The organism is Ideonella sp. B508-1 (assembly GCF_000333615.1).
Taxonomy (GTDB): domain Bacteria; phylum Pseudomonadota; class Gammaproteobacteria; order Burkholderiales; family Burkholderiaceae_C; genus Ideonella.
Window position 1 is genome coordinate 1 of sequence record NZ_BADL01000323.1, and the last position, 41502, is coordinate 41502.

Here is a 41502-nt window from a genome sequence, read left to right on the forward strand (position 1 = left end):
TATTTTTCACCTCTTCCATCACCGCGTAGGTGCGGGTTTCGCGCACCCCGGGCAGGGTCCAGATGACATCGCCGACAAAGGTGCGGTAGGCCGCCATGTCGGACACCCGGGTCTTCAAAAGGTAGTCGAAGCCGCCGGCCACCAGATGGCATTCCAGGATTTCCGGGCGCACCTGCACCGCGGCCCGGAAGGCGTCCATCACGTCGTGCACGGTGCGGTCCAGCAGCACCTCCACGAAGACCATCAGCCCGGCGCCCAGCTTGGTCGGATTCAGGCGGGCTTCGTAGCCGAGGATGTAGCCCTCCCGCGTCAGGCGCTTGACCCGCTCCAGCACCGCTGTGGGCGACAGGTGCACCTCCTCGGCCAGCTTGAGGTTGCTGATGCGGCCGTCGCCCTGCAGCACACGCAGGATGCGCAGGTCGATCTTGTCCAGCTCTCTGTCTTGCTCGTTTGTCTCTGACACGGGCTTCATGCCTTCAAAAACTCCAGCGAAACTTAAAAACTCCGAATCTTTGTCGTGAATTGTCGCTTTAAGCTGTGCACTTATCCAGTTGGGTTTCTACTGCCATGCACACCGCCGCCGACCTTCACCTGCCGCCGCAGCAACAGCGCTTGCCATTTCCGTACCAGCCCGAGACCCAGGCCCTGGCGGCCGCACGGGCCCGGCTGGGCGAAGGCCTGGACTGGTCGGCGGTCGTGGCCGTGGCCACGCCCTGGGTCGAGGCCGTCCGGGCCCACCCGGCGCCCTTCTGGGCCATGGAGTCGTTGCTGCGCGAGTACCCCATCTCCCGCCCCGAGGGGCTGGCCCTGATGCGCCTGGCCGAGGCCCTGCTGCGGGTGCCCGACGTGGAGACGGCGGTGGCGCTGACGGCCGACCAACTGGGCCGGGCCGACTTCAGCGCCAACGATGGCAGCGGCGGCATGCTCGCCGGCCTGTCGGCCACCGCGCTGGCCATGTCGCAGAAGTTCCTGCCCGAGGCGGGCGAATCCGGCGGTCTGCTGACCCGGCTGGGCGCCCGCGGCGTGGTGGCGGCCACGGTGCGTGCCATCCAGCTGCTGGGTCGGCAGTTCGTGCTGGGCCGCTCCATCGACGAAGCCCAGGGCGAAGCCGACAAACAGCGCAAGGCCCAGCCGCAGCTGCGCTTTTCCTACGACATGCTGGGCGAGGGCGCCCGCACCGAGGCCGATGCCGAGCGCTACCAGGCCAGCTATCTGAACGCGATCGCCGCCATCGCCCGGCGCCAGGGCGACGCCGCGGTGGGGCCGGAAGGCCGTGACGGCATCTCCATCAAGCTCTCCGCGCTCTTCTCCCGCTACGAGGACGCCCAGCGCGAGCGCGTGCATGCCGAGCTGCTGCCGCGGGTCTGGGCCCTCATCGAGCAGGCCGCCGCGGCCGACATGAACCTCACCATCGACGCCGAGGAGGTGGACCGGCTGGAACTCTCGCTGGAGCTGCTGGACGCCCTGGCCGGTCGCATCGCCGCGGCCCTGCCGCACTGGCGCGGTTTCGGCCTGGCGATGCAGGCCTACCAGAGCCGCGCGCTGTCGGTGGTGGAGGCGGTGGCCGCCATCGCCCGCCGCCACGGGCTGCGCTTCATGGTGCGCCTGGTCAAGGGCGCCTACTGGGACGGCGAGGTCAAGCGCGCCCAGGAGCTGGGCCTGCCGGCCTACCCGGTCTTCACCCGCAAGCCGCACACCGATGTGAACTACCTGGCCTGCGCCCGCGCCCTGCTGGCCCACCGCGATGTCATCTTCCCGCAGTTCGCCGGCCACAACGCCGGCACCATCGCCGCCCTGCTGCAGATGGCCGAGAAGGCCGGCGCGGTGCCCGGGCAGGACTTCGAGCTGCAGCGCCTGCACGGCATGGGCGATGGCGTGTTCCGCGAGGTGCTGAAGGATCCGCGCGTGTCCTGCCGCGTCTACGCCCCGGTGGGCGAGCACCGCGACCTGCTGGCCTACCTGGTGCGCCGCCTGCTGGAGAACGGCGCCAACTCCTCCTTCGTCCACCAGCTGGCCGACCCCGGCGTGGCCCCGGCCGAGCTGCTGCGCTCGCCGCTGCTGGAGGCGCACGACGGTGCCGGCCCGGCCGAGGGCCTGCCGCTGCCGTGCGCGCTGTATGGCGCCGAGCGGCCCAACTCGGCGGGCGCCGACCCCACCTGCCTGCAAAGCCGCCAGCCCCTGGCGGCCGCCATCGCCACGACCCGGGTGGACCCCGTGCCGCTGGCCAGCCAGGCCGACGTGGCCGACGCCATGCAGCGCCTGGCCCAGGGCGGAGCCGACTGGAACCACCGTCCGGTGGACGAGCGCGCGGCCGTGCTGCGCCGCGCCGCTGACGCGCTGGAGGCCCGCCTGCCCGAGTTCTGCGGCCTGCTGGTGAAGGAGGCGCACAAGACCCTGGGTGACGCCATCTCCGAGGTGCGCGAGGCGGTGGACTTCTGCCGCTACTACGCCCAGCAGGCCCAGGCGCGGCTGCAGCCGCAGGAGTTGCCCGGCCCCACCGGCGAGCGCAACACCCTGCGCCTGCACGGCCGCGGCGTCTTCGTCTGCATCAGCCCCTGGAACTTCCCGCTGGCCATCTTCACCGGCCAGGTGGTGGCCGCGCTGGTGGCCGGCAATGCGGTGGCCGCCAAGCCGGCCGAACAGACCCCCGCGGTGGCCGCCCGCATGGTGGCCCTGCTGCACGAGGCCGGCGTGCCGGCCGATGCGCTGGTGCTGCTGCACGGCCCGGGCGAGACGACCGGCGCCGCGCTGGTGGCCCACCCGGCCACGGCCGGCGTGTGCTTCACCGGCTCCACCGCGGTGGCCCGCATCATCAACCGCACGCTGGCCGCCAAGGACGGCCCCATCGTGCCGCTGATCGCCGAGACCGGCGGCCTCAATGCCATGGTGGTGGATTCCACCGCCCTGCCCGAGCAGGTGGTCGATGCGGTGGTGCAAAGCGCCTTCCGCTCGGCCGGCCAGCGCTGCTCGGCCCTGCGCCTGCTGTGCCTGCACGAGGGCGTGGCCGACGGCATCCTGGCCATGCTGCGCGGCGCCATGCTGGAACTGCGCCTGGGCGACCCGGCCGACTGGGCCACCGATGTCGGCCCGGTGATCGACGACGAGGCCTTCCAGAACCTGCAGACCCAGATCGCCCGCCTGCGCCGCGAAGCCACGCTGATCGGCGAGACGCCGCTGCCGGCCGGGGTCGCCGTGCCGCGCCTGGTCGCACCGGTGGCCTTCGAACTCGCCAGCGTGGGCCAGCTGCAGCAGGAGCTGTTCGGCCCGGTGCTGCACGTGGTGCGCTGGTCGGGCGACCCGGCCGCGCTGGTGGCCCAGATCAACGCCCTGGGCTACGGCCTGACCTTCGGCCTGCAGACCCGCATCGACAGCCGGGCCGAACGCCTGGCCGCGCAGGCCCGCATCGGCAACGTCTACGTCAACCGCAACATGATCGGCGCGGTGGTGGGCGTGCAGCCTTTCGGCGGCGAGGGCCTGTCGGGCACCGGCCCCAAGGCCGGCGGGCCGCATTACCTCTACCGCTTCTGCGCCGAGCAGTGCGTGAGCATCAACACCGCGGCGGCCGGCGGCAACGCGGCGCTGCTGGCCGGCGGGCACTGAGCCCGCGCCCCGCGCCGCTCCTGGCACAGGCCGCCTTCGGGCGGCCTTTTTCATTCCAGGGCCTTTCTTAAGGTTTCTGAAGACCCACGGCGCTACAAACTGTTGCTCAATAAATGTGCGATATGCACATTAACAATTTACATTGGACCCCATCGTTGACACGCCAGGGAGGGCGCAGGAGATGGTCGATGCAGTGGCTGCTGGCCTCGCGCTGGGCGCCGCCCCGGTGCTGGAGGAGACCGTCTTCCGGGCCGGGCTGCAGGACGCGCTGCTGCGCCGTGGTGCCTCGGGGGCTGTGAGCGTCCTGCTCACGGCCGGGGCTTTCGCCCTCGCCCATGCGCTGTGGCGGCCCGGCCCCTGGGCCTGGGCCACCGCCCTGCCGGCGCTGCTGTTGGGCGGGGTCTACCTGCGTACCCGCCGCCTCTGGCCCTGCATCGCCCTGCATGCGCTGTTCAACGCCCTCTGGTGGGGCCTGCTGCGCCCCCTGGTCTGATTGTTCAGGAGCCGAGATGACACCTTTCCCTTCCCCCTGCCCTTCGCCGGCCCGCCGCGTTCGACGCGCGGGCGCCCTGGTGGGGCTCACCGTGCTGGCCCCGGTGCCGGCCGCCTGGGCCCAGGACGCGACCCACGGCCAGGCCCTCTACCAGCAGGTCATCGTCACCGGCAACCCCACCTGCGCGGCCTCGGCCTGCCACGGCAGCGCCCCCAGCCGCAACCAGAACAAGATCGCCAACGGCGCCAGCGCCTACACCATCGCCACCGGCATCTCCGGCGTCAGCCAGATGCGCTTTCTGCAGGGCAAGCTCACCCAGTCGGACCTGAACGACCTGGCGGCCTACATCGCCGGCCAGACCGGCCGCACCCCGACCTACTACCCGGTGTCCAGTGCGCCGGCCGTGAGCCTGTCCACCACCAGCGTCGGCTTCGGTTCGGTGACCCTGGGCCTGACCGCCACCCAGACGGTGACGCTGACCAACAGCGGCAATGCCGCCCTCAGCGTCGGCGCGCTCAGCAGCAGCCAGTCGGCCTTCACCGCCGGCAGCAACTGCCCGGCCAGCCTGGCCGCCGGCGCCAACTGCGCGCTCAGCCTGAGCTTCACGCCGGCCCTGGCCGGCTCGTACAGCGGCACGGTCACTCTGCAGACCAATGCCTCCAATTCCCCGCACACCCTCACCGTCAGCGGCACCGGGGCTTCGGCCGCCCTGGCCCAACTGGGCTGGCAAGGGGGGGTGAGCACCCTGGGCTTTGCCGACACCACCGTCGGTCAGACGGCGGCCGGCCAGACCCTCACCCTGGTCAACACCGGCAACGCCTCCGCCACCCTCACCGCGGTGCTGCTCGCCGGCAGCCAGGCGGCCGACTTCACCCTGGCGGGCAGCTGTGCCAGCGGGGTGAGCCTGGCCCCGGGCGCCACCTGCACCGTCACGGTGGGCTTCCAGCCCTCGGTCAGCGGGGCCCGCACCGCCAGCCTGCAGCTCACCACCAGCGATGCCACCAACCCGCCCAATGTGAGCCTGACCGGCACCGGCGTTGCCAGCCCGTCGCCAGCGCCCGCCCCGGCGCCTTCTCCGGCACCCAGTCCGGCACCGACCCCCGCACCGACGCCGGCCCCCACGCCTGCGCCCAGCCCCGCCCCGGCGCCCGCGCCCAGTCCGGCACCCGCCCCGGGCACGGACACCAATGCCGGCGGTGGCGGTTGCAGCATCGGCCGCCCCGACACCCCGCTTGACCCCGTCTGGCCCGCCCTACTGGCGCTGTCCGCCGGGGTGCTGTACCAACGCCGCCGTTCCACAGGAGACCGCACCGATGACACGCCCTGATCTCTTCCCGACGACCGGCCCCGACCAGGGCCGCCGCCGCCAACTGGCCGGTGGACTGAGCCTGGGCCTGGCCGCCCTGTCCCTGCCCTGGCTGGGCCTGAGCCCGGCACGCGCGGCCGAGGGCGGCGAGGCCACGGGCCCCGCCCCCGACTTCGACCTCGCCGGCCCCGCCGGTCGCGTCCAGCTCTCCGCCCTGCGCGGCAAGGTCGTCTACCTGGACTTCTGGGCCTCCTGGTGCGGCCCCTGCCGCCAGTCCTTTCCCTGGATGAACGAGATCCAGGCCAAGCTGGGGCCGCGCGGCCTGCAGGTGGTGGGCGTCAATGTGGACGCCCGCACGCCGGACGCCGAGCGCTTCCTGGCCGAGGTGCCGGCCCACTTCACCGTGGCCTTCGATCCCAAGGGCGAGACGCCCCGGCGCTACGCCATCAAGGGCATGCCCACCAGCGTGCTGATCGGCGCCGACGGCCGCATCCGCTTCGTGCACAGCGGCTTCCGCCCCGAAGACCGCGCCGCGCTGGAGGCCCAGCTGCAGCAGGCGCTGGCGCAGGCCGAGCCCCTGCGTCGGGGAGTCCTGGCATGAAGGAACTCCACTCTGTCGTGCCCATCCGCCGCCTGGCCGGCCTGGGCCTGCTGGCACTGGGCCTGCTGACGGGCTGCGCCGGCCCGCAACCCTGGGAAAAGGGCGACCTCGCGCGCCCGGAGATGCGCCTGGACCGCGATCCGCTGGAGGCCCGCTTTGCCGGCCACGTGACCGCCAGCAAGGAAGCCTCGTCGGGTGGCGAAGGCGTGGGAGGAGGTGGCTGTGGCTGCAACTGAGGACCGCAAGACCGCGTCCGGCTGGGGCCTGATCGCCCTGGCCGCCTGCGCGCTGCCCGGGGTCATGCCCGCCGTGCTGCCCGCCACGGCCCAGGCCGAGGAGGCCCCCGAGCAGGGCGTGGTGGCACTCAAGTACTCCAGCTACGAGGACCACCAGCCGGGGCTCAAGCGCCTGAGCGTGAAATCGCCCTCGGCCTACCTGATGGCCCCGATCGGCCGCGAGTGGTCGGTCGAGGGCTCGGTCACGCACGACGACGTCTCGGGCGCCTCGCCGCGCTACTACACCGACGTCACCGGGGCCAGCCGCATGCACGACGACCGCAAGGCCGGCGACCTGCGCCTGACCCGCTACTTCGAGCGCAGCACGCTGAGCGTGGGGGCCTCGCATTCGGACGAGCACGACTACGTCTCCAACGCCCTCTCGCTGGCCGGCACCGTGGCCAGCGAGGACCACAACACCACCTGGAACTGGGGCGTGGGCGCGGCGCACGACCGCATCAACCCGGTCAACGACCTGGTGGACAACGAGACCCGCCGCACCACCGAATGGCTGCTGGGCATCACCCAGGCCCTGACGCCGCAGGACATCGTCCAGGCCAACCTGACGCTCACGCGCGGCCGCGGCTACTTCAGCGACCCCTACAAGCTGTTCGACGCCCGGCCCCGCCAGCGCAATGCCACCATCGCCCTGGTGCGATGGAACCACTGGTGGTCCGACCTGGGCGTGGCCACCAAGCTGAGCTACCGCTTCTACGACGACAGCTTCGGCATCCGCTCCCACACGGTGGAACTGGCGGCCGACAAGCGCCTGTCCGACACGCTGGTGCTCACGCCCTCGCTGCGCTACTACACCCAGCGTGCCGCGTCCTTCTACTACGACCCGGTGTCCGACCCCAACGTCTACCCGGCGCCCTATGGCACGCCCACCTACAGCAGCACCGACCAGCGCATGTCGGCCTTCGGCGCCCTGGGCCTGGGCCTGAAGCTGGCCTGGCAGTTCGAGCCCGACTGGACGCTGGATGTGAAGGGCGAGCAGTACGAGCAGCGCAGCGACTGGCGCCTGGGCGGGCATGGCTCGCCCGGTGTCGACCCCCTGACGGCCACGCAATGGCAACTCGGGCTGGCGCGGCGCTTCTGACCCGGCAGTCCCCACGCCGTCCGCAGCCGCGGGCGGACGTGGAGACGGGCTGGCTGGTGGAGTTCACCGCCATGGCCTCGCCCTGTCGCATCCGCCTGGCCGGCGTGGCCGACGAGGCCCAGGCGCTGGCGCAGGCCGCGGTGGACGAGGTGCGCCGCATCGAGCAGCGCTACTCGCGCTACCGGAGCGACAGCATCGTCTCGCGCATCAATGCGGCGGCCGGCAGCGGCCGGCCGGTGCCGGTGGATGCCGAGACCGCCCAGCTGCTGGACTTCGCCGACCTGCTTTACCGCCAGAGCGAGGGCCGCTTCGACCTCAGCTCGGGCGTGCTGCGCCAGGCCTGGGATTTCAAGGCGGCACGCGTGCCTTCCGAAACCGAGCTGGTCCGCTGCCGCGAGCGCATCGGCTGGGACCGCGTGGTCTGGACCGGCGAGGCCATCGCCCTGCCTCGGGCCGGCATGGAGATCGATTTCGGCGGCATCGGCAAGGAGTACGCGGTGGACCGCGCCGCCACCCTGCTGCTGGAGGCCGGGGTGCGCAGCGGCCTGGTCAACCTGGGCGGGGACCTGCGGGTGCTGGGGCCCCACCCCGACGGCCGGCCCTGGCGCCTGGGCGTGGCCCACCCGCGCGCGCCCGGCGCGGTCGCGCTGGAGTGGGCGGTGCACGACGGCGCCCTGGCCACCAGCGGCGACTACGAGCGCTACTTCGAGCAGGATGGCCGGCGCTACTGCCACATCCTGGACCCGCGCACCGGCTGGCCGGTGTCGCACTGGCAGTCGGTCACGGTGGCCGCGCCGTCCTGCCTGGCGGCCGGCGCCCTGAGCACCCTGGCCATGCTGGCCGGGCCGCAGGCACCGGCCTTTCTGCAATCCCAGGGCGTGGCCTACGCCGCCCTGGACCCCCGGGGCGAACTGGTCGCGCCCGGCCTGGAGCCTTCCACATGACGCGCTTCTCTTCCTTCCTGCGCCGGACGCTGGCGCTGCTGGCCGCCGCCACGCTGGGGCTGCCCCTGCTGCCCGCGCAGGCCGACGACTTCCTGGACCCGGCCCAGGCCTTCCCGCTGCAGGTGCAGGTCAGCGCCGGGGGGCGGGCGCTGAACCTCCACTGGGCGGTGACGCCGGGCTACCACCTCTACCGCGAGCGGCTGGCGGTGCGCGCGGCCGATGCCGCCGTCACGCTGGGCCCGCTGGCCCTGCCGCCCGGCCAGCGCCAGTACGACGCCAACCTGCAGAAGGAGGTCGAGATCTACGCCCAGCCGATCGACGCCACGCTGCCGGTGCAGGCCGGCGCCGGGCGCTGGCGGATCGAGGTGGACAGCCAGGGCTGCGCCGACGCCGGCCTGTGCTACCCGCCTCAGACCCAGACCCTGCTGCTGCAGGCTGATGCCGGCGGCCTGCGCCAGGTCAGCCTGCTGGCCGACGATGCGCCCGCAGCGACAGGTGCCGCGAGCGCGGTGGTGCAGGCTCAGGCCATGAGCCCGGCCGGAGCGGCCGAGGCCGGCAGCGGCGTGGAGCGCGCGCTGCGCTCGGGCAGCCTGCTGAGCATCGCCGGCGTGTTCCTGCTGGCCGGCCTGCTGCTGTCCTTCACGCCCTGCGTGCTGCCGATGGTGCCCATCCTGTCCTCCATCATCGTCGGCCAGGCGGGCGCCGGGCAGCCACCCTCGCGGGCCCGGGGCCTGGCCCTGTCGCTGGCCTACAGCCTGGGCATGGCCCTGGTCTATACCGCGCTGGGCGTGGCCGCGGGCCTGCTGGGCGAGGGCCTGGCCGCCTACCTGCAGAAGCCGGCGGTGCTGGCCGCCTTTGCCGGGCTGTTGGTGCTGCTGGCGCTGTCCATGTTCGGTTTCTACGAACTGCAGCTGCCGCAGGCCTGGCAGTCGCGCATGGTCGGGGCCTCCACCCGCCTGCCGGGCGGGCGCCTGGGCGGTGTGTTCCTGATGGGCGGCCTGTCGGCGCTGATCGTCGGCCCCTGCGTGGCCGCGCCGCTGGCCGGGGCCCTGGTCTACATCGGCCAGACCCGCGACGTGCTGTTGGGCGGCGCGGCGCTGTTCAGCCTGGCCGCGGGCATGAGCGTGCCGCTGCTGCTGGTGGGCCTGTCCGCCGGCTCGCTGCTGCCGCGTGCCGGGGCCTGGATGGAACAGGTCAAGCGCTTCTTCGGCGTGCTGCTGCTGGCGGTGGCGCTGTGGATGGTCTCGCCCGTGCTGCCGGCCTGGGGCGTGATGGGCGGCTGGGCGCTGCTCCTGATCTGCGTGGCGGTGGGCCTGCGTGCCTTCGACGGCCTGGCGCCCCAGGCCCGCTGGCCGCAGCACCTGGGCAAGGGCCTGGGCATGGTGCTGGCCCTGGTGGGGGCGGCCCAGCTGGTGGGCGCTCTCTCGGGCGGGCGCGACGCCCTGCAGCCCCTGGCCCACCTGGTGGCACTGCGCCAGGCCGTGGCCGCGCCGGGCGCGGTGGCCACCACGGGTGCAGAAGCCCCGCGCTTCCAGACCGTGGCGGACCTGGCCGCGCTGGAACAGGCGGTGGCCCGCAGCGACCGGCCGGTACTGCTGGATGTCTCGGCCGACTGGTGCACGGCCTGCGGCGAGATGGAGCGCCTGACCTTCCGCGACCCGGCGGTGCAGGCCCGCATGGGCCGCATGACCCTGCTGCGGGCCGATGTGACGGCCAACAGCGCGGCCGACCGGGCCCTGCTCAAGCGCTTCGGCCTGTTCGGCCCGCCGGGCATCGTCTTCTTCGCCCCCCGCGGTGGCGAGCGCACCGATGCCCGGGTGGTGGGCTATGTCGAGGCCGCGGCCTTCGCCCGCCACCTCGACAGCCTGCTGCCGGGAGCCTGAGGGCTCAGGCGCCGTCGCCGCCCAGGGCCCGCAGTGCGGGTCCCAGGGCCGCGATGGCCTCGGCGGTCAGCCGCTCGGTCGGCAGGGCCTGCGCCGTCTGCAGCTGCAGGAAGTTGCCGCGCTGCGAGCGGGCATAGGCCGGGTCGTAGTGCTCGCGCATCAGGGCTTCGAACAGCGGGGCCAGTTCGCCGGCGCGGGCCCAGGCCTGCCAGCGCGCCAGGGTCTCGTTGGCCAGCAGGCCGTGCAGCCGGCCCAGGGTCTGGGCCAGGGCCTCGCCGTCGGCGCCCAGGTAGGCGTAGTCGCGCAGCAGGTATTCCAGCCGCGCGGCCAGCGGGGCCTCCACCGTGATGCAGGGGCTCTGCCGCAGCCGCTCCACCAGGGCATTGGGCAGGGCGATGCGGCCGATCTTGCGGCTCTCGGCCTCGACGAACACCGGCCGCGCCAGGTCGAAGCCGGCCAGGGCCTGGGCCAGCCGGGTCTCGAAGGCCTTCTGCGAGGGCTGTTCCACCCCGGGCATGGCGCCCAGCACCGAGCCCTTGTGGGCCGCCAGGCCCTCCAGGTCCAGCACCTGGGCGCCGGCCTGGGCCGCGGCCTGCAGGATGGCCGTCTTGGCGCTGCCCGTGGGGCCGCACAGCACCCGCAGGGGCAGACGCGGGGCCAGGGTGTCGATGCGCTCGATCACCTGGCTGCGCCAGGTCTTGTAGCCGCCGCGCAGCTGCACGGCGGACCAGCCCACCATGCGCAGCCAGGTCACCATGGCGCCGCTGCGCAGGCCGCCGCGCCAGCAGTAGACCAGCGGCCGCCAGTCCGAGGGCTTGTCGGCCAGCGGGCCACGCAGATGGCGCGCCAGGTTGGCCGCCACCATGGCCGCGCCCACGCGCCGGGCCTCGAAGGCGCCGACCTGCTTGTAGAGCGTGCCGACGATGCGGCGCTCCTCGTTGTCCAGCACCGGGCAGTTGATGGCGCCGGGGATGGCGTCCTCGGCGAACTCGGCCGGCGAGCGGGCGTCGATCACCGCGTCGTACTGCCCCAGCTCGTCCAGGCCCACCGGTTCATGGGGAAAGGGCATGCGCCCTTGCATGGTCATGGCCGCGGCCCCCGGCGGCACAATGGCGCCTTGGTTTGCGCCGCATCGCGGCAGGACAGGATTTCCGGCATGGACACGCCCATTCAACTCACCCGTTTCTCGCATGGTGGCGGCTGCGGCTGCAAGATTGCACCCGGGGTGCTCTCCGACATCCTGTCGCGCACCGCGCCCGGGGTGATCCCGTCCGAGCTGATGGTCGGGATCGAGACCAGCGACGACGCGGCCGTCTGGCGCCTGAACGACGAGCAGGCGCTGGTGGCCACCACCGATTTCTTCACCCCGATTGTCGACGACCCGCGCGACTTCGGCCGCATCGCGGCCACCAACGCGCTGTCGGACGTCTATGCCATGGGGGGGCGGCCCATCCTGGCGCTGGCCATCGTCGGCATGCCGCTGGACAAGCTGCCGCTGGAGGTGATCGGCCAGATCCTGGAGGGCGGCGCCAGCGTCTGCCGCGAGGCCGGTGTGCCCATCGCCGGGGGCCACTCCATCGATGTGCTGGAGCCCATCTACGGCCTGGTGGCCCTGGGCCTGGTGCACCCGAAGCGGGTGCGCCGCAATGCCGACGCCCAGGCCGGCGATGTGCTGGTGCTGGGCAAGCCGCTGGGCGTGGGCGTGCTTTCGGCCGCGCTGAAGAAGGGCCGGCTCAATGCTGCCGGCTATGCGCAGATGGTGCACTACACCACCCTGCTCAACCGCGTGGGCAGCGAGCTGGCGCAGCTCGACGACGTGCATGCGATGACCGATGTCACCGGCTTCGGCCTGGCGGGCCACCTGCTGGAGATCTGCCGCGGCTCGAAGCTGCAGGCCACGGTGGACTGGGCACAGGTGCCGCTGATCGAGGGCGTGGCCGCGCTGGCGCAGGAGGGCGTGGCCACCGGCGCCTCCGGCCGCAACTGGGCCGGCTATGGGGCGCAGGTGACGGTGGCCGGCGGGGCCGAGATGGCCCCCTGGCAGCGCACGCTGCTGACCGATCCGCAGACCAGCGGCGGTCTGCTGGTCAGCTGCGCGCCGGCCGAACTGGACCGGGTGCTGTCGGCCTTCCACGGCAGCGGCTTTGGCGACGCCGCCGTGGTGGGTTCGCTGCAGGCCGGCACGCCCGGTCTGGTCGTGCAGGCCTGAGCGGTCTGGCGATCAGGGATAGAGGCCGCGCTCGCGCCGGGCTTCGAGGATGCGCTCGCAGGCCACCGCGAAGGTGGCGGTGCGCAGCGTGATCCGGTGCTGGTCGGCCACGTCCCAGATGCGCTTGAGGGCGCCAACCATGATCTTGTCCAGCCGCAGGTTGATCTCGTCCTCGGTCCAGAAGAACGAGCTGAAATCCTGCACCCACTCGAAGTAGGACACGGTCACGCCACCGGCGTTGCAGATCACGTCGGGCACCACCAGCACGCCGCGGTCGGCCAGGATGTCGTCGGCGGACGGCAGCGTCGGGCCGTTGGCGCCTTCCAGCACCAGCTTGGCCTTCAGGCGGCGGGCCCGGTCGGCGGTGATCTGGCCTTCCAGCGCGGCCGGGATCATGATCTCGCAGTCGGTGTCCCAGAACTCCTCGTTGCCCAGGCGCTCGCCGCCGGGGAAGCCGGCGACGCCGCCATGCTGCTTCAGCCAGGGCAGCAGCGCCGCCATGTCCAGGCCGTGGGCGTTGTAGATGGCACCGGTGTGGTCCTGGGCGGCGACGATCTTGGCGCCGGCCTGGGCGAACAGCTCCATGGCCGAGCCGCCCACATTGCCGGTGCCCTGCACCGCGACGCGCGCGCCGTTGAGGTCCAGGCCCATGCGGCGGGCCGCCTCACGGCCGGTGACGAACACGCCGCGGCCGGTGGCCTTGACGCGACCCAGCGAGCCGCCCAGGTGGATGGGCTTGCCGGTGACCACGCCGGTGGCGGTGGCGCCGGTGTTCATCGAGTACGTGTCCATCATCCACGCCATGATCTGCGGGTTGGTGTTCACGTCCGGTGCCGGGATGTCCTGTTGCGGGCCGATGATGATGCCGATCTCGCTGGTGTAGCGGCGCGTCATGCGCTCCAGCTCCTTGATCGACAGCTGCTTCGGGTCCACGCGGATGCCGCCCTTGGCGCCGCCGTAGGGCAGGTTGACCGCGGCGTTCTTGATGCTCATCCAGGCCGACAGCGCCATCACCTCTTCCAGCGTGACGTCCGGGTGGTAGCGCACGCCGCCCTTGCCGGGGCCGCGCGAGAGGTTGTGCTGCACGCGGTAGCCCTCGAAGTGGGCGATGGTGCCGTTGTCCAGCTCGATCGGGATGTCCACGATCAGCGCGCGCTTGGGGCGCTTGAGGGTGTCGGCCCAGCGGGACAGCTCGCCCAGGTAGGGCAGCACGCGGTCCACTTGCGACAGGTAGGTGGTCCAGGGGCTCTCGGGCGAGGGGTGGACGTAGGAAAGCTCGGCGGTCATGTGAAAAGTCTCCATCGTGTTGGATGCGACGCGCGGGGCTGGCCTTGTGAGCGGCCCCGCACCGCATGGTGGCGCACTGTAGGCGGTCCGTGAGGCCTTGTGGGGCCTGGGTTATGCAAGTTGTGCATGGCTTCTGAAGCCCTGTCGTCAACTGTGCCGGGCCGCGCACCGGCACAGCATCTGGCCCTACACTCGCCGCCATGAACCGCAGCACGTCCCTGAACACCACGATCGCCTTCATCGGTGGCGGCAACATGGCCAGCGCCATCATCGGCGGGCTGGTCCGTGCCGGTCATCCGGCCTCCACCATCCTGGTGGTGGAGCCCTCGCCCGAGCAGGCGCTGCGGCTGCGCGGCCAGTTCGGCGTGCAGGCCGACGCGGCGGCCGGCCCGGCCCTGGCGGCGGCCGGCCTGATCGTCTGGGCGGTCAAGCCCCAGGTGTTCGAGGTGGCCGCCGCGCCTTGCGCCCCCTACGCCAGCCAGGCGCTGCAGCTGTCCATCATGGCCGGCATCCCCAGCGCGGCGATCGCAAAGGCCAGCGGCAGTGCCCGGGTGGTGCGGGCCATGCCCAACACCCCGGCCCTGATCGGCCAGGGCATGAGCGGCTTGTTCGCCCGTCCGGCGGTGACGCTGGACGAGCGCCTGCAGGTCGAGCAGATGCTGGCGCCCACCGGCCAGCTGCTGTGGGTCGAGCAGGAGTCCCAACTGGACGCGGTGACCGCGCTGTCGGGCTCCGGTCCGGCCTATGTGTTCTACCTGCTGGAGGCCATGATCCAGGCGGGCGTGGAGCTGGGCCTGAGCACCGAGCAGTCGCGCCAGCTGGCTCAGCAGACGGTGGCGGGCGCGGCGGCCTTGTCGGCCCAGTCGGTCGAGACACCGGAGGTGCTGCGCCAGCGTGTGACCTCCAAGGGCGGCACCACCCATGCGGCCATCAGCACCCTGGAAGCACGGGGTGTGAAGCTGGCCTTCGTGCGCGCCCTGCACGCGGCGGCCGAGCGGGCGACCGAGCTGGGCGCCGAGTTCGGCAAGAACTGAGCGCCGGGCCCCGGGGGCCCGTTCAGCGCACCCAACCGGCCAGCACGGTGCCGGCGAACACCGCCGCGCCCACCCAGTGGTTCAGGCGGAAGGCCTTGAAGCAGCCCTCGCGGCTGCGGGTGCGGATCAGCCAGCCGTGCCACACGACCTGGGCCGCCGCCACCCCGATGCCCAGCTGGTAGGGCCAGGCCAGGCCCAGGCGCTCGCCCACCCAGGCCCACAGGCCCAGGTAGAGGATGTAGAAGGCCATCACCGCGCGCACATCGTGCCGCCCAAGCGTGATGGCCGAGGTCTTGATGCCGATCTTCAGGTCGTCGTCGCGGTCGACCATGGCGTACTCGGTGTCGTAGGCCAGCACCCAGCACAGATTGCCCAGCACCAGCCACCAGGCATGCGGCGGCACCGAGGCGCCGACGGCCGACAGGCTCCAGTCCTGCCCGCCCTGCACCGCGCTGAAGGCCATCGGGATGCCGAAGCTGAAGGCCACGCCCAGCACCGCCTGCGGCATGGCGATGACCCGCTTGGCGTAGGGATAGAGCCCGGCCACCAGCACGGCGGGCACGGACAGCCAGATCGTCGGCGGGTTGGTGCTCAGCACCAGCACAAAGGACAGCAGCGCCAGGGCCGCGCCCACGCCCAGGGCTTCCTTGACACTGACCACGCCCGAGGTGACCGGCCGCTGCGCGGTGCGCTTGACGTGCAGGTCGAAGTCCTTGTCGGCCACGTCGTTGATGCAGCAGCCGGCGCTGCGCATGAGCACCGTGCCGGCGGTGAAGACGATCAGCAGATGCCAGCCCGGAAAGCCGTCGGCCGCCATCCACAGCGCCGACAGCGTGGGCCAGAGCAGCAGCAGCCAACCCGCGGGCCGGTTCCAGCGGATGAGGTCCAGGTACAGCGAGAAACGGGAGGGCGGCGCGGTGGTGGGCATGGCGGTGGGCATTATCCCGTCCCGACTCAGGGCAAGATGGGCACCACCCCACTTGAGAGGAATGTCGATGTCGTTTCTTTCTGCCGGCCATTCCCGGGCGATCCTGCTGGGACTGCTGGTGGTCGCTCCCCACACCCAGGCCGCCCCCCTGGCCGAGAGCCCCGCCCTGCTTCAGCAGCGCGTGGCGGCCCTGTTCGCGGGGCGCTACGTCAGCGCCCACTGCGACGAGCAGCCCAACCCGGAAGGGCGTCCCGCCGTTGCCGGCGAGCTGCGCATCACGCCGGACGGTCAGCTGGTGGTGGGGCCAGAGCGTGCCGCCCTGTTCGACCCGGCCGGCGAGCTGTCCTTCACCCTGGACCTCCAGGCGCGTCAGCTGTATCTGGACGTCAGCAGCGGTGAGCGCATGGCCCGTCTGGCCAGCACCGACGACAGCTTCCGGCAGGCCAGCATCGAGATCGGCCGCGGGGCGGGCAACGTGGCGCAGGGCCGCATCTGCGCCGACCTGGATGTTCGCGGCGCCCGCATCGTCGCCCAGCCGGAATCGGCGGCGGCACTGTTCGCCGAGGTCTACGACACCGGCGGCCGGACGATCAAGGGGCGCTGCCAGGCCGGCCGCAAGGCCGGTGGCCAGGATCGGGAGGCCAGTTTCAAGATCTCTGCCCAGGCCCTGGTCCTGAACGGCCACCCCCTGTCCTGGCCGGGTGGCCTGGGCAGGGTCTCCCTGGGCAGTCGCATGGCCGATCAGCAGGTCAACGGCAGCGTCGAATGGCTCAGCGGCGCGAACTTCCACGTCGAGCGCGGTGTGGGGCCTGGCGCCGCCTTCGTCAGCTTCTCCTTCAACGAGGCCGGCACCGAGTGGGCCTGCAATCCCTCCCCTTGACGATGCGCCGCCCCGCGGGCCCCGCGCTGCGGGCGCCGGATTACATCGTTGCAACATTCCGGGCCCGGCAAAGGCCCTAAGCTATCGGGTCGGCGCCGACCTGTCCGGCACCACAGAATGTGAACATGTCTGCCCAGATCCAACTCTGCATCGATGGCCAGCCCACGCGGCGCGAGGTCGCCCGCCTGGGCCGGCTGCAGCGCCTGCTGTGGCCCTGGGCCCGTGCGGCTCGCGGGCAGGCGGGCGTGACCTGCGGCAGCTGGCTGCGGCCGGCCCGCTGGGTCCACACCTTCGGGGCCCGGGGTCCGGTGGATGTGGTGTTCCTGCGGGCCGATGGGGTGGTGCTGGAGGTGGCGTCCCGCGTGGGCCCCTGGAAGTTGCTGCGCTGTCGGCAGGCCGCCTCGGCGCTGCGCCTGCGTCCTGGTGCCGCGCGGCGACTGGGCCTGCGGGCCGGCATGGCCCTGGACCTGATGTCCTGAGCCGACCGCTACAGTGGCGGCCACGCAGGCCGGCACCCCTGGCCGGTCAACCACCACAAGAAAGCAGTGACACCGTGGTGCATCCAGCCTGTTCCGCATGCCCGTCGCCCCGGGCGGCCACACTCTCCCGCCGCGGCCTGATCTTCGGGACGGTGGCCGCCGCGACACTCGTCGCCTCGGGCTGTGCCAGCGCCCCCCCGCATGTTGACGGCACCTTCCTGCAGCCCTGGCGCAGCCATGAGGCACTGTCGGCCGAGGACTGGCGGCAGCGCCTGGGCCTGATGCGCGAACTGGGTTGCCGCGAACTGGTGGTGCAGTGGACCGGTCTGTATGGCGCCGCCAACGACTGGATGCTGCCACCCGCCTTGCTGACCCTGCTGTTCGACGAGGCCGCCCGGCAGGGTGTGGGCATCCGCCTGGGCTTGCCCTATGACGAGCGCTGGTGGACCACGCTGGCTGCCCCGCAGCCCGGGGCCCTGCAGGCCTTCCTGGACCAGACGCGTGAGCGCAGTCTGGCGGCCATGCGCAGCGACCCCTGGTCGCGCCATGCGGCCTTCCTCGGCTGGTACCTGCCCTACGAGATCGACCAGTACAACTGGGCCGCGCCCGAGCGCCGCCGCATGTTGTGCGCCTGGCTGCAGACGCTGGCCGCCGAGCCGACGCGTCGCGGCCAGTCCCGGCTGGCGGTTTCCACTTTCTTCAGCCGTTTGCAGACCACCGGCTCGCTGGACGGGTTGTGGGCCGAGATCCTGGATGTGGCCCCCCTGCGGCCGATGCTGCAGGACGGCGTCGGCGTGGCTGGCATGGGCAATTACGCGGGGCTGGAGCCGCTGCGCCGGCTGCTGCGCCAGCGCGGCGTGGCCTTCGACCTGATCGTCGAGCTGTTCGAACAACTGCCGCCCGAGCCCGGTCGGCCGGAGGCATTCCGGGCCCGGGCCGCGACGATGCAACGTGTGCGCGCCCAGCTGGCGGTGGCGCACAGCTATGGCGCGGAGCATGTGCTCGCCTACGCCTTCGATCCCTGGCTGCAGGGCGACACGCCCGAAGCCCGGCAACTGCTGCAGGATTGGCGCAACAGCCTGTGATGGGATTGCGGCGCCCTTTTTTCCAAATCGGGCGATGGCAGATGAGCGCGGGCGGGCCCCCGCTCACGGCCACCAAAAAGCAACCATATACTTCAAAGTGTATCAATTGTTTGCAAGACTGGCCTGCGCATGAACGATGCTGAATCCCCGTCCTGGTCGGACCGACTGGATGCCATGGCGGCCGTGGCCGCCCAGCATGCGGATGCGGTCGACAGCGAAGGCCGCCTGCCCACCGAAGTGTTGGAAACCCTGCGGGCCCAGGGCCTGATGGGGCTGCTGGTGCCCGAGCGCTTCGGTGGGCCGGGCCTGCCCTTGCGCACCGTGGTCAACGTCTGCCGCCGCTTGTCCGAACACTGCGCGGCCTCGGGGCTGATCTATGCCATGCACCAGTCGCAGTCGGCCGTCGCCATTGCGCATGCCCAGGACAGTGCCTGGCACCAGCGGTTGCTGACCCGCATGGCGGCCGAGCAGCTGCTGGTGGCCTCGGCCACCACCGAGGGGGCGACCGGTGGTGCGATCCGATCCAGCGTCTGCTTTCTGGACCTGCAGCCCGATGGCCGCCTGAACCTGCGCAAGAACGGGGCCGTCATCTCCTATGCGCCGGCTGCCGATGTGATCCTGGTCAGCGCCCGCCGTGCCGAGGATGCCGCCGCTTCCGAGCAGCGGCTGGTGGCGGTGCTGGCCGAGCAGTACACGCTGCACCCCCATGCGCCCTGGAACCCCATCGGCATGCGCGGCGCGCGCACGGACCGCTATGACCTCCAGGTCTGTTGCGCGCCCGAGCAGGTCTATGCCGAGCCCTTCTCGGTGCACATGTCGCAGACCATGCTGCCCACCTCCCATCTGCTGCTGGGCGGGGTGTGGCTGGGCATTGCCGTGTCGGCTCTGGGCCGGGCGCGCGCCTTCCTGCGGCATCGCAACCGGGGCGGTGCGCCGCTCAATCCCATTGCCAACCTGCGCCTGGCCGAAGGTGAGGCCCTGGTGCAACAGTTCCGCGGAATGCTTGCCGCCTGCATGGCTCTTTACGAAGACGCCGACGGTCCGGAGACCGCCACCGAGCGCATGGTGAGCTACAACACCCTCAAGGTGGGTGCCTCCGAGCTGGTGGTGCGCGTCACCGACATCGCGCTGCGCATCTGCGGCATCCAGGGCTATATGGAGCCTGGCGAGTTCTATCTCAGCCGCCACATCCGAGACGCCCATGCCGCAGCGGTGATGGTCAATGATGACCGCATCCTGGGCAGCCTCTCCTCCGTCGTGCTGGGCGTGCCGCTCCGCCGAGACCTCTGAACCCGGCGGGTCCCCTTGACGCGCCTTCCTGCCGCATGGCTCTGCCGGCCTGAACGAACATGACCACACCTGCCGAGATCGAAGAACAACTCTGCGCCATGATCCACGCCGCCATTCTGAAGAAGGTGGACCCCGACGATCCGCTCTTGGAGAGCGGCCTGCTCGATTCTGCAACCGCTGTGGAGTTGATGCTCGGCGTCGAAAGCCGTTTTGGCTGCACGGTGCCCATCACCGAGGCGCAGGAGCACCTGTACTCGGTGCGCACACTGGCGACCTTCGTGGCACAGAACATCTGATCGCACAGAGGCCGACCATGCATTTCGACCTGGACGGTGCCTGCTTCGTGGACACGGCCCAAGGGGGGGAACTGCCTGCCGTCATCGCCCGTGATCGCGTGCTGGACTGGCGCACCCTGCACCGCGAGGCCCAGGCCTGGTGCGAGGAGGCTCGCCGCCTGGGCCTGGGCGAGGACATGCCCATCGTCATCCGCGGCCACAAGGAAGCGGCCTTCATGGTGGCGTTGACCGGCGCCCTGATGCTGCGCGCGCCCTTCGTGCCGGTCGACACGGTCTATCCGCAGGAGCGGCTCAACAGCATCACCGGCATCCTCGACGCCCACCTTCTCTACGACGCCGGGGCCGGTCGCTTCGAGTCCCTGCGCGGCGGGCCTGGCCGGGCCCTGGCCGAGCAGGGCCTGTGCTACGTGATGTTCACCTCCGGCACCACGGGCCAGCCCAAAGGCGTGCAGATCGGCCGCGAGGGCGTGCGCGGCCTGATCGACTGGATGCGGCTGGACTTCGGTCTGGGCGAGCGGCCGGTCTTCCTCGACCAGACCGTGTTCAGCTTCGACGTTTCGCTGTACGACGTCTTCGGCACGCTGGCGCTGGGGGGCACCATCATGATGCTCGACCGCCAGGACGCGGCCTCGCCCCTCAAGGTGGCCTCGCTGATCGCCGAGCATGGGGTCACCACCTGGGTCTCCACCCCGTCATTCGCGCAGCAGCAGCTGATCAACCCGGGTTTCTCGCAGGCTGCCCTGCCCAGCCTGCGCACCTTCGTCTTCTGCGGTGAACCCCTGCCCGTGCCGCTGTGCCGGCAATTGCGCAAGCGCTTCCCCGAGGTGCCGCTGCTCAACACCTACGGTCCCACCGAGGCCACCGTGGCCACCACCCTGCTGGTGGTGGAGGATGCGATGCTGCAGGCGGACACGCCACTGCCCATCGGCCATGCCAAGCGCGGCAGCCAGGTCTATTGCGATGAGGGCGAGCTGTGCATCGCGGGCCCGCATGTGATGCGTGGCTACATCAATCGGCCCGACCTGAACGAGACCCGCATGTTCATGCGCGAGGGGCAGCGCGGTTTTCGCACCGGCGATCTGGGCAGCGAGGCGGGGGACGGCATGCTGTTCTGCCATGGCCGGATCGACGACCAGATCAAGCTCCATGGCTACCGGCTGGAGCTGATGGAGGTGGATGCCGCGCTCTCGGCCTTGCCGGGGGCACGGGCCTGCGCGGCCGTGGCCCTGCGCAAGCCCAATGGCGCGGTGGTGCGTCTGGTGGCTTTCGTGGAGATGGGCCAGGAGGCCGCCGCGCTGCCGCCCGAACTGGCCGACTGGAAGGGGCTGCTGGCCGCCCGCCTGCCGCACTACATGATTCCCTCCGAGCTGCTGCCCTGCGCGCAGCTGCCGGTCTCGGTCAACTACAAGACCGACCGTGCGCGTCTGGCCCAGCTGTACGAGGCGCTCAACGCTTGACGGCGTCGGTCCGGCTGGGCTGCAGGCTCAGCACCGGCCGCGCGGCCGTGCCGGTCATGAACAGGCTCAGATGATCGCCGGCCTGCAGTGTGGGCAGGGCCTGTGCGGGGCTGGCGACGGTGCCACACACCGCCACCAGCTGGGCATGCACCGGGTTCACCGCCCGTGCGGCCGCCCCCAGGGGCGGCACATCGCGCAACACCGCGGCGCCGGCGGGTGCGATCTGCAACTGGGCGGCGGTGCAGCCCGGCACCAGGTTGTAGAAGCGCAGTTCGGCCTTGAGGGCATCGGGTGGCTCGCCGGTGTCGTCGATGGCCGTGAAGGCATAGTGCGCGCCCTCGCGCCGCAGCACCCATGAGCTGAAGTGGTCGGCCTGTGCCTCCAGCGTGGCCACCGGCTTGCCGTCCACCTGCACCGTGAAGCGGTGCCCGCCGGCCACGATGGCATAGCTGGTGGCGGGCGCCTGCGGGCCGATGCGCTGCGCCGGGCCGCTGGCCACCTGGACCTGCAGCGCCTCGCGCAGCGGGTTGATCACCCGCACGAAGGCGGAGCCCGCGGGCGGGCGGGCGGCGTAGAGCTGCGAGAGCGTGCTCTCCTGCGCGCCGACCGGCACGACGGCCAGCAGCGTGACGACGAGGGTCAGGGGCCGCAGGGCGGCACCGCCATGGCGATGAAGGTGGCGAAGCACAGGGGTGGGCATCAGAACTGGAAGTAGAGGAAGCGCGTCTCGCGGTGCAGGTTCAGCAGGCACCACAGCAACAGGGTCAGCACGGCGGTCAGCCAGCGCAGATCGGGCTGCCAGCGCAGCCAGGCGGGGGAGGCCTCCTGCGTTTTGGCCAGCGCGGGTGAAAAGCGTCCCAAGATCTGGTGGGCATTGGGCATGAACCAGGCGATGGCCAGCAAGCCCCCGATCAGCAGGACCTGCAGATGCCGGCCCAGCAGCACCTGCCAGCCTGCCCAGCCCTGCGCCGCCAGCAGGCCGAGCGCTGCGGTGTCGAAGGTCTCCGCGCCGCGCAGGCCGGCCATGCCACGGAGCAGTGCCAGGGCATCGGCCACATTGCTGGCGCGGAAGAACACATGGGCCACCGTCACCGCCATGAAGGTGAGCAGCACACAGCCGAGCCGCCACAGCAGGCGCGTGAACGCAGCCTGAGGATTGAAGCGTTGCCCAAAGACGAGGCGCCAGCCATGGTTGATGCACAGGTAGCTGCCGTGCAGCAGCCCATAAATGAAGAACTGCAGGCCTGCGCCATGCCAGATGCCCGCCAGGCCCATGGTGTAGAGCGTGGGCCAGGCGATCATCAGCGCGAAGCCGCCCGGCGTGCGGCTGCCGGCGCCGCCCACCGGCAGGCCGCGCCGGCTGCGCCAGCGCGATACGCGCATGGCCATGGGGTAGTACAGATAGCTCGTGATGTAGCGCGTCAGCGTCATGTGCCAGCGGGCCCAGAACTCGATGATGTTGGGGGCCTTGAATGGCGAATTGAAGTTCAGCGGGAAGCGCACGCCGAACATCTTGGCCAGGCCCAGCGCCATGTCGGAGTAGCCGGAGAAGTCGAAGTACAGCTGCAGGCCGTAGGCGAGCGCAGCACCCCAGGCACCCCAGAACTGCGCATCACCCGGGGTGGCGAAGCCCGCATCCGCATAGGGGGCGATGCTGTCGGCCAGGATCACCTTCTTGGCCAGGCCGATCACGAAGAGCGTGCCTCCCACCGACAGGTTGTCCGCCCGGAAGCGGTAGGTCTGGGGCTGGTCGAACTGCGTCATCATCTCCTTGTGGTGCAGCACCGGCCCCGCGATCAGGTGCGGGAAGAAGGTCACGAACAAGGTGTGGTTGAGCAGGCTGGAGGATTTGACTGCACCGGACTGGCAGTCCAGCAGGTAGCCGATCTGCGTGAAGGTGAAGAACGAGATGCCCAGTGGCAGCAGGATGTCCTGTACCGGGCCGGTGTGCAGACCCAGGCCGGTCAGCGCCTGCAGCAGCGTGCTGAAGTACTTGTAGTAGAAGAGCAGAGCCAGGTTGCCGACCACGCCGGCCGCCGTGATCCATCTTTGTCGGCGCTTGTGGGTCGCATGGCGCAGGATCAGCAGGCTGAAGCCATGGTTGACCAGGATCGAGCCCACCAGCAGCCCGACGAAGGGCGGGTTCCACCACCCGTAGAACACGAGCGAGGTCAGGCACAACCACAGGGCCGCCCAGCGCAGCTGCAGTGCGGCCAGGGCGTAGTAGCTGCCCACCGCCACCGGCAGGAAGAGGAACAGGAAGAGGTAGGAGTTGAACAGCATGCGCGTCAGGGCAGGGCGGCGGCGGCACGCTGTTCCTCCGGCGAGAGCGGCAGCGACAGCGAGAGTTCGGAGAAGGTCCAGACCACCAGCTTGAGGCCGGCGGGCCAGCGCGGGCGCTGGGCCAGGGCAGCCAGCATGGCGCCCGAGAAGTAGCCGCCGTCCTGGTTCAGGGCCCAGACCTCGCGGCCGAGCTGGCGGCCCAGGCGGTCCGAGAATTCGCTGCGCGAGCCGTTCGAATCGCCCACCAGCAGCACCTCGACCGGCGGACCGGCGTCCAGCAGGCCGCCGGTCGGCACGGGGGCGATGTGTTCGGGGCGCACCTGGTCCAGGGGCGGGCGCCAGCCCTCGGGCAGACCATCCAGGCCGGCCAGCACGATCAGGTCGCCCACGCGGGGGGCCGGTGCCGCACCGAGTTCGTCGCTGAAGCGCTGCGGGCCGGGGCCACCCAGCAAGGGCAGGGCGCTGTGGGCGATGCTGGCTGCCGCCGCTTCGGCACCCGCAGGGTTCATGTGCACATCGGTGCGGTAGTAGGCCTGGGGCAGTGCGCTCAGGGCCGGGCGCAGGTCCACCGACGGTACGCCGACCGCGCGCAGCCGCATCTGCCAGTCGTCCCAGCGCGCCTGCATCCGCGCTGAGCGGGTCTCGCCGCACAGCTGGGCCGCCGCGATGCGCGACTTGTCGGGCACCACCGCCACCAGCAGCTGCACCCCCTGCGCCTTGAGCAGGCTGGCCCAGTGCTGCATGAGGGCAATGCGGCGCGCATAGGCCGCGTTGTCGCCGGCCTGTGGGCGCAGGCCGTCGTTGTAGAAGAGCCAGCCTGGGCAGCCTTGGCTCACCTGGGGCCCCAGGTCGCCCAGCGCACGGTAGCGCAGGCCGGCGCTCCAGCGGGCCCAGGCCGACTGGCCTGGCCAAGTGCCCAGCACCTGGTTCATGGTGGCTTGCGTGCCGAGCTCGCGCCAGGGCAGGGTGCGGGAGCTCAGCACGCCCGCCAGACGCACCGCGCCCCAGGCGCAACCCAGGGCCAGCAGCAGCGCGATGGCGGCCGCGAAGCGCTGATGTTGGCGATCTGAAAGAGGAGGGGTGTCGGGCCCTGGGGTGGCCATGGTCACGCCAGGGCGGTCAGCAGCCGCTGCTGCCAGGCGTCAGCGGCAATCACCGAGGCGCTGTCCCACAGGCCGCGCGCGTCCGGCGGCAGGTGGAAGTTGGGTTCGAACAGCTGCCACACGAGCACCTGCGGGCGCTGCTGGCGAAAGCTGCTCGACTCCAGGTATTCGATCAGCACGCGCCAGAAGCCCACGTCGCCAGGCTTCCAGTTGACCGACACCGGCCGGTCAAGCAGGTTGGAGAGCTTCTGCGGGAAGCCGAAGTAGGGTTGCACCATGCTGTTGCCGGTGACGTGCACCGGCGCGGGGGCATCCGCCAGCAGGCTTTGGCTTTCGGCGGCGCGACGCACGGAGAAGATCTCGCGCCCGATGGCATGGCGTTGCTCGGCCGAGAGGAAGCGCTCAGCCAGATCGCCGAAGCGCCGCTCGTTGACCATGGGGCCCAGCGCCATGCCGGTGCCGGCCTGTCCGGCCAACTGGGGCACCTTCTGGTGGATCAGTTCCGCGGTGGCCTGGGCCGTGGCGTCGGCCGCCGGTTGGGCCCAATGCTGGTCGGTACGGTAGTAGACGGCTTGCCCGCTGGCACGCAGGGCCTGCAGCAACCGGGCGTCGTCGAAAGTGGCCACACCGGCCGCCTGCAGGCGCGAGAGGATGCCGGCGTAGCGCTGGCGCATCTCGGGCGTCAGCGAGACATCGGCGGGCAGCTTGTCGGCATAGAGCTGGATCTTGTCGGGCAGCACCGGCGCGATCAGCGTCACCCCACAGGCGGCGAGCAGCCGGCTCACCTGCGCCACCCGGGTCACGGTGGCGTCAATGCCCTTCCAGTCGGGGGTGTCCTTGTTGCCCCAGGCGGCAAAGATGTAGTGGTCCTGACCCACGAAGGCCAGGGGGTCACTGGACTGGGGCCGGGCCGCAGAGGCCAGGGCCAGCCCCAGCGGCAGGCCCAGCAGGTGCCGGCGACGGAGGCCACAGGCAACGCGGTCAATGCGCATGGTCATCTTCTTTGAATGGGTTGCTGCGGGCTTGACACCTCTCTTTGTGGCGAATCGTTTCTGGAGGTCAACCGTCCGCTTGAAGCGGGCGATTCTATCGGCGAAACGTGACACCACATGTGCATGCCAGATGCAATGAGAAAAGTGTTAACACATGTGAGTTTAGTCTCTACATGTTGTGTATCCGACTCACCCGACCCTTCTTTCCTACCTATGATTTCGGGCGTAATTCACCGGATCGGCCCTGTTTACCTTCAGAAGTAACTTCAATGCTCCCCTGTGTCTGGAGAATCACGGCTTCTTGCCTGGAGTGACGCAATGCATGTCCTTTCCGTGTTCGGTACCCGCCCAGAGGCGATCAAGATGGCGCCCCTGGTGGCCGCCATTGGTGCCGAGCCCGACCTCACCAGCACGCTGTGCATCACCGGCCAGCACCGAGAGATGCTTTCGCAGGCGATGGACCTGTTCGGCCTTTCGGCCGACCACGACCTCAACGTGATGCGCCCCGGCCAGACGCTCAACGAACTGAGCGCGCGGCTGATCACCGGCATGGACCTCGTCCTGCGCAATGTCCAGCCCGACTGTGTCCTGGTGCATGGCGACACCACCACCGCGGCAGCCTGTGCTCTGGCGGCCTTCCACCTGCGCATTCCCGTCGGCCATGTCGAAGCCGGCCTGCGCAGCGGCAACATGCTCGCGCCGTTTCCGGAGGAGATGAACCGCCGCGCCGTGGATGTCATGAGCCAGTGGATGTTCGCCCCCACCCCCGCAGCCCGCCAGGCCCTCGAACTCGAGAACCTCAGCGGCCGCATCTGGGTGACCGGCAACACCGTCATCGATGCACTCGGCGCCGCGCTGGCCAAGATCGACAGCAGTCCCGCTCTGTCCAGCATGCTGGCCGAACGTTACACCTGGTTGGACCCCCGGCGACGCGTCGTGCTGGTCACAGGGCACCGACGCGAGAATTTCGGTGACGGATTTCGCCAAATCTGCGCCGCCCTGCGTGCGCTGGCGCAACGTGACGACGTGCAGCTCGTCTACCCCGTGCATCTGAATCCCAGTGTGCGCAGCGTTGTTCTGGAGATGCTGCAGGGCCTGCCCAATGTGCATCTGCTCGACCCTGTGGGCTACCTCGACTTCATCTGGTTGATGCGCCGCGCCCATCTGATCCTGACCGATTCCGGCGGTGTCCAGGAAGAGGCGCCTTTCATGGGCAAGCCCGTCCTGGTGATGCGCGACGTGACCGAGCGGCCCGAAGCGGTCGCCGCCGGCACCGCGCAGCTGGTCGGCACCGACGCCGCCCGGATCATCCAGGCAGCCAACCGTCTGCTCGACGACGACACTGCCTACCGCGACGTGAGCGGACGCGCCAATCCCTACGGCGATGGCCGCGCCTGCCGGCGCATCGTCGATGCCCTGTGCGGCCGTCCGGTGGCCGAATTCATGGCGCCAGCCTCGCCGCTGCGCACAGCCTCCCTTTCCAGCCTCGATCTCGCATGACCCAGTCTCACCGTGCCCTCGCCAGCGCTGTACTGCTGCTCGGCGCCGCCATCGCGACCTCTCCTTGTCGTGCCGCCAGCCCACTCACCGGGGCCCTGCAGCAGCTGCAAGGCGACACCTGGGTCACGCGCAGCTTCACGCTGGCCGATCTGGGCATCACCCAGACGGTGCTGATGAGCGGCTTCGACAGCCGTCAGGAATTCTTCGTGCCGGTGCCGCGTTCGGTGCCCATCGCCGAGGCGGGCATCGACTTCAAGGGCCGCTACTACAAGGCCGAAGAAGGTCGCACCTCGGTGCTGCTGTCTGTCAACGGGCGGCCGTCCCATGCCCAGCAGATCGAGTCGGCCGAGGGGGATGCGGGCCAGGTGTTGAAGGTCGACCCCCGCACCATCACCGGCGGCTTCCTGCGCCTGGGGGTGAATTGGGTCAACAACGTCACCCACCGCATTTGCGAGGTCGATCGCGCCACGGGCAATGTGCTGGCCGTCGAGCCTGACACCCGCATCAGCTACCGCTTCGCCAGCAGCGCACTGAACTCGCTCAGCGATGCCTGGGTGGCGCTGCCACCGCATCCCACCCTGCTGGTGGCGGGCAAGGGGCTGTCCAAGTCGGCCTACGACAGCGCCTGGCGCCTGGGCGTGGCGCTGGATCATGCGGGCCGCCCTGTCACGGTGAAGGCCTTCCCCGCGCCCGGCGACACCGTCGACACCCAGGGCTGGCAGGTGCCGCCCGCGCTGGCCGCTTTGCCGGCTTTCGCGGCCCTGGGTGCGGGCGAGTCCCGCCACGTGCTCAAGAACGCCGCCGAGGTGGGCGCGCTCGTGCTGCTGGGCTCCGGCGCGGCCAGCGGGGACGTGGTGGTGATGGATGGCGCCCTGCGCCAGCAGATCAATGCGGCCCTGGATGCCGTGGCGGCCCAGTGGGCTGGCGACAGCGAAGCCGCCCGTGTGTTCGCCGACTGGCGCGCACGCCAGCGTGCGCTGACCGCCGCGGGCGTGCCTTCCCACCAGGTCCAACTGGCCACGCTGGGCGGGCGGCCGGTGATCGTCGTGGCCGAGGATGGCGGGGCCCAGGCGGCCGGCGCCTTCGAGGACGCCTGGCGCAACATGCTGGTCGGCGCCAACGCGGTGATCGACAAGGCCGATACCGCGCAGGCCTACGACCAGGCCCTGCTGCGGCCCACCCAACTGGGCGGCAGCAGCACCAACTTCAATGTCGTCGCCACCGGCGACTGGACGGTCACGCTGCCCTTGGCCGCCGTGTCGGCAGACGGCCGCATGCCCTCGGACATGTCGGTGGATGTGGCGGCCGCCCCGGGGGCCTCCTCCACCCGGCCCGTGGCCTCGGTGTTCTGGAACGACAACCTGCTGGGCGCCCGCCAGCTCCAGGCGGACGGACATGCCGAGCGCATCGATGTGTCCGTGCCGAGCTACGTGCTGGGCCTGCGCAACGTGCTGCGCGTGTCCTTCCAGCGCCAGCCTTACTCCAAGGACTGCAACGAGCTGCCCCAGGCCTTCCCGGTGCAGGTGCTGCCCAGCACCGTCCTGCGGACCACCTCCGCCCGGCCGGATGGCAGCTTCGTCGGTCTGCTGCCCCTGATGGCCGACCAGCCCCAGGTGGCCGTGCCCGAGTCCTTCCTCGCCGATGCGCCCGCCAGCCTCGGGCGCCTGATCCGGCTGGCCGGTGCTGTGGGCGTCTCGCCTGTGCGGGCCGAACTCGTCTTCGGCAGCGCAGGCAAGGCCTTCTCGCCCACACGGCCCTTCCTGGCCGTGCAGCAGCCCGTGGATGGCGATGACATGCGGGTCGAGGTCAAGCAGGCCCACCTGCGTCTGGCGGGCCGGGAGGCGCCCTGGCTGGATGTGGGCGACGTGGCCCGGCTCAGTGCCGCCGAGGTGACCGAGGCCCATGGTCAGCCGGGCATCCTGTGGCAGCCGCTGGGCACGCCGGCGGCCTTCGACAAGCCCTTCCTGCTCAACCGGGGTGATGTGGCCGTGCTCTCCAACGAAGGTCCGGTGGCCTGGCTGGACAGCCGCACAGGCGACACCGGCCAGGGCCATGGCCTGTTCGGCGGGTGGCTGCGCTGGGGGGTGACGGGCTTCGTGTTCGCGCTGCTTCTGCTGCTGGCCCTGCTGCTGGTGGCTCGGCGCCTCAAGCGCCGCCAAGGCCAGAACCCGAGCCATTGACACCCCTTCTCGCCACGCACCCCGCAGGCCTGTTGCGCGCCTATGTCGACGCTGTACCTCCCCTATCTGCTGGCTGACTACTACCGCACGCTGGAAGTGCTGACGGCGGCGGTGGCGGTCATCGTCCTGATCTCCGGCCTGGACGACCTGTTCATCGACCTGTGGTACTGGGCGCGCGAAGCCTATCGCGCGCTCACCATCAAGCGCCGCTATGCGCCGCTGACCGCGCAGCAATTGCGCGAGCGGTCCGAGCAGCCGATGGCCATCATGGTGCCGGCCTGGCTGGAGTACGACGTCATCGCGCCGATGCTGGCCAACATGGTCTCGACGCTGGAGTACAGCGACTACGTGATCTTCGTGGGCACCTACTGCAACGATGAACGCACCATCGCCGAGGTCGAGCGCATGCGCCGCCGCTACCGGCGCCTGGTGCGGGTCGAGGTGCCGCACGCCGGTCCGACCTGCAAGGCCGACTGCCTCAACTGGGTGGTGCAGGCCCTGTTCCGCCACGAGCGCACCACCGGACGCCCCTTCGCCGGCGTGGTGCTGCACGACAGCGAGGACGTGCTCCACCCACTGGAGCTGCGCTACTACAACTACCTGCTGCCGCGGATGGACTTCATCCAGCTGCCGGTGACCTCGCTGGAGCGCCACTGGTTCGAGCTGGTGGCCGGCACCTACATGGACGAGTTCGCCGAGTGGCACAGCAAAGACCTGGTGGTGCGGGAAAGCATGGCCGGCGTCGTGCCCTCGGCGGGCGTGGGCACCTGCTTCTCCATGCGCGCGCTGCGCACCCTGGCCGAAGAGACCCAGAACCAGCCCTTCAATGTGGACAGCCTGACCGAGGACTACGACATCGGCAACCGGCTGGGCCAGCTCGGCATGAAGCAGATCTTCGGGCGCTTCGCGGTGGACTACGTGACCCGGCGCACCACCTGGTTCGGCCTGGGGCAAGAGAGGGTCCAGGGCCTGCACATGCCGCTGGGCGTGCGTGAGTTCTTTCCTGACACCTTCCGCACCGCATACCGCCAGAAGGCCCGCTGGACCCTGGGCATCGGCTTCCAGGGGTGGGCGCTGGTGGGCTGGCGCGGTTCGCTGGCCACCAAGTATCTGCTCTACCGCGACCGCAAGGGCCTGATCACCTCCTTCGTCGCCATCCTGGCCTATGCGCTCGCACTCAACCTCACCCTGTTCCTGCTGGCCAATGCGGTGGGCTGGTGGACGGTGTACTACCCACCGCTGCTGCGGCCGGGCAGCTGGTTCGTCACGCTGATCCAGATCAATGGGGTGCTGCTGCTGTGGCGCATGCTGCAGCGGGCCTATTTCGTCCAGCGCATGTACGGCTGGGAGCACGCGCTGCTGTCCGTGCCGCGCATGGTGGTGGGCAACTTCATCAACGCCGCAGCCACCGCACGCGCCTGGCGGCTCTTCCTGTCCCACAAGCTGCTGGGCACGCGCCTGGTCTGGGACAAGACCATGCACGACTTCCCTTCGGACGATCAACTGGTCCAGACCCGTCAGCGCCTGGGCGAGGTGCTGCTGTCCTGGCGCGCCATCGACCCCGAACAACTGGAAGAAGCCCTGCGCCTGCAGGCCAGCACCCACCGCCCGCTGGGCACCATCCTGGTGGAAAGCGGGCAGCTCGACCATGCCACGCTGCAGGAGGCCCTGGCCTTCCAGCAGGGGGATGCGGGCACCGCCGATCTGCCGACTTCCCAAGCCTGCGCATGAAGCCATTGCACCGCGAGGTCACGCTGGCCGCGGCCCTGGCCCTGGCCGGCGTCTGCCCGACGGGTTCGGCCCGGGCGGCCTTCACATTGGATGGGGCGTCCAGCCTCAGTCTCACGCCCCTGGGCGGGGATGACTCCGCTGCCTCGCGCCACCGGGCGCGCCAGCAGGTGGGCTCGAGCCTGGCGGCATCGCTGATGCCGCAGTCCCCGGATGCGCTGGTCCGGCGCGTGGGCAGTCCCTCCGAGCTTCCGCCGCGGCGCCCCCCGGCCCCCGTCCGTTCGCGCACGCGTTCATCGGCCCAGCTCGCGGACGAGGGCTTCAAGGCCTACAACCAGGGCCGCTACGAGATCGCCCTGGCGCGGGCGCAGGCCGTGCTGCGGCTGCATCCCGATCACACGCGCATGCTGTTGCTGCGCGTCTATGCACTGCAGAAGCTCGGCCGTGTGGACCAGGCACGGCAGGCCCTGGTCCAGGCCATCGCCCAGGGCCATGGCAGCCCCGAACTCCAGGCCGCGCTGACCAACCTGAGCCCGCCGGTGACGGCGGGCGGCACACCCGTCAGCGAGGCGTACCGCCGCGGCTTTCCCATCGCCACCGAGGGCTACACCCGCTACAACGACGGCCAGTATGCCGAGGCTGCCGCGCTGGCCGAGCGTGCCCTGCGCATCGACCCCAGCCAGGGGAGTTGGGCGCTGCTGTGGATCAACGCGCTGGAGAACCAGCAGCGTTACGAGAACGTGCTGAGCGCCGGGGAAACCGCCATCGCCCTGGGGGCCCCCAACCGGGATGCCATCACGGCCCGCATGCGGCTGGCGCGGCAGGCCATTGCCGCCCAGCACGCGCAGGTCGCCTATGCCGACCTGAACAAGGGGCGCCCGCGTGAGGCCCTGCCGGAGGCGCGCGAGGCCGTGCGCATCGCGCCCGAGGTGGGCAGCCACCATCTGCTGCTCATCAGCGTGCTGCAGGCCCTGCGCGACGATGTCGCGGCCGAGCAGGCGGCCACCGAGGCCTTGGCCGCGGACGAGGAGACCACCGCCGTGCGTCTGCTGCGGGCCTTTCTGCGCCAGTCGCTGGGCGATCCCGCGGCGGCGCAGAAGGACATCGACGCCGTTCTGGCCCTGGATTGGCCCACCCCCGAGCAGCAGCGCAACGCCCGCCTCATCGGCGCCGACCTGGCCCTGGCGGCCGGCGAGGCCGATCTGGCCAGGGCCCGACTGGCGCCGCTGCCCGAGGACGATGCCCAGGCCCGCACCCGGCGCCAGCGCGCCGATCGCCTGGGGGGAGGGGATGACGACACGGACCTCAGCCTGAGCACGCATGCGCCCATGCAGCTGTGCCGCGACACGCCTTACGGCACCGTCTGCGAGCTGGTGCCCTGGGACGATCCGGGCACCGACAGTCCCGCCAGCCGGGCCTATGCCGCCTATGGTCGCCGGCAGTACGCGCAGGCCATCGATCTGGCGCGCCGCGCCGTGGCCGAGCAGCCCGACAGCGAGACCAACCAGAATCTGCTGACCACCGCGCTGGCGGCCGGCGACCCGGCGCAGCAGCAGGAGGCCATGGAGCGTCTGAACGCCGCCCTGGCCGTGCGGCCCCATGATGTGGGCCTGCTGCGCCAGCGGGGCTATCTCCACACCGCCTTCAAGCAATACGAGCTGGCCCTGCGCGACTTCGTGGCCGCGCGCACCACGGGCGCCGCGCCCGAGAGCAACGTGCTGGACGAGGCCTATGCCACCGCCGCGGTGGGCAACCGGCCCGCCGCGGCCGCCATGCTGCACCAGGCCATCGACGACGCCGATGCCGGCCGGCTCACGCTGGACGCCCAGCAACGCTTCGACACCCGCAGCGCCATCGCCAACTTCTCGCGGGACTGGGGCTTGAATGCCTCGGTGGGTTACCAGGGCGCCCGTGCCGCGGCCAGCCGGCTGACCGGCCAGCCGGTGTCCGTGCCGGGCAACTCGACCTTCAGCACCCTGGAAGCCTACTGGCGCCCGCCGGAGTTCATCAACAGCAGCAACCGCACCTTCGAGGTCTACGGGCGCCTGTCCGGCACCCTGCACAGCGGCCCCACGCTGACCCCGGCCCAGGTGGTGGACAACCCCTGCGGCGGCTCGGTGACCGTGCCCGACGGCTCCACCAAGGGCGCGACCGGCTGGCCTTCGACGACGGGCGCCATCGGGGCGCGCTTCACGCCCGATGTGAGCACCAACCTGACCTTCGGCATCGAGCGCGAGCTGCTGCTGGGCTCTGCCACCCGCTCGGGAAAGCTCAATCCTGAACCCAACGCGGTGCGCTGCTCGCTCTACAACCAGGCCGCCAGCGTCGACTACCGGGGCAACGCGGCCTCGGGGGGGTGGCAGGCCTACATGCTCTATGGCTTCTATGACGGCACGGGGCTGCGGCTCGACGTGTCCGACTGGTACACCATGGAAGGCTATCTGCAGGCCGGCTACACCCTGCTGGACCATGGTGTGCGTTACACCGAGCGCGACGCCACCGGCCAGCCCATGGCCTCCGGCAGTGGCCGTCTGCGGCGTGGGCAGGGCTTCGCCGCCGGCGAGGTCCGCATCGGCCGCAGCCTGCGCACCCCCTTCAGCGATCGCACCGTCATCTTCCCCCACATCACGGTGACGGCGGACTGGTACGCCACCGACGCGCGCGCCAGCGGCGTGCCTTTGTCCGAGGCCAGCAGCTTCGGATTGGCCGGCAACGGCAACAGCAGCTCGGTTGCCGCCGGCGTGGGGGTGAACCTGCGCCAGTGGCTCCACGAAGACCACTACAACGCCCAGCGCTCCCACCTGGATCTGTCTCTGCAGTATCGCGCCCGCGTGGGCGGCGACGCCGGGCGGGCCAAGGGCGTGTTCATGACGCTGATCTACGCCTACTGACCGGCGCCGGAATCGGCGCCGGCCCCGCTCGCCGGACTGTTCGGCCAAGGCGGCCGAGGCGGCCGGGTGGGGGCTCAGTCCCCCATGCGCTGCTGGAACACCAGCCCCGCGTGCTCGCGCAGGGCGTGGAACTTGATCTTGGGCCAGTTCTCCTGGATCGCGCGCAGCTCGCCCGCGTACTCCAGCAGCAGGGTGGGCGCGTCCACCGCGTCCAGCGCCATGCGGTGGCTGTTGCCGTCGATGAAGCGCTTGAGCTCCTTCTCGCCGCCGTCGGCCTCGTCGCAGGTGACCCAGCGGGCCACGTTGAAGCGGGCCGGCAGGATGCGGGCCTTCACGCCGTACTCGTGTTCCAGGCGGTGGGCCACCACCTCGAACTGCAGCTGACCGACCGCACCCAGCAGCAGCACGCTGCCGGCCATGGGGCGGAAGACCTGGATCGCGCCTTCCTCGCCCAGCTGGGTCAGGCCGGCGCGCAGCTGCTTGGTCTTGAGGGGGTCGGCCACTTCGACCGAGCGGAACAGCTCCGGCGCGAAGAAGGGCAGGCCGGTGAACTGCAGGGCTTCGCCCTCGGTCAGGGTGTCGCCCAGCTGCAGCACGCCGTGGTTGGGGATGCCGATGATGTCGCCGGCATAGGCCTCGTCCAGCAGCTCGCGCTTCTGGCTCATGAAGGTCACCACGGTGTTGGGCCGCAGGGTCTTGCCGCTGCGCACCACCTTCATGTTCATGCCGCGCTCGAACTTGCCCGAGGCCACGCGCAGGAAGGCGATGCGGTCGCGGTGCGCCGGGTCCATGTTGGCCTGGATCTTGAAGACCACGCCGGTGAACTTGGACTCGTCCGGGTTCACCGTGCGCTGGATCGCCGGGCGCGGGCCCGGGGCCGGGGCCAGGTCGACCAGCGCGTCCAGCACCTCCTGCACACCGAAGTTGTTGACGGCCGAGCCGAAAAACATCGGCGTCTGGCGGCCGGCCAGGAACTCGGCCTCGTCGAAGGCCGGCGCGGCCTCGCGCACCAGCTCGATCTCGCCGGCGGCCTGCTCGTAGACGTCGCCGAAGCGCTCGGACAGCGCCGGGTTGGCGATGCCCTCGATGATTTCCTCGGTGCCGGCCACGCGGTCCTCGCCCGGCGAGAACACGCGCATCTGGTCCTTGCGCAGGTCCAGCACGCCGCCGAAGAACTTGGCCATGCCCACCGGCCAGGTGAAGGGCACCACCGTCATGCCCAGCTCGGCCTCGATTTCGTCCATCAGGGCCAGCGGGTCCTTCACCTCCCGGTCCATCTTGTTGACGAAGGTGAGGATGGGCGTGTTGCGCGCCCGGCAGACCTGCAGCAGGCGCCGGGTCTGCGGCTCCACGCCGTTGGCCGCGTCGATCACCATCAGCGCCGCGTCCACCGCGGTCAGCACGCGGTAGGTGTCTTCCGAGAAGTCCTGGTGGCCGGGGGTGTCCAGCAGGTTGATGGTGCAGTCGCGGTACTCCATCTGCATGACGGAGGAGGCCACCGAGATGCCGCGCTGCTTTTCGATCTCCATCCAGTCCGACGTGGCGTGTCGACTGGCCTTGCGCGCCTTCACCGAGCCGGCGATCTGGATCGCGCCCGAAAACAGCAGCAGCTTTTCCGTCAGCGTGGTCTTGCCCGCGTCAGGGTGGGAGATGATGGCGAAGGTCCGGCGGCGGCGGACCTGTTCGGCGAGTTCGGCGGACATGGCGGGCTCGGCAGAGGGCGAAACCCGCCATTATCCGGCCCGTGTCAAGCCTTCGCCAGCGCGGCGACCCACAGCGGGTTGGGCGTGGGTTCGCCGATCTTGTGCAGCAGGTTGCGGTCGGTGTGGTGGAAGGGCTCGGCCTGGCCGCGGATCTGCAGCACCGTGTCCTCCTCGTAGCCCCAGCTGCCGTCGGCGTTCACCGTCACCTTGATGCGGAACTCGGTGGTCTTGAAGGCCACGTCCAGGAAGGGGGCCGAGCAGATGCCGAAGGTGTCCAGGCCCTGGGTGGCGACCAGCTCGAAGCTGGTGGCGTCCGGCGCGGCCGTGCCGCCGGCCAGGGCCGTCTGACCGCGCGGGATGGTCAGGGTGTGGATGACCGCGCCGGTGGCCGGCTCCCACAGCCAGTAGCCCACCTGCTCGTGGTAGGTCTTGACCTGGTCGGGCTTGGTGATGTGCGTGTGGTAACGCAGGCCGTAGAGCAGCTGCGGGCCGTTGGTCTGCGGGTCGATCGGCTGCAGCTCGATGCGTTCCACATAGGCCTGCTTCTTCGGGCCCTCGGCCTTGGGCTTCACATCCAGGCCGCGCTCGCCCTGCCAGATGCCGGCCATCGGGGCCAGGGGGCCCAGGTTGGCCAGCGTGTTCAGGTCGATGTCGCGGGGCTCGGTGTAGATGTCGCTCGGGAAGTCGCTCATGGCAGGGCGGCGGGGTTGATCTGACCCCATTGTGGGCCCGCGGCGGACTTCCCGCTCAGCTGGCGGCCATGCCGTGGACCATGGGCACCATCCAGAGGCAGCTGCCGGCCACGGTGACGCCCAGGCCCACCACCTGGCGCCAGCTCAGCGGGGCGGTGTGTCCGGACACCTGGATCGTCGGGACGATGGGAGCGGGGCGGCGGGGGATGCGGGGCATGGCGGTTTCTCCTGGATCGGTCCGACGTGGACCATGGACAGAAGGATAGCCAATGACTATTTGTTCATCTAATTCAATAGTTTTATGGCGGCAATAGCCCCGGTCGGCGCGCTCAGGCCGTCAGGCGCGCCACCCCGGGCAGCTCGCAGGCGTAGATGGCGTTGCGCAGCGCGGCAATGGCCTCGTAGCGGGTGAAGCTGCGCCGCCAGGCCAGCACCACCCGGCGCGAGGGCACCGGCGCGGCAAAGGGCACGAAGACCAGGTGCGGCTGGGGTTCGCGCGGCTGCGACAGCTGGGGCACCACGGTCACGCCCATGCCCGAGGCCACCATGTGCTTGATGGTCTCCAGCGAGGAGCCCTCGAAGCTCTTCTTGATGCCCTCGGTGTCGCTGGAGAAGCGGGCGAATTCGGGGCAGACCTCCAGCACGTGGTCGCGGAAGCAGTGGCCGGTGCCCAGCAGCAGCATGGTCTCGCGCTTGAGCTCCTCGGAGCTGATGGCATCGCGCTGGGCCAGCGGGTGCTGGGCGGGCACGGCCACCAGGAAGGGCTCGTCGTACAGCGGGGCGATGGCCAGGCCGGTGTCGGGGAAGGGCTCGGCCATGATGGCGCAGTCCAGCTCGCCGGTGCGCAGCATGTCCAGCAGCTTGACGGTGAAGTTCTCCTGCAGGATCAGCGGCATCTGCGGCGTCATGTCGATGGCATGGCGCACCAGTTCCGGCAGCAGGTAGGGCCCGATGGTGTAGATGATGCCCAGGCGCAGCGGGCCGGCCAGCGGGTCCTTGCCGCGTTGAGCGATCTCGCGGATGCCCTGGGCCTGCTCGATCACGCTCTGGGCCTGGCGCACGATGGCCTCGCCCAGCGGGGTCAGGCTCACCTCGTTGCTGCCGCGCTCGAAGATCTTGACGTCGAGCTCCTCCTCCAGCTTCTTGATGGCCACCGACAGGGTGGGCTGGGAGACATGGCAGGCCTCGGCCGCGCGGCCGAAATGCCGCTCGCGGGCGACGGCGACGATGTAGCGCAGTTCGGTCAGGGTCATGGCCGCATTGTGCAATCCCGGCCGGGCGCCACGCGGCCACCAAAGAAAACGCCGCGGGCAGGCCGCGGCGTGGGCAGGGCGCGGGCGGCCTGAACCGCCCGCGTCGGTCGGTCGGAACTCAGTTCACGTTGATGGCCGACCAGGCGGCCTTGACCGAGGCCAGTTCGGCGGAGGCCGAGCCGTACAGGTCGGTGGCCGCGCTGATGGTGGCGGTGCGGGCGGCCGCGTAGTTGGTGCTGGAGGTCATGTAGACGGTCAGCGCGCGGTACCAGATCTTGGCGGCCTTGTCGCGGCCGACACCCGTGACGCTGCCGGTGCCGGTCGCGGTCTTGGTGTTGCCCGCCACACAGGTCTTGGACGGCGAGCCGTTGGTCGTGCCCTCGGCCAGCATGTAGAAGAAGTGGTTGGCCGGGCCGGACGAGTAGTGCACATCCAGACCGCCCAGGCTGGAATACCAGCAGTCGGCCGAGGAGCCATCGGTGCTGGGCTGCACCATGTTGCGGATGTAGTTGCCCGGCTTGACGAAGATCTCTTCGCCGATCAGGTAGTCGGGGGTGTCATTGGCGTTGTTGGCGAAGAACTCCACCATCGTGCCCATGATGTCCGAGGTGGCTTCGTTCAGGCCGCCGGATTCACCGGAGTAGGTCAGCGCCGCGGTGCGCGAGGTGACGCCGTGGGTCATCTCGTGGCCGGCCACGTCCAGAGCCACCAGCGGGTAGTAGTTCTTGCCGTTGTCGCCATCGCCATAGGTCATGCAGAAGCAGCTGTCGCTCCAGAAGGCGTTGACGTAGTTGCGGCCGTAGTGGACGCGGGAGTAGGCGCCCTTGCCGTCGTCGGCGATGCCATTGCGGCCGAAGGTGGTCTTGTAGTAGTCCCAGGTCTCGTTCTGGCCGTAGGCGGCATCGGCGGCCACCGTGTTGGTGTCGCTGAGGGTGCCGTTGCCGAAGGTGGCGGTGCTGCTCTTGACCGCCGTCTCGCGCGAGGTGGTGTTCTTCATGGACACCACCTTGTGGCCGCCACGGGTGGCATCCACCAGGGTGTAGACGCCGCGGCTGTTCTTGTCGGCGTGCAGGCTCTCGTCACCGCTGAACAGCGTCTTGCCGGTGACCAGGGCGTCGGTGTTCTCGATCTCGTCCCAGCGGTCCAGCACGCTCTTGCCGGCGGCGCTGACGATGAAGTGCATGCGGCTGGGGGTCTGGTCGGCGCGGGTGCCGGTCACCAGCACTTCCCAGGCCAGTTGCGGCTGGCCGTGGCGGGCGAAGACCACCAGTTCCTTGCTCTCGATCTTGGCGCCGGCGTGCTCGAAGCGGCCCTTGGCGAAGCTGGCGGCGCTGTCGCCGCTCAGAGAGGGCTGGGTCGACAGCGACAGCGCGCCGTCGAAGGAGCGGCTCAGGCCACGCAGGGCGCCATGGGCGTCGCCATGCACCACCAGGTCGCCGCCCAGCACGCGCAGGCCCCGGAAGGTGCGGTCGAAGCGGACATGCTCGGTGCCGTCGGCGTCGACGACGAGGTCACGCGCGACGAAGCCATCCTGACCGGCCACGAGACCGGCCTGTGACTTCAGGTGAGCCAGGGCGCGGGCCACGGCGGGGCTGTCGGCCGCGGGGCGGGCGGCTTGGGCAGCCGGAACCAGGGCGATGGTCAGGGCGGCCAGAGCGGCCAGATGCAGAACAGTGGGTTTCATGGTGTGGAGGTGATGACGAAAAGGAACCGCTGCGGCCATCGAGGCCGCACGGTGGCCTGTCGCCTCCTTTTGGAAGGCGTGCGGATGAGTGTCTGTCCGGCCCCCAAGGCGGGCCATCCCTACCACAGGGGGTGCGAAAAACCCTTGCAGAAACATGACGGAAGGTAAAGAGAACAGCCCGCGTCCGCAGGGCTGCGAAACGCGGGCTGTCCGGACGCCCGGGCCGGTCAGGCCCGGGGATCTGACGCCGTGCGGCGGGCGACCTCAGTTGACGAGGACGGCCGACCAGGCGGCCTTGACGGCGGCCACGGTGCTCGAAGAGGCGCCGTACAGATCGGTGGCGGCCGAGATGGTCGCGGTGCGCGCACCGGCGTAGTTGGTGCTGGAGGTCATGTAGACGGTCAGCGCGCGGTACCAGATCTTGGCGGCCTTGTCGCGGCCGATGCCGGTCAGGGTGCCGGTGCCGGAAGCCTTCTTGGTGTTGCCGGAGACACAGGTCTTGGAGGGCGAGCCCGCGGTGGTGCCTTCGGCCAGCAGGTAGTAGAAGTGGTTCGCCACACCGGAGGAGTAGTGCACGTCCAGACGCTTCACGCCGGTGTACCAGCAGTCGGCCGAGTAGCCGTCCTTGCTGGGCTGGTACATGTAGCGCAGGGCCTGGCCCGCGGTGCTGTAGAGCTCTTCGCCGATCATGTAGTCGGGCGTGTCATTGGGGTTGTTGGCGAAGAACTCGACCATCGTGCCCATGATGTCCGAGGTGCCCTCGTTCAGGCCGCCGGATTCGCCGGAGTACGTCAGGTTGGCGGTGCGCGAGGTCACGCCGTGGGTCATCTCGTGGCCGGCCACATCCAGCGACACCAGCGGGTTCAGGGTGCTGCCGTCACCGTAGGTCATGCAGAAGCAGCTGTCGTCCCAGTACGCGTTGTCGTAGTTGCTGCTGTAGTGCACGCGGGAGTACGCGCCCTTGCCGTCGTTGGCGATGCCATTGCGACCGAAGGTGGTCTTGTAATAGTCCCAGGTCATGTTCTGACCGTAGGCCGCGTCGGCCGCCACCGTCTCGGTGCTGGACTCGGCGTTGTTGCCCCAGATGTTGTCGGTGGCGGTGAAGGTGGTGCCGCCCGAGGTCTTGTTGGCCATGTTGACCACATAGTGGCCGCCGCGCGTGGCGTCCTTGAGCGTGTAGGTCGAGCCGCTCAGGTCGTCGTGCAGGCTCACGTTGCCCGAGTACAGCGTCTTGCCGGTGCCCACGTCGTCGGCGGTGTGGATGTCGTCCCAGCGGTCCAGCAGCGTCTTGCTGGTGGCGCTCAGCAGCAGGTGGGCGCGGCTGGGGGTGCCGTCCTCGCGCACGCCGTTGACCTGCACGTCCCAGGCCAGCTGCGGCTTGACTTCGCGGGCATAGACCACCAGCTCGGCCGACTTCACCGCCCCGTCCTTGGCGCCGAACTGGGCCAGGGCTTCGCTCTGGGCGGCCTGGGCGAACACCACGGGTTTGAGGTCGATCTGGATCAGCTCGCGCAGGGTCTGGCTGATGCTGCGGAAGCTGCCGTCACCGCGGCTGTGGACCACCAGGTCACCGCCGATCACGCGCAGGCCGGCGAAGGTGCGCTCGAAGCGGACGTGTTCGGCGCCATCGGCGTCGACCACCAGGTCGCGCGCCACGAAGCCGTCACGGCCGGTGCCATGGGCCTTCTGGAAGGCCACGCCGCCCAGGTGGGCCAGGGCGCGTTGAACGGCAGGGTGGTCGGCCGCCGGAGCGGCGGCAAAGCTGGTCGAGCCCAGCGACAGGGCCAGGGCCGCGGCCGCCACGGCGCGCAGTGCGAACTTGTTCATGGAAAGGGTGTCCTCGTGGGTGGGTTGTGTTGTGTGCTTCGGCTCCCTCCCGGGTTGCGAGAGCAGGGCCGAGGCGCAGTGTCCGGGGCCGGGTTGCTGTCAGGCATCCCCTAGACGAGGGGGTGCCTGTCAAGGATGACAGGTGGATGTGAGGGGGCGTAACGGAGCCCTCCGGGGAAACCCCCGAGGGTGTGTGGGCCTCGCCGCCGGAGGTCGCTCAGGCCTTGAGGAACTCCGCGCGGGCGCCCAGCCAGCGCGCCACCTGGGCCCGCGCCGCCGCGGGGTGTCGGTCCAGCAGCTGGCTGGCCAGAGCGCGGGCGCGCGCCAGCAGCGGCGCGTCCTCGGCCAGGTCGGCAAAACGCAACAGGGCGTCGCCCCGACTGGCGCGCGCCCATGAACTCGCCGGGGCCGCGTATCTCCAGGTCGCGCCGGGCGATCTCGAAACCATCGGTGGTCTCCACCATGGCCTTCAGGCGCTGCTTGCCGCTGTCTGACAGCGGCGTGCCGAAAAGCAGCACGC

Annotated in this window: 34 protein-coding genes and 1 pseudogene; 20 read left to right on the top strand and 15 right to left on the bottom strand. The window is 70.4% G+C overall.

Translation table 11 applies throughout. From position 1 onward, the window contains the following. A partial coding sequence (locus tag I73_RS14065; protein ID WP_026096726.1) for an Lrp/AsnC ligand binding domain-containing protein occupies positions 1-463 on the bottom strand: 463 nt, incomplete at its 3' end. Between the two features lie 104 nt (positions 464-567). Between I73_RS14065 and I73_RS14070 the strand changes: the two genes are divergently transcribed. The 8 genes from I73_RS14070 to dsbD all read left to right on the top strand — a co-directional run bounded on the left by I73_RS14070 (position 568) and on the right by dsbD (position 10201). Continuing rightward, positions 568-3600, top strand: coding sequence for an L-glutamate gamma-semialdehyde dehydrogenase (locus I73_RS14070; RefSeq protein WP_022981195.1), 3033 nt, complete (start codon positions 568-570; stop codon positions 3598-3600). 193 nt (positions 3601-3793) lie between these two features. Further along, positions 3794-4093, top strand: a complete 300-nt coding sequence (gene mrtJ, locus I73_RS27990) for a JDVT-CTERM system glutamic-type intramembrane protease (protein ID WP_159105885.1) — start codon at positions 3794-3796, stop codon at positions 4091-4093. Positions 4094-4109: 16 nt separating this feature from the next. Next, positions 4110-5420: a choice-of-anchor D domain-containing protein gene (locus I73_RS27995; RefSeq protein ID WP_022981197.1), complete on the top strand. Its 1311-nt coding sequence runs from the start codon at positions 4110-4112 to the stop codon at positions 5418-5420. Then, positions 5407-6000 carry a TlpA disulfide reductase family protein gene (locus I73_RS14085; RefSeq protein ID WP_022981198.1) on the top strand — a complete coding sequence of 198 codons (594 nt, stop codon included), beginning with the start codon at positions 5407-5409 and terminating at the stop codon, positions 5998-6000. The genes I73_RS27995 and I73_RS14085 overlap by 14 nt, the downstream gene beginning before the upstream one ends. Beyond that, positions 5997-6236, top strand: a complete 240-nt coding sequence (locus tag I73_RS14090; RefSeq protein ID WP_051049218.1) for a DUF4266 domain-containing protein — start codon at positions 5997-5999, stop codon at positions 6234-6236. Before I73_RS14085 ends, I73_RS14090 begins: the two co-directional genes overlap by 4 nt. Continuing rightward, on the top strand, positions 6223-7374 hold the full coding sequence (locus I73_RS14095) for a DUF3570 domain-containing protein (RefSeq protein WP_022981200.1): 1152 nt from the start codon (positions 6223-6225) through the stop codon (positions 7372-7374). Before I73_RS14090 ends, I73_RS14095 begins: the two co-directional genes overlap by 14 nt. Further along, positions 7344-8318 (top strand): FAD:protein FMN transferase, encoded by a 975-nt coding sequence (locus tag I73_RS28000; protein WP_083876749.1) that lies wholly within the window; start codon positions 7344-7346, stop codon positions 8316-8318. Before I73_RS14095 ends, I73_RS28000 begins: the two co-directional genes overlap by 31 nt. Then, entirely contained in the window at positions 8315-10201 is a 1887-nt protein-coding gene (gene dsbD, locus I73_RS14105; protein ID WP_022981202.1) for a protein-disulfide reductase DsbD, read from the top strand. The genes I73_RS28000 and dsbD overlap by 4 nt, the downstream gene beginning before the upstream one ends. Before the next feature lie 4 nt (positions 10202-10205). On the opposite strand, the gene mnmH is transcribed toward dsbD, so the two are convergent. Continuing rightward, positions 10206-11270, bottom strand: coding sequence for a tRNA 2-selenouridine(34) synthase MnmH (gene mnmH, locus I73_RS14110; protein ID WP_022981203.1), 1065 nt, complete (start codon positions 11268-11270; stop codon positions 10206-10208). A gap of 87 nt (positions 11271-11357) precedes the next feature. Here mnmH and selD point away from each other — a divergent pair, with 87 nt between their 5' ends. Further along, the gene (gene selD, locus I73_RS14115; protein ID WP_022981204.1) at positions 11358-12410 is read left to right on the top strand and encodes a selenide, water dikinase SelD; all 1053 of its coding nucleotides are present in this window, start codon (positions 11358-11360) and stop codon (positions 12408-12410) included. Between the two features lie 12 nt (positions 12411-12422). On the opposite strand, the gene I73_RS14120 is transcribed toward selD, so the two are convergent. After that, positions 12423-13697 (bottom strand): Glu/Leu/Phe/Val dehydrogenase, encoded by a 1275-nt coding sequence (locus I73_RS14120; RefSeq protein ID WP_022981205.1) that lies wholly within the window; start codon positions 13695-13697, stop codon positions 12423-12425. A 200-nt stretch (positions 13698-13897) separates the two neighbouring features. Between I73_RS14120 and proC the strand changes: the two genes are divergently transcribed. Then, positions 13898-14731, top strand: a complete 834-nt coding sequence (gene proC / locus I73_RS14125; RefSeq protein ID WP_022981206.1) for a pyrroline-5-carboxylate reductase — start codon at positions 13898-13900, stop codon at positions 14729-14731. A 22-nt stretch (positions 14732-14753) separates the two neighbouring features. On the opposite strand, the gene ubiA is transcribed toward proC, so the two are convergent. Beyond that, positions 14754-15659, bottom strand: coding sequence for a 4-hydroxybenzoate octaprenyltransferase (ubiA, locus tag I73_RS14130; RefSeq protein WP_026096733.1), 906 nt, complete (start codon positions 15657-15659; stop codon positions 14754-14756). 67 nt (positions 15660-15726) lie between these two features. On the opposite strand from ubiA, the gene I73_RS14135 reads away from it, so the two are divergent. From I73_RS14135 to I73_RS14160, 6 genes are all read left to right on the top strand, one after another. Continuing rightward, positions 15727-16539, top strand: a complete 813-nt coding sequence (locus I73_RS14135) for a hypothetical protein (RefSeq protein ID WP_148289799.1) — start codon at positions 15727-15729, stop codon at positions 16537-16539. 125 nt (positions 16540-16664) lie between these two features. Continuing rightward, positions 16665-17018, top strand: a complete 354-nt coding sequence (locus tag I73_RS14140; protein ID WP_022981209.1) for a DUF192 domain-containing protein — start codon at positions 16665-16667, stop codon at positions 17016-17018. 152 nt (positions 17019-17170) lie between these two features. Continuing rightward, the gene (locus I73_RS14145) at positions 17171-18103 is read left to right on the top strand and encodes a DUF4434 domain-containing protein (RefSeq protein WP_022981210.1); all 933 of its coding nucleotides are present in this window, start codon (positions 17171-17173) and stop codon (positions 18101-18103) included. 129 nt (positions 18104-18232) lie between these two features. Further along, positions 18233-19393 (top strand): acyl-CoA dehydrogenase family protein, encoded by a 1161-nt coding sequence (locus I73_RS14150; RefSeq protein WP_022981211.1) that lies wholly within the window; start codon positions 18233-18235, stop codon positions 19391-19393. Positions 19394-19452: 59 nt separating this feature from the next. Continuing rightward, on the top strand, positions 19453-19689 hold the full coding sequence (locus tag I73_RS14155) for an acyl carrier protein (protein WP_022981212.1): 237 nt from the start codon (positions 19453-19455) through the stop codon (positions 19687-19689). Between the two features lie 17 nt (positions 19690-19706). Next, entirely contained in the window at positions 19707-21146 is a 1440-nt protein-coding gene (locus I73_RS14160; RefSeq protein ID WP_022981213.1) for an AMP-binding protein, read from the top strand. Here the strand turns inward: I73_RS14160 and I73_RS14165 are convergent. The 4 genes from I73_RS14165 to I73_RS14180 are packed head-to-tail and all read right to left on the bottom strand — an operon-like array spanning position 21136 to position 25524. Continuing rightward, positions 21136-21846: an alginate O-acetyltransferase AlgF gene (locus I73_RS14165; protein ID WP_022981214.1), complete on the bottom strand. Its 711-nt coding sequence runs from the start codon at positions 21844-21846 to the stop codon at positions 21136-21138. The two genes, I73_RS14160 and I73_RS14165, sit on opposite strands and share 11 nt — an antisense overlap. Further along, positions 21846-23429: an MBOAT family protein gene (locus I73_RS14170; RefSeq protein ID WP_022981215.1), complete on the bottom strand. Its 1584-nt coding sequence runs from the start codon at positions 23427-23429 to the stop codon at positions 21846-21848. The genes I73_RS14165 and I73_RS14170 overlap by 1 nt, the downstream gene beginning before the upstream one ends. Positions 23430-23434: 5 nt before the next feature. After that, positions 23435-24532: a cell division protein FtsQ gene (locus tag I73_RS14175; RefSeq protein WP_026096737.1), complete on the bottom strand. Its 1098-nt coding sequence runs from the start codon at positions 24530-24532 to the stop codon at positions 23435-23437. A gap of 2 nt (positions 24533-24534) precedes the next feature. Next, the gene (locus I73_RS14180) at positions 24535-25524 is read right to left on the bottom strand and encodes a twin-arginine translocation pathway signal (protein WP_234409512.1); all 990 of its coding nucleotides are present in this window, start codon (positions 25522-25524) and stop codon (positions 24535-24537) included. 318 nt (positions 25525-25842) lie between these two features. Here I73_RS14180 and wecB point away from each other — a divergent pair, with 318 nt between their 5' ends. The 4 genes from wecB to I73_RS14200 are packed head-to-tail and all read left to right on the top strand — an operon-like array spanning position 25843 to position 33823. Further along, positions 25843-27024, top strand: a complete 1182-nt coding sequence (gene wecB, locus I73_RS14185) for a non-hydrolyzing UDP-N-acetylglucosamine 2-epimerase (RefSeq protein ID WP_022981218.1) — start codon at positions 25843-25845, stop codon at positions 27022-27024. After that, positions 27021-29204: a cellulose biosynthesis cyclic di-GMP-binding regulatory protein BcsB gene (locus I73_RS14190; protein ID WP_022981219.1), complete on the top strand. Its 2184-nt coding sequence runs from the start codon at positions 27021-27023 to the stop codon at positions 29202-29204. Before wecB ends, I73_RS14190 begins: the two co-directional genes overlap by 4 nt. A gap of 42 nt (positions 29205-29246) precedes the next feature. Further along, positions 29247-30935: a glycosyl transferase family protein gene (locus tag I73_RS14195; protein WP_026096738.1), complete on the top strand. Its 1689-nt coding sequence runs from the start codon at positions 29247-29249 to the stop codon at positions 30933-30935. After that, positions 30932-33823, top strand: a complete 2892-nt coding sequence (locus I73_RS14200; RefSeq protein ID WP_234409513.1) for a tetratricopeptide repeat protein — start codon at positions 30932-30934, stop codon at positions 33821-33823. Before I73_RS14195 ends, I73_RS14200 begins: the two co-directional genes overlap by 4 nt. 74 nt (positions 33824-33897) lie before the next feature. Here the strand turns inward: I73_RS14200 and I73_RS14205 are convergent, their stop codons facing one another. The 7 genes and pseudogenes from I73_RS14205 to I73_RS31700 all read right to left on the bottom strand — a co-directional run. Beyond that, positions 33898-35526: a peptide chain release factor 3 gene (locus I73_RS14205; protein ID WP_022981221.1), complete on the bottom strand. Its 1629-nt coding sequence runs from the start codon at positions 35524-35526 to the stop codon at positions 33898-33900. A gap of 44 nt (positions 35527-35570) precedes the next feature. Next, the gene (locus I73_RS14210) at positions 35571-36218 is read right to left on the bottom strand and encodes an FABP family protein (protein ID WP_022981222.1); all 648 of its coding nucleotides are present in this window, start codon (positions 36216-36218) and stop codon (positions 35571-35573) included. Between the two features lie 55 nt (positions 36219-36273). Next, positions 36274-36435 (bottom strand): hypothetical protein, encoded by a 162-nt coding sequence (locus I73_RS33200; RefSeq protein WP_022981223.1) that lies wholly within the window; start codon positions 36433-36435, stop codon positions 36274-36276. A 112-nt stretch (positions 36436-36547) separates the two neighbouring features. Then, positions 36548-37471: a LysR substrate-binding domain-containing protein gene (locus tag I73_RS14220; RefSeq protein ID WP_022981224.1), complete on the bottom strand. Its 924-nt coding sequence runs from the start codon at positions 37469-37471 to the stop codon at positions 36548-36550. Positions 37472-37589: 118 nt separating this feature from the next. Next, a complete protein-coding gene (locus I73_RS14225) occupies positions 37590-39155 on the bottom strand; it encodes a M4 family metallopeptidase (RefSeq protein ID WP_022981225.1) in 1566 nt (521 codons plus the stop codon). Positions 39156-39419: 264 nt separating this feature from the next. Continuing rightward, on the bottom strand, positions 39420-40982 hold the full coding sequence (locus tag I73_RS14230) for a M4 family metallopeptidase (RefSeq protein WP_022981226.1): 1563 nt from the start codon (positions 40980-40982) through the stop codon (positions 39420-39422). Between the two features lie 217 nt (positions 40983-41199). Next, positions 41200-41502: pseudogene (locus I73_RS31700) on the bottom strand (ATP-dependent DNA helicase RecG); the annotation flags it as partial.

Coding starts and splice junctions, on each gene's coding strand:
- I73_RS14070 (WP_022981195.1), top strand. CDS start 568: ATGCACACCGCCGCCGACCTTCACCTGCCGCCGCAGCAACAGCGCTTG.
- I73_RS27995 (WP_022981197.1), top strand. CDS start 4,110: ATGACACCTTTCCCTTCCCCCTGCCCTTCGCCGGCCCGCCGCGTTCGA.
- I73_RS14085 (WP_022981198.1), top strand. CDS start 5,407: ATGACACGCCCTGATCTCTTCCCGACGACCGGCCCCGACCAGGGCCGC.
- I73_RS14090 (WP_051049218.1), top strand. CDS start 5,997: ATGAAGGAACTCCACTCTGTCGTGCCCATCCGCCGCCTGGCCGGCCTG.
- I73_RS28000 (WP_083876749.1), top strand. CDS start 7,344: ATGGCAACTCGGGCTGGCGCGGCGCTTCTGACCCGGCAGTCCCCACGC.
- dsbD (WP_022981202.1), top strand. CDS start 8,315: ATGACGCGCTTCTCTTCCTTCCTGCGCCGGACGCTGGCGCTGCTGGCC.
- mnmH (WP_022981203.1), bottom strand. CDS start 11,270: ATGCCCTTTCCCCATGAACCGGTGGGCCTGGACGAGCTGGGGCAGTAC.
- selD (WP_022981204.1), top strand. CDS start 11,358: ATGGACACGCCCATTCAACTCACCCGTTTCTCGCATGGTGGCGGCTGC.
- I73_RS14120 (WP_022981205.1), bottom strand. CDS start 13,697: ATGACCGCCGAGCTTTCCTACGTCCACCCCTCGCCCGAGAGCCCCTGG.
- proC (WP_022981206.1), top strand. CDS start 13,898: ATGAACCGCAGCACGTCCCTGAACACCACGATCGCCTTCATCGGTGGC.
- ubiA (WP_026096733.1), bottom strand. CDS start 15,659: ATGCCCACCACCGCGCCGCCCTCCCGTTTCTCGCTGTACCTGGACCTC.
- I73_RS14135 (WP_148289799.1), top strand. CDS start 15,727: ATGTCGTTTCTTTCTGCCGGCCATTCCCGGGCGATCCTGCTGGGACTG.
- I73_RS14140 (WP_022981209.1), top strand. CDS start 16,665: ATGTCTGCCCAGATCCAACTCTGCATCGATGGCCAGCCCACGCGGCGC.
- I73_RS14150 (WP_022981211.1), top strand. CDS start 18,233: ATGAACGATGCTGAATCCCCGTCCTGGTCGGACCGACTGGATGCCATG.
- I73_RS14155 (WP_022981212.1), top strand. CDS start 19,453: ATGACCACACCTGCCGAGATCGAAGAACAACTCTGCGCCATGATCCAC.
- I73_RS14160 (WP_022981213.1), top strand. CDS start 19,707: ATGCATTTCGACCTGGACGGTGCCTGCTTCGTGGACACGGCCCAAGGG.
- I73_RS14165 (WP_022981214.1), bottom strand. CDS start 21,846: ATGCCCACCCCTGTGCTTCGCCACCTTCATCGCCATGGCGGTGCCGCC.
- I73_RS14170 (WP_022981215.1), bottom strand. CDS start 23,429: ATGCTGTTCAACTCCTACCTCTTCCTGTTCCTCTTCCTGCCGGTGGCG.
- I73_RS14175 (WP_026096737.1), bottom strand. CDS start 24,532: ATGGCCACCCCAGGGCCCGACACCCCTCCTCTTTCAGATCGCCAACAT.
- I73_RS14180 (WP_234409512.1), bottom strand. CDS start 25,524: ATGCGCATTGACCGCGTTGCCTGTGGCCTCCGTCGCCGGCACCTGCTG.
- wecB (WP_022981218.1), top strand. CDS start 25,843: ATGCATGTCCTTTCCGTGTTCGGTACCCGCCCAGAGGCGATCAAGATG.
- I73_RS14190 (WP_022981219.1), top strand. CDS start 27,021: ATGACCCAGTCTCACCGTGCCCTCGCCAGCGCTGTACTGCTGCTCGGC.
- I73_RS14195 (WP_026096738.1), top strand. CDS start 29,247: ATGTCGACGCTGTACCTCCCCTATCTGCTGGCTGACTACTACCGCACG.
- I73_RS14200 (WP_234409513.1), top strand. CDS start 30,932: ATGAAGCCATTGCACCGCGAGGTCACGCTGGCCGCGGCCCTGGCCCTG.
- I73_RS14205 (WP_022981221.1), bottom strand. CDS start 35,526: ATGTCCGCCGAACTCGCCGAACAGGTCCGCCGCCGCCGGACCTTCGCC.
- I73_RS14210 (WP_022981222.1), bottom strand. CDS start 36,218: ATGAGCGACTTCCCGAGCGACATCTACACCGAGCCCCGCGACATCGAC.
- I73_RS33200 (WP_022981223.1), bottom strand. CDS start 36,435: ATGCCCCGCATCCCCCGCCGCCCCGCTCCCATCGTCCCGACGATCCAG.
- I73_RS14220 (WP_022981224.1), bottom strand. CDS start 37,471: ATGACCCTGACCGAACTGCGCTACATCGTCGCCGTCGCCCGCGAGCGG.
- I73_RS14225 (WP_022981225.1), bottom strand. CDS start 39,155: ATGAAACCCACTGTTCTGCATCTGGCCGCTCTGGCCGCCCTGACCATC.
- I73_RS14230 (WP_022981226.1), bottom strand. CDS start 40,982: ATGAACAAGTTCGCACTGCGCGCCGTGGCGGCCGCGGCCCTGGCCCTG.